The 55745-nt window shown below is 71.6% G+C and carries 55 protein-coding genes (1 of these 55 only partly in view); 30 read left to right on the top strand and 25 right to left on the bottom strand.

Going from position 1 to position 55745, the window contains the following annotated elements:
* Positions 1 to 137: 137 nt before the first annotated feature.
* Both ACZ6S4_RS08015 and ACZ6S4_RS08020 read right to left on the bottom strand, forming a co-directional pair.
* Complete coding sequence (locus tag ACZ6S4_RS08015; protein WP_465474197.1) at positions 138 to 995, bottom strand: glutamate ABC transporter substrate-binding protein; 858 nt, start codon at positions 993 to 995, stop codon at positions 138 to 140.
* Positions 996 to 1093: 98 nt separating this feature from the next.
* Positions 1094 to 1840, bottom strand: a complete 747-nt coding sequence (locus ACZ6S4_RS08020; RefSeq protein WP_465474198.1) for an amino acid ABC transporter ATP-binding protein — start codon at positions 1838 to 1840, stop codon at positions 1094 to 1096.
* A 139-nt stretch (positions 1841 to 1979) separates the two neighbouring features.
* On the opposite strand from ACZ6S4_RS08020, the gene ACZ6S4_RS08025 reads away from it, so the two are divergent.
* The 3 genes from ACZ6S4_RS08025 to ACZ6S4_RS08035 are packed head-to-tail and all read left to right on the top strand — an operon-like array spanning position 1980 to position 5461.
* On the top strand, positions 1980 to 2465 hold the full coding sequence (locus ACZ6S4_RS08025; RefSeq protein WP_465474199.1) for a hypothetical protein: 486 nt from the start codon (positions 1980 to 1982) through the stop codon (positions 2463 to 2465).
* 21 nt (positions 2466 to 2486) lie between these two features.
* Positions 2487 to 3980, top strand: coding sequence for a tRNA (N6-isopentenyl adenosine(37)-C2)-methylthiotransferase MiaB (gene miaB / locus ACZ6S4_RS08030; protein WP_465474200.1), 1494 nt, complete (start codon positions 2487 to 2489; stop codon positions 3978 to 3980).
* 38 nt (positions 3981 to 4018) lie between these two features.
* Positions 4019 to 5461 (top strand): diguanylate cyclase domain-containing protein, encoded by a 1443-nt coding sequence (locus ACZ6S4_RS08035; protein ID WP_465474201.1) that lies wholly within the window; start codon positions 4019 to 4021, stop codon positions 5459 to 5461.
* On the opposite strand, the gene ACZ6S4_RS08040 is transcribed toward ACZ6S4_RS08035, so the two are convergent.
* Entirely contained in the window at positions 5462 to 6196 is a 735-nt protein-coding gene (locus tag ACZ6S4_RS08040; RefSeq protein ID WP_465474202.1) for an SDR family oxidoreductase, read from the bottom strand.
* A 78-nt stretch (positions 6197 to 6274) separates the two neighbouring features.
* On the opposite strand from ACZ6S4_RS08040, the gene ACZ6S4_RS08045 reads away from it, so the two are divergent.
* Positions 6275 to 7168, top strand: coding sequence for a LysR family transcriptional regulator (locus ACZ6S4_RS08045; RefSeq protein ID WP_465474641.1), 894 nt, complete (start codon positions 6275 to 6277; stop codon positions 7166 to 7168).
* Here the strand turns inward: ACZ6S4_RS08045 and ACZ6S4_RS08050 are convergent.
* Entirely contained in the window at positions 7111 to 7446 is a 336-nt protein-coding gene (locus ACZ6S4_RS08050; RefSeq protein ID WP_465474203.1) for a winged helix-turn-helix transcriptional regulator, read from the bottom strand. The two genes, ACZ6S4_RS08045 and ACZ6S4_RS08050, sit on opposite strands and share 58 nt — an antisense overlap.
* Positions 7447 to 7501: 55 nt before the next feature.
* Here ACZ6S4_RS08050 and ACZ6S4_RS08055 point away from each other — a divergent pair, with 55 nt between their 5' ends.
* On the top strand, positions 7502 to 7966 hold the full coding sequence (locus ACZ6S4_RS08055; protein WP_465474204.1) for a group II truncated hemoglobin: 465 nt from the start codon (positions 7502 to 7504) through the stop codon (positions 7964 to 7966).
* Between the two features lie 17 nt (positions 7967 to 7983).
* A complete protein-coding gene (locus ACZ6S4_RS08060) occupies positions 7984 to 8928 on the top strand; it encodes a threonine ammonia-lyase (protein ID WP_465474205.1) in 945 nt (314 codons plus the stop codon).
* A gap of 93 nt (positions 8929 to 9021) precedes the next feature.
* On the opposite strand, the gene ACZ6S4_RS08065 is transcribed toward ACZ6S4_RS08060, so the two are convergent.
* Positions 9022 to 10230, bottom strand: a complete 1209-nt coding sequence (locus ACZ6S4_RS08065) for a DUF349 domain-containing protein (protein WP_465474206.1) — start codon at positions 10228 to 10230, stop codon at positions 9022 to 9024.
* A gap of 178 nt (positions 10231 to 10408) precedes the next feature.
* Here ACZ6S4_RS08065 and miaA point away from each other — a divergent pair, with 178 nt between their 5' ends.
* Genes miaA through ACZ6S4_RS08080 form a run of 3 tightly spaced genes read left to right on the top strand, consistent with a single transcriptional unit; the run spans position 10409 to position 12941 of the window.
* Positions 10409 to 11320 carry a tRNA (adenosine(37)-N6)-dimethylallyltransferase MiaA gene (gene miaA / locus ACZ6S4_RS08070; RefSeq protein ID WP_465474642.1) on the top strand — a complete coding sequence of 304 codons (912 nt, stop codon included), beginning with the start codon at positions 10409 to 10411 and terminating at the stop codon, positions 11318 to 11320.
* Positions 11320 to 12171 (top strand): diaminopimelate epimerase, encoded by an 852-nt coding sequence (gene dapF, locus ACZ6S4_RS08075; RefSeq protein ID WP_465474207.1) that lies wholly within the window; start codon positions 11320 to 11322, stop codon positions 12169 to 12171. Before miaA ends, dapF begins: the two co-directional genes overlap by 1 nt.
* Positions 12171 to 12941: a glycerophosphodiester phosphodiesterase gene (locus ACZ6S4_RS08080; RefSeq protein ID WP_465474208.1), complete on the top strand. Its 771-nt coding sequence runs from the start codon at positions 12171 to 12173 to the stop codon at positions 12939 to 12941. Before dapF ends, ACZ6S4_RS08080 begins: the two co-directional genes overlap by 1 nt.
* Before the next feature lie 47 nt (positions 12942 to 12988).
* Here the strand turns inward: ACZ6S4_RS08080 and ACZ6S4_RS08085 are convergent, their stop codons facing one another.
* Entirely contained in the window at positions 12989 to 14449 is a 1461-nt protein-coding gene (locus tag ACZ6S4_RS08085) for an NAD-dependent malic enzyme (RefSeq protein ID WP_465474209.1), read from the bottom strand.
* A gap of 172 nt (positions 14450 to 14621) precedes the next feature.
* Here ACZ6S4_RS08085 and hflX point away from each other — a divergent pair, with 172 nt between their 5' ends.
* Positions 14622 to 16019 carry a GTPase HflX gene (gene hflX / locus ACZ6S4_RS08090; protein WP_465474210.1) on the top strand — a complete coding sequence of 466 codons (1398 nt, stop codon included), beginning with the start codon at positions 14622 to 14624 and terminating at the stop codon, positions 16017 to 16019.
* 83 nt (positions 16020 to 16102) lie between these two features.
* Positions 16103 to 18088, top strand: a complete 1986-nt coding sequence (locus tag ACZ6S4_RS08095; RefSeq protein ID WP_465474211.1) for a hypothetical protein — start codon at positions 16103 to 16105, stop codon at positions 18086 to 18088.
* 1027 nt (positions 18089 to 19115) lie between these two features.
* Here the strand turns inward: ACZ6S4_RS08095 and lexA are convergent.
* Positions 19116 to 19943, bottom strand: coding sequence for a transcriptional repressor LexA (gene lexA, locus ACZ6S4_RS08100; protein WP_433721388.1), 828 nt, complete (start codon positions 19941 to 19943; stop codon positions 19116 to 19118).
* Positions 19944 to 20183: 240 nt separating this feature from the next.
* Here lexA and ACZ6S4_RS08105 point away from each other — a divergent pair, with 240 nt between their 5' ends.
* The 4 genes from ACZ6S4_RS08105 to ACZ6S4_RS08120 all read left to right on the top strand — a co-directional run bounded on the left by ACZ6S4_RS08105 (position 20184) and on the right by ACZ6S4_RS08120 (position 25092).
* Positions 20184 to 20519 (top strand): LysM peptidoglycan-binding domain-containing protein, encoded by a 336-nt coding sequence (locus ACZ6S4_RS08105; RefSeq protein WP_465474212.1) that lies wholly within the window; start codon positions 20184 to 20186, stop codon positions 20517 to 20519.
* 324 nt (positions 20520 to 20843) lie between these two features.
* Complete coding sequence (gene nrdR / locus ACZ6S4_RS08110) at positions 20844 to 21365, top strand: transcriptional regulator NrdR (protein WP_360549662.1); 522 nt, start codon at positions 20844 to 20846, stop codon at positions 21363 to 21365.
* Between the two features lie 92 nt (positions 21366 to 21457).
* Positions 21458 to 24340, top strand: a complete 2883-nt coding sequence (locus ACZ6S4_RS08115) for a vitamin B12-dependent ribonucleotide reductase (RefSeq protein WP_465474213.1) — start codon at positions 21458 to 21460, stop codon at positions 24338 to 24340.
* An 86-nt stretch (positions 24341 to 24426) separates the two neighbouring features.
* Positions 24427 to 25092, top strand: a complete 666-nt coding sequence (locus ACZ6S4_RS08120; RefSeq protein ID WP_465474214.1) for a hypothetical protein — start codon at positions 24427 to 24429, stop codon at positions 25090 to 25092.
* Here the strand turns inward: ACZ6S4_RS08120 and ACZ6S4_RS08125 are convergent.
* Positions 25089 to 25640: a TIGR03086 family metal-binding protein gene (locus ACZ6S4_RS08125; protein WP_465474215.1), complete on the bottom strand. Its 552-nt coding sequence runs from the start codon at positions 25638 to 25640 to the stop codon at positions 25089 to 25091. The two genes, ACZ6S4_RS08120 and ACZ6S4_RS08125, sit on opposite strands and share 4 nt — an antisense overlap.
* Before the next feature lie 64 nt (positions 25641 to 25704).
* Between ACZ6S4_RS08125 and ACZ6S4_RS08130 the strand changes: the two genes are divergently transcribed.
* Positions 25705 to 26460, top strand: a complete 756-nt coding sequence (locus ACZ6S4_RS08130) for an AraC family transcriptional regulator (protein WP_465474216.1) — start codon at positions 25705 to 25707, stop codon at positions 26458 to 26460.
* A 69-nt stretch (positions 26461 to 26529) separates the two neighbouring features.
* Positions 26530 to 27741 carry an MFS transporter gene (locus ACZ6S4_RS08135; RefSeq protein ID WP_465474217.1) on the top strand — a complete coding sequence of 404 codons (1212 nt, stop codon included), beginning with the start codon at positions 26530 to 26532 and terminating at the stop codon, positions 27739 to 27741.
* A gap of 113 nt (positions 27742 to 27854) precedes the next feature.
* Here the strand turns inward: ACZ6S4_RS08135 and ACZ6S4_RS08140 are convergent, their stop codons facing one another.
* Together ACZ6S4_RS08140 and ACZ6S4_RS08145 are read right to left on the bottom strand one after the other, a co-directional pair.
* On the bottom strand, positions 27855 to 28769 hold the full coding sequence (locus tag ACZ6S4_RS08140; protein ID WP_465474218.1) for an alpha/beta fold hydrolase: 915 nt from the start codon (positions 28767 to 28769) through the stop codon (positions 27855 to 27857).
* A 25-nt stretch (positions 28770 to 28794) separates the two neighbouring features.
* A complete protein-coding gene (locus ACZ6S4_RS08145) occupies positions 28795 to 29247 on the bottom strand; it encodes a hypothetical protein (protein ID WP_465474219.1) in 453 nt (150 codons plus the stop codon).
* A 64-nt stretch (positions 29248 to 29311) separates the two neighbouring features.
* Between ACZ6S4_RS08145 and ACZ6S4_RS08150 the strand changes: the two genes are divergently transcribed.
* Both ACZ6S4_RS08150 and ACZ6S4_RS08155 read left to right on the top strand, forming a co-directional pair.
* Entirely contained in the window at positions 29312 to 29485 is a 174-nt protein-coding gene (locus ACZ6S4_RS08150; RefSeq protein ID WP_465474220.1) for a DUF5522 domain-containing protein, read from the top strand.
* Positions 29486 to 29549: 64 nt separating this feature from the next.
* Positions 29550 to 30104, top strand: coding sequence for a hypothetical protein (locus ACZ6S4_RS08155; protein WP_465474221.1), 555 nt, complete (start codon positions 29550 to 29552; stop codon positions 30102 to 30104).
* A gap of 17 nt (positions 30105 to 30121) precedes the next feature.
* Here the strand turns inward: ACZ6S4_RS08155 and ACZ6S4_RS08160 are convergent, their stop codons facing one another.
* Positions 30122 to 30871 (bottom strand): metal-dependent transcriptional regulator, encoded by a 750-nt coding sequence (locus tag ACZ6S4_RS08160; RefSeq protein ID WP_465474222.1) that lies wholly within the window; start codon positions 30869 to 30871, stop codon positions 30122 to 30124.
* 290 nt (positions 30872 to 31161) lie between these two features.
* Between ACZ6S4_RS08160 and ACZ6S4_RS08165 the strand changes: the two genes are divergently transcribed.
* Together ACZ6S4_RS08165 and ACZ6S4_RS08170 are read left to right on the top strand one after the other, a co-directional pair.
* On the top strand, positions 31162 to 32346 hold the full coding sequence (locus ACZ6S4_RS08165) for an acetoin utilization protein AcuC (protein WP_465474223.1): 1185 nt from the start codon (positions 31162 to 31164) through the stop codon (positions 32344 to 32346).
* 12 nt (positions 32347 to 32358) lie between these two features.
* A complete protein-coding gene (locus ACZ6S4_RS08170) occupies positions 32359 to 34905 on the top strand; it encodes a bifunctional acetate--CoA ligase family protein/GNAT family N-acetyltransferase (RefSeq protein ID WP_465474224.1) in 2547 nt (848 codons plus the stop codon).
* A 6-nt stretch (positions 34906 to 34911) separates the two neighbouring features.
* Here the strand turns inward: ACZ6S4_RS08170 and ACZ6S4_RS08175 are convergent, their stop codons facing one another.
* Positions 34912 to 35289, bottom strand: a complete 378-nt coding sequence (locus ACZ6S4_RS08175) for a YrdB family protein (protein WP_465474225.1) — start codon at positions 35287 to 35289, stop codon at positions 34912 to 34914.
* Positions 35290 to 35440: 151 nt separating this feature from the next.
* Entirely contained in the window at positions 35441 to 36397 is a 957-nt protein-coding gene (gene sigB, locus ACZ6S4_RS08180) for an RNA polymerase sigma factor SigB (RefSeq protein ID WP_465474643.1), read from the bottom strand.
* Between the two features lie 309 nt (positions 36398 to 36706).
* Here sigB and ACZ6S4_RS08185 point away from each other — a divergent pair, with 309 nt between their 5' ends.
* The gene (locus ACZ6S4_RS08185) at positions 36707 to 37492 is read left to right on the top strand and encodes a sporulation protein (protein WP_433721375.1); all 786 of its coding nucleotides are present in this window, start codon (positions 36707 to 36709) and stop codon (positions 37490 to 37492) included.
* A gap of 10 nt (positions 37493 to 37502) precedes the next feature.
* On the opposite strand, the gene dtd is transcribed toward ACZ6S4_RS08185, so the two are convergent.
* Genes dtd through ACZ6S4_RS08210 form a run of 5 tightly spaced genes read right to left on the bottom strand, consistent with a single transcriptional unit; the run spans position 37503 to position 40425 of the window.
* A complete protein-coding gene (dtd, locus tag ACZ6S4_RS08190; RefSeq protein ID WP_451912569.1) occupies positions 37503 to 37925 on the bottom strand; it encodes a D-aminoacyl-tRNA deacylase in 423 nt (140 codons plus the stop codon).
* Entirely contained in the window at positions 37913 to 38572 is a 660-nt protein-coding gene (locus ACZ6S4_RS08195) for a phosphotransferase (RefSeq protein WP_465474226.1), read from the bottom strand. Before ACZ6S4_RS08195 ends, dtd begins: the two co-directional genes overlap by 13 nt.
* 29 nt (positions 38573 to 38601) lie before the next feature.
* On the bottom strand, positions 38602 to 38940 hold the full coding sequence (locus tag ACZ6S4_RS08200; protein ID WP_465474227.1) for a hypothetical protein: 339 nt from the start codon (positions 38938 to 38940) through the stop codon (positions 38602 to 38604).
* A 40-nt stretch (positions 38941 to 38980) separates the two neighbouring features.
* Positions 38981 to 39697 carry a deoxyribose-phosphate aldolase gene (deoC, locus tag ACZ6S4_RS08205; protein WP_465474644.1) on the bottom strand — a complete coding sequence of 239 codons (717 nt, stop codon included), beginning with the start codon at positions 39695 to 39697 and terminating at the stop codon, positions 38981 to 38983.
* Complete coding sequence (locus tag ACZ6S4_RS08210) at positions 39697 to 40425, bottom strand: GntR family transcriptional regulator (protein WP_465474228.1); 729 nt, start codon at positions 40423 to 40425, stop codon at positions 39697 to 39699. The genes deoC and ACZ6S4_RS08210 overlap by 1 nt, the downstream gene beginning before the upstream one ends.
* Before the next feature lie 72 nt (positions 40426 to 40497).
* Between ACZ6S4_RS08210 and ACZ6S4_RS08215 the strand changes: the two genes are divergently transcribed.
* On the top strand, positions 40498 to 41064 hold the full coding sequence (locus ACZ6S4_RS08215) for an HhH-GPD-type base excision DNA repair protein (RefSeq protein WP_465474229.1): 567 nt from the start codon (positions 40498 to 40500) through the stop codon (positions 41062 to 41064).
* Here ACZ6S4_RS08215 and ACZ6S4_RS08220 read toward each other — a convergent pair.
* The gene (locus ACZ6S4_RS08220) at positions 41030 to 43411 is read right to left on the bottom strand and encodes a putative bifunctional diguanylate cyclase/phosphodiesterase (RefSeq protein ID WP_465474230.1); all 2382 of its coding nucleotides are present in this window, start codon (positions 43409 to 43411) and stop codon (positions 41030 to 41032) included. The two genes, ACZ6S4_RS08215 and ACZ6S4_RS08220, sit on opposite strands and share 35 nt — an antisense overlap.
* A 140-nt stretch (positions 43412 to 43551) precedes the next feature.
* Between ACZ6S4_RS08220 and ACZ6S4_RS08225 the strand changes: the two genes are divergently transcribed.
* Positions 43552 to 43893: a DUF3099 domain-containing protein gene (locus ACZ6S4_RS08225; protein WP_451912562.1), complete on the top strand. Its 342-nt coding sequence runs from the start codon at positions 43552 to 43554 to the stop codon at positions 43891 to 43893.
* On the opposite strand, the gene ACZ6S4_RS08230 is transcribed toward ACZ6S4_RS08225, so the two are convergent.
* Both ACZ6S4_RS08230 and ACZ6S4_RS08235 read right to left on the bottom strand, forming a co-directional pair.
* Positions 43890 to 44771 (bottom strand): carbohydrate kinase family protein, encoded by an 882-nt coding sequence (locus ACZ6S4_RS08230; protein WP_465474645.1) that lies wholly within the window; start codon positions 44769 to 44771, stop codon positions 43890 to 43892. The two genes, ACZ6S4_RS08225 and ACZ6S4_RS08230, sit on opposite strands and share 4 nt — an antisense overlap.
* Positions 44772 to 44773: 2 nt before the next feature.
* Positions 44774 to 45718 (bottom strand): pseudouridine-5'-phosphate glycosidase, encoded by a 945-nt coding sequence (locus ACZ6S4_RS08235; RefSeq protein ID WP_465474646.1) that lies wholly within the window; start codon positions 45716 to 45718, stop codon positions 44774 to 44776.
* A gap of 205 nt (positions 45719 to 45923) precedes the next feature.
* Between ACZ6S4_RS08235 and ACZ6S4_RS08240 the strand changes: the two genes are divergently transcribed.
* The 3 genes from ACZ6S4_RS08240 to ACZ6S4_RS08250 all read left to right on the top strand — a co-directional run bounded on the left by ACZ6S4_RS08240 (position 45924) and on the right by ACZ6S4_RS08250 (position 48594).
* Positions 45924 to 46142, top strand: coding sequence for a DUF3039 domain-containing protein (locus ACZ6S4_RS08240; protein ID WP_465474231.1), 219 nt, complete (start codon positions 45924 to 45926; stop codon positions 46140 to 46142).
* Between the two features lie 16 nt (positions 46143 to 46158).
* Positions 46159 to 46773, top strand: a complete 615-nt coding sequence (locus ACZ6S4_RS08245) for a trimeric intracellular cation channel family protein (RefSeq protein ID WP_465474232.1) — start codon at positions 46159 to 46161, stop codon at positions 46771 to 46773.
* 99 nt (positions 46774 to 46872) lie between these two features.
* The gene (locus tag ACZ6S4_RS08250) at positions 46873 to 48594 is read left to right on the top strand and encodes a DEAD/DEAH box helicase (protein ID WP_451912560.1); all 1722 of its coding nucleotides are present in this window, start codon (positions 46873 to 46875) and stop codon (positions 48592 to 48594) included.
* A gap of 1406 nt (positions 48595 to 50000) precedes the next feature.
* On the opposite strand, the gene ACZ6S4_RS08255 is transcribed toward ACZ6S4_RS08250, so the two are convergent.
* Positions 50001 to 50240: a DUF7455 domain-containing protein gene (locus tag ACZ6S4_RS08255; protein WP_125803548.1), complete on the bottom strand. Its 240-nt coding sequence runs from the start codon at positions 50238 to 50240 to the stop codon at positions 50001 to 50003.
* 290 nt (positions 50241 to 50530) lie between these two features.
* Positions 50531 to 52105 (bottom strand): RNA polymerase sigma factor, encoded by a 1575-nt coding sequence (locus ACZ6S4_RS08260; RefSeq protein WP_465474233.1) that lies wholly within the window; start codon positions 52103 to 52105, stop codon positions 50531 to 50533.
* Between the two features lie 276 nt (positions 52106 to 52381).
* Here ACZ6S4_RS08260 and ACZ6S4_RS08265 point away from each other — a divergent pair, with 276 nt between their 5' ends.
* Entirely contained in the window at positions 52382 to 53203 is an 822-nt protein-coding gene (locus tag ACZ6S4_RS08265; protein ID WP_465474234.1) for an inositol monophosphatase family protein, read from the top strand.
* Positions 53204 to 53222: 19 nt separating this feature from the next.
* On the opposite strand, the gene ACZ6S4_RS08270 is transcribed toward ACZ6S4_RS08265, so the two are convergent.
* Positions 53223 to 53756 (bottom strand): LytR C-terminal domain-containing protein, encoded by a 534-nt coding sequence (locus ACZ6S4_RS08270; protein ID WP_360819765.1) that lies wholly within the window; start codon positions 53754 to 53756, stop codon positions 53223 to 53225.
* A 385-nt stretch (positions 53757 to 54141) separates the two neighbouring features.
* Between ACZ6S4_RS08270 and ACZ6S4_RS08275 the strand changes: the two genes are divergently transcribed.
* Together ACZ6S4_RS08275 and ACZ6S4_RS08280 are read left to right on the top strand one after the other, a co-directional pair.
* On the top strand, positions 54142 to 54438 hold the full coding sequence (locus ACZ6S4_RS08275; protein WP_023561654.1) for a DUF4193 domain-containing protein: 297 nt from the start codon (positions 54142 to 54144) through the stop codon (positions 54436 to 54438).
* 155 nt (positions 54439 to 54593) lie between these two features.
* A complete protein-coding gene (locus ACZ6S4_RS08280; RefSeq protein WP_465474235.1) occupies positions 54594 to 55436 on the top strand; it encodes a hypothetical protein in 843 nt (280 codons plus the stop codon).
* Here the strand turns inward: ACZ6S4_RS08280 and ACZ6S4_RS08285 are convergent.
* Positions 55426 to 55745, bottom strand: partial view of a DUF3093 domain-containing protein gene (locus tag ACZ6S4_RS08285; RefSeq protein ID WP_465474236.1) — the 3' portion only. It continues 163 nt past the right edge of the window; only the last 320 of its 483 coding nucleotides appear in the window; its start codon lies beyond the right edge, outside the window; the stop codon is at positions 55426 to 55428. The two genes, ACZ6S4_RS08280 and ACZ6S4_RS08285, sit on opposite strands and share 11 nt — an antisense overlap.

Here is a 55745-nt window from a genome sequence, read left to right on the forward strand (position 1 = left end):
GAAAGAAGAAAGTGGGGAGGTGCGGGGGGGGGGTGGGGGGGGGGGGAGAAGCTGTCTTTCCCCCCTCCTCCCCACGGCGAGGAAAGAAAGAAGGGGGGGGGGGCCCCCCCCCCCCCCCCCGCCCGTCCATCAGAAGATCAGCTGCAGTTGGTCAGCTTGGCGACGTCGAGAGTCGGGGCCGCCTGGCCGCTCTTGCCCAGCGTGGTGTCCCACGCCGCCTTGTACGAGCCGTCAGCCGCGGCCGCCTTCAGGATTTCGTTGATCTTGTTGCAGCCCTCGGTGTCGTCCTTCTTGAGGCCGACGCCGTACGGCTCCTCGCTGAACTTCTTGCCGACGACCTTGAACTTGCCGGCGTACTGGTCCTGAGAGGCGTAGCCCGCCAGGATGATGTCGTCGGTGGTGACAGCGTCGACCTGACCGCCGGCCAGCGCCGTCACGCACTTGGAGTACGCGTCGAACTGCTGGAGCTTGGCGTCCTTGTACTCGGTCTGGATCCGCTTGGCCGGCGTGGAGCCGGAGACGGAGCAGACCTTCTTGCCGGCCAGCGACTCCGGGCCGGTGATCGTCGACGCGGTCGGCACGAGCAGGTCCTGACCGGCGATGTAGTACGGGCCGCCGAAGTTGACGACCTTCTTGCGCTCGTCGTTGATCGTGTACGTCGCCACGACCAGGTCGACCTGGCCCTGCTGGATGAACGGCTCACGGTTGGACGACACCGTGGTCTTGTACTCGATGCCGGTGTCCGGCACGCCGAGGCCCTTGGCGATGATCTTCGCGATCTCGACGTCGAAGCCGGTGTACGTGCCGCCGGTCTGCAGGCCCAGGCCGGGCTGGTCGGCCTTGACGCCGACGACCAGCTTGCCGCCGGCTGCCTTGCCGATGATGCCGCTGGCCTTGGAGTCGGAACCCGACCCGCTGTCGTCGCCGCCACATGCCGCGGCGGCCATCGCCAGGGCGAACGCCCCGACCGCTGCCGTCATTCGGGTGATGCGCATCGTCCCGCTCCTCTGACTTAGAACTGCGAATTGCTGGAAACTGGAGAACATTGTCGAACCTGCACGCACAACGCAGAGGGGGTATCCGCTGTGGACATTCAGTGGGTGAGGATCTTCGACAGGAAGTCCCGGGCGCGCTCGCTCTTCGGGTTGTCGAAGAACTCGGCCGGGGGCGCCGACTCGACGAGCTGACCGTCGGCCATGAAGACCACCCGGTTGGCGGCGTGTCGCGCGAAACCCATCTCGTGGGTGACCACGACCATCGTCATGCCCTCCCGGGCGAGCGAGGTCATCACGTCGAGCACCTCGCCGACCATCTCGGGGTCGAGCGCGCTGGTCGGCTCGTCGAAGAGCAGGGCCTTGGGCTGCATGGCGAGCGCCCGGGCGATGGCGACACGCTGCTGCTGACCGCCGGAGAGCTGCGCCGGGTACTTCTCCGCCTGGCTGGCGATGCCGACCCGGTCGAGCAGGGCCATCGCCCGCTCGCGGACCACCGCCGGCTTCTCGCCGCGGACCTTGACCGGGCCCAGCATGACGTTCTGCAGGATGGTCTTGTGCGCGAAGAGGTTGAACGACTGGAAGACCATGCCGACCTCGCTGCGCAGCCGGGCCAGCGCCTTGCCCTCGGCCGGCAGCGTCTGCCCGTCGAAGGTGATCGTGCCGGAGTTGATCGGCTCGAGCCGGTTGATCGCCCGGCACAGCGTCGACTTACCGGACCCGGACGGTCCGATCACGACGACCACCTCGCCACGGTCGACCGACAGGCTGACATCCTGCAGGACGTGCAAGGGGCCGAAGTACTTGTTGACGCCGTCGAGAACGATGAGAGGCTCGCTTGTCGGCACCGTCGGACCACCGTCCCGTCGTTGGGTTCACTCGGATGGGGTCACTCTATGGGCGCGGTTGTATCGGTTCACGCCGAGATTGGTCACGGAGCGGTAACTGTGCAGGTGTACGGCCGAAGGGATGTCCACGATGAGCGGTATGGCTGACGCCGATCCGAGTGACGGGCTTTGGAGCTGGTGTGTCGCCGGACGCCTGGATGCGGCTTTGGTCCGCGACGCTCTGTCGGGTGCTCTGCAACGGCCGGTGACGACCCTGGACGTTCCGGTCGCCGACGCGGTGCTGTGCGACGTCTGGCATGTCGGCGGCGACTTCCCGACGGCGATCGAGTGCTTCCTGGCCCCGGGCGAGCTCACCGAGGCGACCATCGCCAGCGCCGTCGCGGTCCGGCTCGGCGCCGACCTGCTGCTGCCCGACGACACCCTCAATCCCACGAGGTACGTGCTGGCCGAGCCGGACGGCACGCTGCGGGCCGTGCACGTCGACGAGGTCGAGACCGACGACGGTACGGAGCGCCGGCACGTCCGCCCCTGCACAGGCTCGGACCCGGCCTGCGCCCGCGGCCCCGGTTGCAGCCGTTCGCGGTTCAAGCCGGCCCCGACGCCCGAGCGACCCGCGGCGGCCTAGGGACTACCCTGGTCAATTGCCATGACTACCGAGACTTCTCCCGCCGCCGCCCGCACCTATGACGTGCGCACCTACGGCTGCCAGATGAACGTGCACGACAGCGAGCGCATCTCCGGTCTGCTGGAGGGCGCCGGCTACGTGCGGGCCGCCGACGCCGACGCGGCGGACGTGGTCGTCTTCAACACCTGCGCGGTACGGGAGAACGCCGACAACCGCCTCTACGGCAACCTCGGCCACCTGCGCCCGACCAAGCTGAAGAACCCGGACATGCAGATCGCCGTCGGCGGCTGCCTGGCCCAGAAGGACCGCGGCGACATCGTCAAACGCGCGCCCTGGGTGGACGTGGTCTTCGGCACGCACAACATCGGCTCGCTGCCGGTGCTGCTGGAACGCGCCCGGCACAACCAGGACGCCGAGGTCGAGATCCTCGAGTCGCTCGAGGTCTTCCCGTCGACGCTGCCGACGCGCCGCGAGTCGACCTACGCCGGCTGGGTGTCGATCTCGGTGGGCTGCAACAACAGCTGCACTTTCTGCATCGTGCCGTCGCTGCGCGGCAAGGAGAAGGACCGCCGCCCCGGCGACGTGCTGGCCGAGGTCGAGGCGCTGGTCGCCGAGGGCGTGCTCGAGGTCACCCTGCTGGGCCAGAACGTGAACTCGTACGGAGTGGAGTTCGGCGACCGGCTCGCGTTCGGCAAGCTGTTGCGCGCCTGCGGCGGGGTCGAGGGCCTGGAGCGGGTCCGCTTCACCAGCCCGCACCCGAAGGACTTCACCGACGACGTGATCGCCGCGATGGCCGAGACGCCGAACGTCTGCCACTCGCTGCACATGCCGCTGCAGTCCGGCTCCGACGACGTCCTCAAGGCGATGCGGCGCAGCTACCGCTCGGAGAAGTACCTCGGCATCATCGACAAGGTCCGCGCCGCGATGCCGGACGCCGCCATCACCACCGACATCATCGTCGGCTTCCCCGGCGAGACCGAGGACGACTTCGAGCGCACCCTCGACGTGGTCCGCCAGGCCCGCTTCTCCAGCGCCTTCACGTTCCAGTATTCGAAGCGCCCCGGCACCCCGGCCGCGACGATGGCCGACCAGCTGCCCAAGCAGGTCGTCCAGCACCGCTACGAGCGGCTGATCGCCACGCTCGAGGAGATCACCTGGGCGGAGAACAAGAAGCAGGTCGGTCGCGAGGTCGAGGTCCTGGTCGCGACCGGCGAGGGCCGCAAGGACGAGCGCACCGGCCGGATGAGCGGCCGTGCCCGCGACGGCCGGCTGGTGCACTTCGCCACCGGCGAGCTGACCGGCATCCGGCCCGGCGACATCGTCACCACCGAGATCACGTACGCGGCCCCGCACCACCTGAACGCCGACGGCGCCCCGCTGAGCCACCGTCGCACCCGCGCCGGCGACGCCCACGAGGCCGGCCGGGCCCCGCGCACCGCCGGGGTGACGCTGGGGCTGCCGACCGTGGGCATCCCGGCGCCGCTGCCCGCGACCACCGGCGGCTGCGCGCTCTAAAGGCTCAAGAAGCACGGCCCCCAGCCGATCCGGGGGCCGTGGTTCTGCGCTGGTACGCCGTGATCTCCTTCGCCCTGGTGGCGGGGTATCCGGTGCTGTCGTACGACGCCCGCACGGTCCCGTTCCTGCTGGTCACCCTGGGGGCTGTCCCGACGGTGCTGATCGGCGTCCGGCGCAGCCCGCGCACCGCCCGGCTGCCCTGGTGGCTGCTGCTGGCCGGCTTGGTGGTGTTCAACCTCGGCAACCTCGTGTGGCTCTGGATGATCTACGCGGAGGGCCGCGTCTCCGGCGACGGCTCGCTCGCGGAACCGCTCTACAACCTGGCCAACCTGTTGATGCTCGGCGGCGCGGTGGTCGTGGTGCTGCGGCGTGGGCGGCGCGACGTCGGTGGCGTCATCGACTCGGCGATCACCGCGCTGGCCCTCGGCGGCCTGCTCTGGGACGCCGTGCTGCTGCCTCAGCTGCACGCCACCGGCACGCCGATGCCGAGCCAGGCCGCCCTCTTCGTCGACGTGCTGATCATGGCCGGCTCGCTCGGTGCTCTGTTGCGGGTGTCGCTGGTGGCCGGCGGGCGGTTGCCGGCCGTGTGGCTGCTCGCCGTCGGCATGGCCGCGGGCCTGCTGGGCAATGTGGCCGCCGCCATGATCATCGATCCGGCGACCGGCGTCGGCGCCGACTGGACCACCATGGCCTACCTGGCCGGGTACGCGCTGCTCGGCTGCGCGGCCCTGCACCCTTCGTCGGCGCTGATCACCGGATCGGGCCCGGCCCCCGCCGACGACCTGTCCGCGGCCCGGCTGACGTTCCTCGGCGTCATGACCGCGCTGATACCGGTGGTCGGCGGTGGCCGGGTCATCCTCGGCCTGCCCACCGACGGGCTGCTCATCGCCGTCGGCTCAGCGCTGGTGATCCCGCTGGTCATGATCCGGATCGCGCGGCTGGCCGGTCAGCGCCGCCGCGCGGAGCGGGCGCTCCGCCGAATGGCCACCCACGACGCCCTGACCGGCCTGCCGAACCGGGCGGCCTGCCTGGAACGGCTCGAGACCGACCTGGCCGACCTGCGCACCGACCACCTGGCCGGGCTGGCCGTGCTCTTCACCGACCTCGACGGCTTCAAGCCGGTCAACGACCGGCTCGGCCACGCGGCCGGCGACGAACTGCTGACCGCGGTGGCCGGCCGGCTGCGCAGCTGCGTACGCGAGCACGACCTGGTCAGCCGGTTCGGCGGGGACGAGTTCGTGGTGGTGTGCCGCGACGCCGACCCCCGGGCCGCCGTGGACGCGATCTGCGCCCGGATTCGCGAGATGGTCGAGCAGCCGCTGACCGTGGGCGGCGAGACCGTCCGGATCGGGCTGAGCGTCGGCGTGGCCTTCGCCGGCCCGGCCGCCACCACCGACGACCTGATCGGCCGGGCCGACCTCGCCATGTACGCCGCCAAGCAGTCCAAGTCGATCGGCACCCTCAGCCTCGCGCTGGCCTGATCACCAGGGCACCGGCCCCTCGTCGTTGAAGAAGCCGCCGGTCGGTCCGTCCGCGCCCAGCGTCGCGAGCCGGACCACGATCGCCGCTCCCTGCTGCGGCGTACGGGGCGCCCGGTGGTCGGTGAAGTCGGTGGCGACCCAGCCGGGATCCGCCGCGTTCACCAGCACCCCGTCCTTGGCCAGCTCCTTCGCGTACTGCACGGTCAGCGAGTTGAGGGCGGTCTTGGACGGCACGTACGCGGCGCTCGGCGGCATCTGGGCCAGCGGCCCGTCCGGGTCGCACATCGCGGCCAGCGAGCCCACGCCGCTGGACATGTTGACGATGCGGGGAGCGCCGGACCGGCGCAGCAGCGGCAGCATCGCGTTGGTCACGGTCAGTACGCCGATGACGTTGACGTCGAACACCGCGCGGAACACCGCCGGGTCGACGGTGCTCGGTGCCTGGGCCAGGCCGCCGCTGATCCCGGCGTTGTTCACCAGTACGTCGAGCCGGCCGAACCGCTCCTCGACGGTCGCGGCCGCCGCCCGGGCCGTCGCCGGGTCGGTCACGTCGAGCGCGACCCCGTACACATTCTCGTGGCCCGCTTCGCGCAGGGCCGTGACTGCTTCCTCCCGGCGCTTCTCGTCCCGCGCCCCGAGGAACACCGTCATGCCGCGCTCGGCGAGCTGCGCGGCGATCTCGTAGCCGATGCCTTTGTTCGCCCCGGTCACCAGGGCGATGGTCTGTTCCGTCATGCCCTCAGCGGACCATCGCGGCCCGGTGAGCGGAATGACCGATGAGGTCTCGGGCGATACCGTGGCGGTATGGAGCGGCTGGAGACGCGCGAGCTGTCCTACTTCGTCGCGGTGGCCGAGGAACTGCACTTCGGCCGGGCGGCGCAGCGCCTGGGCATCGCCCAGCCCCCGCTCTCCCGGGCGATCAAGCAGCTCGAGCGCCGGCTGGGCGTGGTGCTGTTCGAGCGCGACAGCCGTCAGGTGATGCTCACCGAGGCCGGCGCGGTGTTCCTGCACGAGGGCCGCAAGGCGCTGGACGCGGTCGCCGCCTCGGTGCGCCGCACCCAGCGGGCCGGTCAGCCGGTCCGCAAGCTGGTGCTGGTGATGAAGCCGAACACCGACGGCGGTCTGCTGGGCGACATCCTGGCCGCCTACGCGTCCGCGCCGGAGTCGGTCGGTGTCGAGGTGCTGATGTGCGGGATCGGCGAGCAGGCGCGGCTGCTGCGCGAGGGACAGGCCGACGCCGCGCTGCTGCATCACCCGTTCGACGACACCAGCGGCTTCGACGTCGAGGAGCTGCGGGTCGAGGGTCAGGTGGCGGTCGTGCCCCGCGGGCACCGGCTGGCCGGGCGCGGCAGCATCCGGCTCGCCGACCTGGCCGGGGAGGTGCTGCCCCGCTGGCCCGGCATGCCCGCGGACGCCGCGACCGGCCCAGTGGTGCACGAGGCCGCCCAGCTGCTCCAGCTCATCGCCCTCGGACAGACGATCGCCGTGCTGCCCGAGTCGGCCGGTGACGAGTTGCGCAGCGAGCTGGTCTGCGTGCCGGTCAGCGACGCCGTCCCGATCGTGTCGATGCTGGCCTGGCCCGAGCGCAGCACGTCACGGTCGCTGGCCGCGTTCGTCCGGGTGGCGGCCGACATCGCCACCAAGCACCGTCAGAGCGAGTCCACCTTCGCGCCGGTGCGCCCGGCCCGGTCCACACCCCAGTCGTAGAGCGCCTGCAGCACCGGCGCCAGGGTGCGCCCCTCGTCGGTCAGGTCGTATTCCACGTGCGGCGGCACGGTACCCAGGTCACGCCGGGTGATCAGGCCGTCGGCCTCCAGCTCGCGCAGGCGCTGGCTGAGCATCTTCTCGCTGATGCCCGGCGTGCGGCGGCGCAGCTCACCGTAGCGGTGCACGCCCTCCTTGAGATGGGAGAGCAGCACCGTGCGCCAGCGGCCGCCGATCACGTCGACGGTCAGCTCGACCGGGCAGGAGTAGCTCTTGGGCACGCACCATTATGTGCGTTCTTGTGGTCGGTTGCGGGCCCGTGGTGGGCTGGGCGCCATGGCTGACACACCGACGCTCTACGAGTGGGCCGGCGGCACCGACGCGTTCGTCCGGCTGACCACGGCTTTCTACGCCCGGGTCACCGAGGACGAGCTGCTCGGGCCGCTCTTCGCCCGGATGGATCCCGAGCATGCCCGGTACGTCGCCCTGTGGCTCGCCGAGGTCTTCGGCGGGCCGGCGGTCTACACCGAGGAGCACGGCGGCTACTCGCACATGGTGAGGCAGCACCTCGGCATGGCGATCACCGAACCGCAGCGGCGCCGCTGGATCGAGCTGATCCAGGACGCCGCCGACGAGGCCGGGCTGCCCGACGACCCGGAGTTCCGGGCGGCGTTCCTGGGCTACCTGGAGTGGGGGACCCGGCTGGCCAAGCAGAATTCCCAGCCCGGTGCCGACGTCGTGCAGCAGGCGCCGGTGCCGCGCTGGGGCTGGGGAGTGGCGCCGCCGTACCTGCCGGGCTGAGCCGCGATGATGGTCGGATGCTCAGCTTCGCCGATGTCACCAGAGCCCGCTCAGTGGTCCACCAGCACCTGCCGCCGACACCCGCGCGACGCTATCCGGCGCTCGACGCGGCGACCGGGGCGACCGTCCTGGTCAAGCACGAGAATCTGCAACCGGTCGGGGCGTTCAAGGTACGGGGTGGACTGACGCTGCTCGCCGCGATGTCCGAGCAGGACCGCGCCCGCGGCACGGTCAGCTACTCCACCGGCAACCACGCGCGGTCCCTGGCATACGCCAGCCGGGCCTACGGCGCGCCGTGCACGGTGGTGATGCCGGCGACGGCCGCTCCGGCCAAGGCGAAGGCCATCGAGGAGCTGGACGCGCAGGTCGTCCTGCACGGCGACGACCTGGAGGCGGCCCAGCACCACGCCGAGCAGCTGGCCGGGCAGTCCGGCGCCCGGCTGGTCAGCCCGGGGGACACACCCGAACTGCTCGCCGGGGTGGGCACGCTCTACCAGGAGATCTTCGAGGAACACCCGGACCTGGAAGCGATCCTGGTCCCGGTCGGCAGCGGTACGGGCGCGAGCGCCGCCACGGTGGTCGCCCGCGAACTGGCCCCCGGCTGCCGGGTCATCGGCGTGCAGTCATCGGAGTCGCGGGCCGCCCACGACTCGTGGCGCTCCGGTCAGCTGGAGCAGCGCCCCAACCGCACCAGGGTCGCCGGGCTCGCCACCGGTCGCGGCTACGCCCTGCCGCAGCGCGTCATGCGCGCCGGCCTGGCCGACTTCCTGCTGGTCACCGACGACGAGATCGCCGCCGCCCAGCGCCTGCTGGCCACGACGGCGGACACCATCGCCGAGGGCGCGGGCGCGGCCGCCCTGGCGGGCCTGCTGAGCCGCCGGGAACTCTTCGCGGGCGCCCGGGTGGCCATCGTGTGCACCGGCGGCAACGCCGACGAGTCGGAACTGGCGATGCTGGGCTGAGCGGAACCGGAGCAGACAACAAGAGTCCCGCCGGTCAGCCCGGATCACAGTGATCTGCTGGCGGCGGGACTCTGTGCGCGTACCGGAAAGGTTTTATCCGGCCTGTTCGGCGAGGGAGAGGAACTGGCGCTTGGACGCCAGGGCCTGCTCGGCCTCCTTGATCCGCTTGGCGTCGCCCGCGGCCTGGGCCCGGGCCAGCCGCTGCTCGGCCTCGGCCACCTGCTCGCGCATCTGCTGGAGCAGCGGGTTGTCCTGCGGCGTGGTCTTGCGCCACGCCGAGTCCATCGCGACCCGGATGCGCTCCTCGGCGGCCCGCCAGCGGCGGTCCAGCGACGCGGTCGACTCGCGGGGCACCCGGCCGGCGTCGTGCCAGGCCGCCTGGGCGTCCCGGAGCTTGTTCTGGGCGCCGCGCGGGTCCGCGTCGACGTCCAGCGCCTCGATCTCGGCCAGGATGGCCTGCTTCTTCTCCAGGTTGCCCTGGTATTCGGCGTCACGGGCCGAGAAGACCTCGCTGCGCCGGGTGAAGAAGGCGTCCTGGGCGGCCCGGAAGCGTTCCCAGAGGCGCTGCTCGGCCTCCTTGGCGGCGCGGGGAGCGGCCTTCCACTCGTTCATGAGGTCCTTGAGCCGGTTGGCCGTGGTGGACCACTCGGTCGACCCGGCCAGGCTCTCCGCCTCCTTGACCAGCTCTTCCTTGGCGGTCTGGGCCTGCTTGCGCTGACCGTCCAGGGTGGCGAAGTGCGCGCCCCGGCGGCGGGTGAAGCCGTCCCGGGCGGCCGCGAAGCGCTTCCACAGCTCGCCGTCGGTCTTCTTGTCGACGCCGCGGATGGTCTTCCACTCGTCGAGGATCTCCTTGAGCCGGTCGCCCGCGCTCTTCCACCCGGTCGACTCGGCGGCGATCGTCTCCGCTTCCTCGACCAGGGCGGTCTTGCGCGCCAGGGCCTCGCCCCGGGCCACCTCGCGGGCGGCCTTGGCCTCGCCGGCCTTCTCCTCGGCGACCGCGGTCAGCCGGTCGAGGCGGGCGGCGAGCCCGTCGATGTCGCCGACGACGTGTGCCTCGCCGAGGCTCGCGCGGATCCGCTTCACGCTGGTCAGCGAGTGTGCGGCGTCCGCGGCGCCGGACTTGAGCCGGGCCTCGATGAGGTCGACCTCGGTCACCAGATCCGCGAACCGCCGGGCGAAGTGGGCCAGGCCCTCCTCGGGTGTGCCCGCCTGCCACGAGCCGACCACGCGGTCGCCCTCGGCCGTCTTCACATACACGGTGCCGTCGGCATCCACGCGCCCGAAGGCCGTCCAGTCGTTCATGAGCCCACCCTCGTTCTCCCGGCTGCACGGGCCTCGCTGCCCGCGACCGCCGCCATAGCGCAGTCGAATGCCATCATTCCATCGGCATTCTTTCTCGCGCATTGTCACAGGTCCAACCCGGTTCCGGGGAAGCGCCCGCGAACGACCGTGACCAGCCCGTTACGGTGGCTCCGTGCCATTGCTCCCAGGTTCGCCGGTGATCGCGGTCGTCGGGCCCACCGCGGCCGGGAAATCCGCCCTCGGCATCGCGCTCGCCCACACCCTCGGCGGCGAGGTGGTCAACGCCGACTCGATGCAGCTCTACCGCGGGATGGACATCGGCACCGCCAAACTGACCGTTGACGAGCGGGAAGGCGTGCCGCACCACGTGCTCGACGTCTGGGACGTGCGCGAGCCGGCGAGTGTCGCGGCCTACCAGGAGCTGGCCCGCGCGGCCGTCGACGACATCCTCGCCCGGGACAGAGTTCCCTTGCTCGTGGGCGGCTCTGGGCTGTACGTCCGGGCTGTTCTGGAAGAGTTCGAATTTCCCGGCACGGATCCCGCCATTCGGGAGCGGCTGGAGCAGGAGCTCGCCGCGGTGGGACCGGCGCCGCTGCACGAGCGGCTGCGGACGCTGGACGAGCCGGCCGCCACCAAGATCCTTCCGTCCAACGGCCGGCGCATCGTCCGGGCTCTCGAGGTCATCGAGCTGACCGGCGCGCCCTTCACCGCATCGCTGCCGGCGCCGACGCCGCACTACCCGTCGGTGCAGCTCGGTGTCGACCGCGAGGCCGAGGCCCTCGACCAGCGGATCGCCGACCGGGTCGACCTGATGTGGGCGGCCGGCCTGCTCGACGAGGTACGCGCCCTCGACGGGCTGCGCGAGGGTCGCACGGCGAGCCGGGCCCTGGGCTACCAGCAGGCGCTCGCCCAGCTCGACGGCGAGTTCACCCAGGAGCAGGCGGTCGAGGAGACCGTCCGGGCCACCCGGCGCTTCGTGCGCCGCCAGCGCTCGTGGTTCCGCCGCGACCCGCGGATCACCTGGCTCGACGGCGCGTCACCGACCCTGACGGAGGACGCGTTGGCGGCCTGTGCGGCGGCTGCGCGATGATGGACCGCGTGTTGTTCACCAAGGGCCATGGCACCGGCAACGACTTCGTCATCCTCGGCGACCCGGACGGAGCGCTGGAGCTGACGCCTGCGCTGGTCGCGGCGCTCTGCGACCGGCACCGCGGCATCGGCGCCGACGGCGTGCTGCGCGTGGTGCGCAGCGCCAAGCACCCGGACGGCGCGGGTTTCGCCGCCGACGCCGAGTGGTTCATGGACTACTGGAACGCCGACGGCTCGCCGGCCGAGATGTGCGGCAACGGCGTCCGGGTCTTCTCCCGCTACCTGCTGGCCAACGGCCTGGCCACCCCCGGCCCCGAGGGCCTGCCGGTGGCGACGCGGGCCGGCGTCGTGCGCGCGGCGGTCGAGGCGGACATCATCTCCGTCCACATGGGCGCCCCCAAGGTGTACGCGGCCAGCACCGCCACCGTCGGCCCGCTGACCTTCCCCGGTGTCGCCGTGAACTGCGGCAACCCGCACCTGGTCTGCGGTCTGCACGACAGCCTGCCGCTCTCCTCGCTGGCTCTGCACGTGCCGCCCGGCTTCGACCCGGCGCTGTTCCCGTCCGGGGTGAACGTGGAGTTCACCACCCCGGGCGTGCCGGTGGAGGGTGCCGACCTGCACGTGCACATGAGGGTCTACGAACGCGGCTCGGCCGAGACGCTGTCCTGCGGTTCCGGGGCTCTCGCGGTCGGCGCGGTGGCTCTGCGCGACGCCGGGCTGAGCGAGGGCGTGGTGGCGGTGGACCTGCCGGGTGGCCGGCTGACTGTGACCCGCCGCGGTGACTCCTGGTGGCTGGCGGGCCCGGCCGTGCTGGTCGCCACGGGCGAGGTGGACCCGGCGGCCCTCGTCTGATGGCGGGGCTGCACCGGGTGGCGCACCGGGGCTATTCGGCCGTCGCGCCCGAGAACACCCTGCCCGCCCTGGCCGCCGGGGTCCGGGCCGGCGCGACGCTCATCGAGTTCGACGTGCGGACCACGGCCGACGGCGTGCCCGTGGTGATCCACGACCGCACGGTGGACCGCACCACGGGCGGCACCGGCCACGTCTGGGAGCTGACCCTGGACGAGATCTCGGCGTTGGACGCGGGCTCCTGGTTCTCCCCGGCGTACGCGGGGATCCGGATCCCGCTGCTGCGCGAGGTCATCGACCTGCTGCGCCCGCACGCGGTGGGCGTCACCCCGGACACCGCGCCGCCGGTCGAGCTGCTGCTGGAGATCAAGCCGCCGGCCACCCCGGAGCAGGTGAAGGTCATCCTCGGCCAGGTCTCGGAGGCCGGCCTGCTGGACCGCACGGTGGTGCAGAGCTTCGACCCGGAGGTCGTCCGGCTGGCCGGCGAGGTCGCCCCCGACGTGCGCCTCGGGCTGCTGCGGCACGGCTTCGACGAAGAGCAGTTGCAGGTGGCCCAGGAGTTGCGCCTGAGCTACGTGAACCCGAATCTGCACGCAGTGCTGGCCGACCCGCCGACGGTCGCGGCGCTCGCCGAGGCGGGCGTCGGGGTCATGCCCTGGACGCCGAACGACATGTCGCTCTGGCCCGCCCTGGTCGAGGCCGGGGTCGCCGGCCTGATCAACGACCGCACCGGCGAGCTGACCGGCTGGATGACCGCCCGCGGGCTGACCTGACCTGATTGCGCGGCCCGGCTCGCTGCCCGGGCCGCGCCGCTCCGCTGTCAGAAGGTTTCTTCGGGGGCCTGCTCCAGCTCGACCTCGGGCACCGCCGCCGGGTTGACCGGGGCGGGGGAGCCCTTGACCACCGCGCGGATCGCCGCGGCCACCGCCGGGGTCACCCGCGCGTCGAAGACGCTCGGCACGATCACCGTCGGGTTGAGCTTGTCCTCGCCGACCACGTTCGCGATCGCCATCGCGGCGGCCAGCGCCATCTCCTCGGTGAACGCCTCGGCGCTCACGTCGAGCATGCCGCGGAAGACGCCCGGGAAGGCCAGCACGTTGTTGATCTGGTTGGGCTGGTCCGAGCGACCGGTCGCGACCACGGCCGCGTGCTTGCGGGCCTCCCGCGGGTCGACCTCCGGGTCGGGGTTGGCCAGCGCGAAGACGATGGACTTCTCCGCCATCTTGGCGATGTCGTCCCCGGTGAGCAGGTTCGGCGCGCTGACCCCGATGAAGACGTCCGCGCCGACGATCGCGCCCTTCAGGTCCCCGCTGTAGTTGTCCTTGTTGGTGTGCTCGGTGAGCCACTGCCAGGTCGGGTTCAGGTCGTCCATGCCGCGGTGCAGGGCGCCCCGGCGGTCGTACGCGATGATGTCGCCCACGCCCTGGCGCAGCAGCAGCTTCATGATCGCCGTGCCCGCGGCCCCGGCCCCGGAGACCACGACCTTGACGTCGGCCAGGTTCTTGCCGACCACCCGCAGCGCGTTGGTGAGCGCGGCCAGCACGCAGATCGCGGTGCCGTGCTGATCGTCGTGGAAGACCGGGATGTCCAGCAGCTCACGCAGCCGCATCTCGATCTCGAAGCACCGCGGCGCCGCGATGTCCTCCAGGTTGATCCCGCCGTACGCCGGGGCGATCGCCTTGACGATGGCCACGATCTCGTCGGTGTCCTGGGTGTCGAGCACGACCGGCCACGCGTCCACGCCGCCGAACCGCTTGAACAGCGCGGCCTTGCCCTCCATCACCGGCATCGCGGCGGCCGGGCCGATGTTGCCCAGGCCCAGCACCGCCGAGCCGTCGCTGACCACGGCGACCGTGTTGCGCTTGATGGTGAGCCGGCGCGCGTCGGCCGGGTTCTCCGCGATGGCCATGCACACCCGGGCCACACCCGGCGTGTACGCCCGGGACAGTTCGTCGCGGTTGCGCAGTGCGACCTTGGAGTTGACCTCGATCTTGCCGCCGAGGTGCAGCAGGAAGGTGCGGTCGGAGACCTTGCGGACGTCGACGCCGTCCTGCGCCTCGAGCTGCTTGACGACCTGGTCGGCGTGGCTGGAGTCGGCGGTGTCGCAGGTGAGGTCGACGAGCACCCGGGTGGGGTCGGAGTCCACCACGTCGAGGGCCGTCACGATCGCACCGGCCTCGCCGACGCAGGTGGTGAGCCGGCCGATGGACGAGGCGTCGGCGGTCACGGCGATTCGGATCGTGATCGAGAATCCTGCGCTGGGCAGGCGGGTGGTCACCACGGTGTTCCCTCCGTCGTTGGCGGGTGCGTACCCGCATTCTTGCGCTTCGGGAATACCGGCCACCAATCCGGTGGTTACTGAAGAGTCAGACACTCCTGCGACAACGCCCCGCCGGGTTAAGTGGATGCGCGGACCCGTCCGCCGTGCCACCATCGGCGGAGGAGGTCACCTTTTGCGTACTGAGGTATTCGAACCCGACGTCACCACCGGTGAGCTGGAGCTCGAGGAGCGCCGTTCGCTGCGCCGGGTCGCCGGTCTCTCCACCGAACTCACCGACATCACCGAGGTCGAGTACCGCCAGCTGCGACTCGAGCGGGTCGTCCTGGTCGGTGTCTGGACCGGCGGCAGCAGCGACGACGCGGAGAACTCGCTCATCGAGCTCGCCGCGCTGGCCGAGACGGCCGGTTCCGAGGTGCTCGAGGGGCTGATCCAGCGGCGCAGCCAGCCGGACGCGGCCACCTTCATCGGCCGGGGCAAGGTCGACGAGCTGCGCGACGTGGTCATCGCCACCGGCGCCGACACGGTCATCTGCGACGGCGAGCTCTCGCCCTCGCAGCTGCGCAAGCTCGAGGAACAGGTCAAGGTCAAGGTCGTCGACCGCACCATGCTGATCCTGGACATCTTCGCCCAGCACGCGAAGAGCAAGGAAGGCAAGGCGCAGGTCGAGCTGGCCCAGCTGCAGTACCTGCTGCCCCGCCTGCGCGGCTGGGGTGAGTCGCTGTCCCGTCAGGGCGGCGGCGCGGGCGGTGGTTCCGGCGGCGGCGTCGGCACCCGTGGTCCCGGTGAAACCAAGATCGAGACGGACCGGCGGCGGATCAACACCCGCATCTCGAAGCTCAAGCGCGAGATCAAGGCCCTGCGGACGGTACGCCAGACGAAGCGCGCCAAGCGCACCAACAGTGGCGTGCCCGCGGTGGCGATCGCCGGCTACACCAACGCCGGCAAGTCGAGCCTGCTCAACCGCCTCACCTCGGCGGGGGTCCTGGTGGAGGACGCGCTGTTCGCGACCCTCGACCCGACGACCCGCCGGACAGCGGCCGATGACGGGCGCGTGTTCACCATCTCCGACACCGTCGGCTTCGTCCGGCACCTGCCGCACCACATCGTCGAGGCGTTCCGCTCGACGCTGGAGGAAGTGGCGTATTCGGACCTGATCGTGCACGTGGTGGACGGCGCGCACCCGGACCCCGAGGGTCAGGTGTCGGCGGTCCGCGAGGTCCTCGGCGAGGTGGGTGCGGACCGCATCCCCGAGCTTCTGGTCGTCAACAAGATGGACGCGGCCGACGAGGAGACGATCCTGCGGCTCAAGCGGGCCTGGCCGGACGCCGTGTTCGTGTCGGCGCGCTCGGGGCTGGGCATCGACGAGCTGCACGCGGCGATCGCCCAGCGGCTGCCGCGGCCGGCGGTGGACATGCGGGTGCTGCTGCCGTACGACCGGGGTGATCTGGTCGCCCGGATCCACCGCGGCGGGCAGGTGCTGGACACCCGGCACACCGAGCAGGGCACGGAGCTGAAGGTACGGGTCGGCGAGCAGCTCGCCGCCGAGCTGGAGAACTTCGTCGCGCCTTAGCTCCGGCTTAAGCGGCACCCCCGCTGAGCAGGGTTGATCCACGCGTAACACCGGTACGAGACGCCGCATGCGACACTGATCGGATGCGGCGTCTCGTGTTCCCGGCCATCCTCGCCTCGGGGCTGGTGATGATGGGGGCCGTGCCCGCCTCAGCCGAGCCCGCTCCGACGGTGACCTCGGCCAAGGCAGCGGCCGGCAAGAAGATCTGTAAGATCACCGATCCCGCGCTGTCGGAGCTCTCGGGGATCGTGGCCACCAAGAACGGCTTCGTCGTGATCAACGACGGCGTCGACGAGGCCGCCAAGCGCAAGATCTTCTTCCTCGACGACGAGTGCGAGATCACCGAGAAGGTCGACTTCCCGTCGCGCCCGCTCGACCCCGAGGACCTGATCCTGTCCCCGGACGGCGACACGCTGTGGATCGCGGACATCGGCGACAACAACGCCCGCACCAAGAGCGGTGAAACCCGTCGCACGATCGGCCTCTGGTCGATGCCGGCGAGCGGCGGCAAGGAGCCGAAGATCCACCGCGTGACCTACCCGAACGGCGACAAGCACGACGCCGAGGCCCTGCTGTTCAACGGTGACGGCACGCCGATCATCGTGACCAAGGAAGTCTCCGGCAAGACGCAGCTCTACACGCCGACGGCCGCACTGAAGGCGAACAGCGAAACGGGCGTACCGCTGAAGAAGGCGGGCGAGATCGAGCTGCCGGGCAGCGACACCCCCGGCACCCCGATCGCCCGGCTGGCCCAGACCGCGGTCACCGGCGGCGCTGTGGCACCGGGCGGCGGCAAGGTCACCCTGCGGACATACCTGGACGCGTACGAGTGGGACGTCGCGGACGGCGACGTGCTCGGATCGCTGAAGAACAAGCCCCGCAAGACGCCCCTGCCGAACGAACCCTTCGGCGAAGCGATTACGTACAGCGCCGACGGCAAAACGTTCTACACGGTGTCGGACATGGGCTCGGGCGCCGACCCGGAAGCGGCCAACTACATCCTGCGCTACACCCCCGCGACCAAAATCGTGGAAGCGAAAACCGACGCGGCAGCGGCAGAAAAGGACAGCGGCGCATCCTGGTACGCCGACCTGAGCCTGACCGACATCACCTACCTGATCGGCGGCGTAGGCGTCCTCGGCGCCCTCCTGGTCGGCGCGGGCGTGATCGGCATCATGCAATCCCGCAAGAAGCGCAAGCTGGAACCGGCGACGAAAAACCCGGACCCGAACGCCGACCCCGATCCGTTGGACGCGAAAACGGAACTACTGTCGGTCGGCGGCCCGGCCCAGCGCCCAGGTGTGTACGGCGGAAACCGCCCACCGGCCGGAGTGCCGTCGGGTCCTGGCGTGTACGGCGCCAAGCCTCCCGCGGCCGCCCCGGCGAAGAGCAACGGCGTTTATGGCGGCGGTCGGCCGCCGCAGGGTGGTCAGCCGGCTGGTCGGCCCGGTCAGGGTGGTCAGCCCGGAGGTCGTCCTGCTGCTGGTCGTCCCGGTGTGCCGCCGGCCGGTCCCGGGCAGCCGGGTCGTCCGGGTCAGCCGGGTGCCCGTCCTGCGCAGCCCGGCGGCCGGCCGGCTCAGCCCGGTGCACGTCCGGCACAGCCCGGCGGTCGCCCGGCTCAGCCCAGTGGTCGTCCGGCTCAGCCCGGTGGTCGTCCGGCACAGCCCGGTGCTCGGCCCGCTCAGCCCGGTGCTCGGCCCGCTCAGCCCGGGCCTCGCCCGGGGCAGGGTGGTCAGCCGGCGGTGCGTCCCGGTCAGCCGCCCGCACGCCCGGCCCAGCAGCCCGGCGGTCGCCCGGCTCAGGGTGGCGGCAGGCCTGGTGGTGGGGTCTATGGGGCACCGCCGCCACCCCCGCCTCCGCCGTCGACCGGTGGCCGGCCTCAGGGTGGGGGACCGCAGCGGCCTCAGGGACAGGGCGGCAACCCCCAGGGTGGCCGGCGCCCGGGTCGGCCGGACGACGGCCGGCAGGCCAACGGGATGAACAACTACGCGAACTTGAACGGGGCTCCGCGGCGGCCGGAAGGCCGGTTCGACAATCCGGGTTACGGCCGCAGCCCGCGCGGCTACTGACGTCGCGGTCGGTTCGACTCAGCTCTGTCAGGCCGGTGTTGCCACCCTGGGGTGGGCGACACCGGCCTGTCGCTTTCCGCGTCGAAAGACTCGGCAGTAGCAGCCCGCCTCTTGCCGGGCCGGTTGACCGGGGAGGTAGCTGGGCTTCGGCCCGGCTTGCCATGCCCGGGCCGACTCGCCGGGCTTCCCTTGCAGGCCTGCCCGGCTTGTCTTGCGGGCGTGCCCGGCCCAAGCCGGTGCTCACGCTTCCAGCCTGCCTTGCCGGCCGGGACCGAGTGGCCCATGATGTGCTCGGCTTGCCGATCTCGGCAGGCTCAGCTGGCTCCCGCCAAGCCGTTACGGCCCGCTTGCTTCCGGCTGGCGCGCACCAAGCTGCGCGGCGCGCAGATACCCACCTCGCCGGGGGCCAACTGGCCCGGCCGTTCGGCCCTGAATCAGTTTGCCCAGCCGAACCGGCGGCCAAGCCGAACCGGCGGCCAAGCCGAACCGGCGGCCAAGCCGAACCGGCGGCCCAGCCGGCACTGCGGCCGGCCCGGCAGCTGAGCCGACCCTGTCGGAAACGACCGCCCTCACGCGGCCCAGCCGACTCGGCCAATCCGCCCGGCTTGCCGCCGCGGACTTGCGAGAGGCCCTGGTGAGGATCCCGGCCCGACTGTTCAGCCCGCCCGGTTCCGGCTCGGCCCGTCCGACGGCTCACCTGCCCGGTTCCGGCTCGCCTGCCCGGCCTCGGCTGGCCGTCCGACGGCTCACCTGCCCGGTTCCGGCTCGCCTGCCCGGCCTCGGCTGGCCGTCCGACGGCTCGCCTGCCCGGTTCCGGCTCGCCTGCCCGGCCTCGGCTGGCCGTCCGACGGCTCGCCTGCCCGGTTCCGGCTCGCCTGCCCGGCCTCGGCTGGCCGTCCGACGGCTCGCCTGCCCGGTTCCGGCTCGCCTGCCCGGCCCCGGCCCGGCCCGCCAGACCCCGGCGCACCCACAGCCCGGCGCACCCACACCCCGGCCCGGTGCACCCGGCCAGCCGATCGGCGAACCGTCAGACTCGCCGGAGAACGGCGACCACGCGACCCATCACCGTAGCGTCATCCCCAGGAATCGGGTCGAACGCCGGATTGGCCGGCATCAACCACACATGCCCGTCCCGCTGCCGGTAGCTCTTGACCGTCGCCTCACCGTCGATCATCGCCGCCACGATGTCGCCCACGTTCGCCGTCGGCTGCTGGCGGACCACTACCCAGTCGCCGTTGCAGATGGCTGCGTCGATCATCGAGTCGCCCTTGACCTCGAGCATGAAGACGTCGCCTTCGCCGACCAGTTCGCGGGGGAGCGGGAAGAACTCCTCCACCGCCTGCTCGGCCAGGATCGGTCCACCGGCGGCGATCCGGCCCAGCAGCGGCACGTACGCCGGGGTCGGCCGCGCGGACCGCAGCGCCTCGTCGTCGACCATCTCGCTGGGCGCGCGTACGTCCACGGCGCGCGGCCTGTTCGGGTCGCGGCGCAGGAAGCCCTTCTTTTCCAGCTCCTTCAGCTGGTACGCCACACTCGACGGCGACACCAGACCCACAGCCTCGCCGATCTCGCGGACGCTCGGCGGGTACCCATAGCGTTCCACCCAGTCGCGGATGAACTCGAGGATCCGGCGCTGGCGTGCGGTCAGGTCCGCGGTGACCAGATCGGGGAACTGGCTGACCACCGGCGTCACGCTGCGCAGCTGCGGCGCGTCACCGCTGCGGGCCCGGGACGGCGTGCGCCGGCGCATCGCCGCCTTGGTATTGGCGGCCTCTGGCTTCGAGTCATTCTGGTGTTGCCGGCTCGTCCGGTCGTCGGTCGACACGTTGGCCCTCCCTGTCGGCCAGTGCCTCATCGGCACGTGGTGCGCTCGCGGAGCCGGACATTCGCCCGTGGGGATGGACTTGTGCCCGGCTGACCCCTCTTGACCGAGAACCGTAACTGCGGGGTACGACATATTCAAACATCTGTACGACTTTCTCGCGGCGTGTCGCTCGGAAGTGCTCGACTTCCGTACGTCTGTTCTGATAGACCGTCGTACGGGCGTTCGATCGAACGCTTGTCCGAGGGATGTATGCGGAGAAAGGAATATGCCGTGGTGGTCACTGGTATGCGGCGGGTCGATGAGCCGGCCCCGTTGCGGTTGACCCGGCGGGGTCGCGTCGTCGTGCTGGCCTTCTTCATCCTTCTCGCGTCCTTGGCCAGCGCCGTGTTGTGGACCACTGCTTCCCGGGCCGAGAATTCCCCGTCCGGTCCGACGCCCACCGTCGTGGTCCAGTCCGACGACACGCTGTGGGACATTGCCGCCCGCACCGACCCGGGTCGCAGCCCGCATGCCGTGGTGGCCGAGATCCGCCGGCTCAACGGCCTCGGTGACGAGGAGATCGCCATTCACGCCGGTGACACTCTCGTGGTTCCCCGGACGCGTTGATCCACTGCGTTGATCATGTTGTTCCGGTGCTGGCCGTGACCGGTGCGGCACCCCTCGTGTTGAGGTAGAAAAAGCGGCGCGCCGACGCGCCGGTGAACTTGCATCGACGTCCGCAGCGGCATAACGTCAACCCCAACATCTAGTAGTTACAAGGGTGTAAGTCATCCACAGGTTGGGGTCGGGCAACCCCGTCATCCACAGGTTCGTCCACAGCCACGAGGCGGTCTCACCGCTTCCGCGGGCTGTCATTCGGCGTGCCTGGACGACGGTTCCGCGACGGCTCCGGCGACCTGGGTGGCAGCGCCCGGCGACAGGGGGATTTCGGTGCGGTGTCCGTATTGCCGGCACGCCGACTCACGTGTGGTCGACTCGCGTGAGGCCGACGACGGTCAGCTGATTCGTCGTCGCCGGTCGTGCCCGGAGTGCGGCAAGCGCTTCACCACGGTCGAGGAGGCCGTGCTCGCGATCGTGAAGCGCAACGGCGTCACTGAGCCCTTCAGCCGGACCAAGATCATGAGCGGTGTCCGCAAGGCATGTCAGGGCCGGCCCGTCGACGAGGACTCGATCGCGCTGCTCGCGCAGAAGGTCGAGGAGACCGTCCGGGCCAAGGGCGCGGCCGAGGTGCCCAGCCACGACGTGGGTCTGGCCATCCTGTCGCCGCTGCGGGAGCTCGACCAGGTCGCCTATCTGCGCTTCGCGAGCGTCTACAAGTCCTTCGACTCGCTCGAGGACTTCGAACGTGAGCTCGCCGATCTGCGCGAGGCGGCGGCGGGAGCCCGGCACACGGTGCCCGCCCGGCCCAGCGGTGGACGTCCGGCCAAATGGACGGAAACCCGTACCAAATAAGCCTTTTATCCAAGGCATGGCGACAGCCGTGCCCGAATGTCGGCAAGCGGATCGCGGTGGGGAAGCTGCGATCTATCGAGGGGGAGCACGAAATGGCCGGTGACGGTATGACAGCAGGCAGGCAGCGCAGTCGCGCGAGCAACGGGGGCGCCGCGGTCGGGGGGCTGCGGATCGAGCGCGTCTGGACGACCGAGGGCGTCCACCCGTACGACGAGGTGGAGTGGGAGCGCCGCGACGTCGTCATGACGAACTGGCGGGACGGCTCGATCAACTTCGAGCAGCGCGGGGTCGAGTACCCCACCACCTGGAGCGTCAACGCGGCCAACATCGTCACCACCAAGTACTTCCGGGGTGCGGTCGGCACGGACACCCGCGAGTGGTCGCTCAAGCAGCTGATCGACCGGGTCGTCAAGACCTACCGCAAGGCGGGCGAGGACTACGGCTACTTCGCCAACCCGGGCGACGCGGAGATCTTCGAGCACGAGCTGACCTGGATGCTGCTGCACCAGGTGTTCAGCTTCAACTCGCCGGTCTGGTTCAACGTCGGCACCGCCTCGCCGCAGCAGGTCAGCGCCTGCTTCATCCTGTCCGTGGACGACTCGATGGACTCGATCCTGGACTGGTACAAGGAGGAGGGGCTTATCTTCAAGGGCGGCTCCGGCTCCGGCGTCAACCTCTCCCGCATCCGCTCCTCCAAGGAGCTGCTCTCCTCCGGCGGCACGGCCAGCGGCCCGGTCAGCTTCATGCGCGGCGCGGACGCCAGCGCCGGCACGATCAAGTCCGGCGGCGCCACCCGCCGCGCGGCCAAGATGGTGATCCTGGACGTCGACCACCCCGACATCTCCGAGTTCGTCACCACCAAGGCCCGCGAGGAGGACAAGATCCGGGCCCTGCGCGACGCCGGGTTCGACATGGACCTCGGCGGCAGCGACATCGTCTCGGTGCAGTACCAGAACGCCAACAACTCGGTCCGGGTCAGCGACGAGTTCATGCGCGCGGTCGAGGAGGGCACGACCTTCGACCTGCGCGGCCGGCTGCACGGCGAGGTCATCGAGACCATCGACGCCAAGAAGCTGTTCACCGAGATCGCCAAGGCTGCCTGGGAGTGCGCCGACCCGGGCCTGCAGTACGACGACACAATCAACGACTGGCACACCAACCCGGAGACCGGCCGCATCACCGCGTCCAACCCGTGTTCGGAGTACATGTCGCTGGACGACTCCTCCTGCAACCTGGCCTCGCTCAACCTGATGAAGTTCCTCAAGGCCGACGGTGGCTTCGAGATCGAGAAGTTCGTCAAGAGCGTCGAGTTCGTCATCACCGCGATGGACATCTCGATCTGCTTCGCCGACTTCCCGACCCAGAAGATCGGCGAGACCACGCGGGCCTACCGCCAGCTCGGCATCGGGTACGCGAACCTGGGCGCCCTGCTGATGGCGACCGGCCACCCGTACGACTCGGAGTCGGGCCGCAGTGTCGCCGCCGCTATCACTTCGCTGATGACCGGCACGGCGTACCGCCGCTCGGCCGAGATCGCCGGCGTCGTCGGCGCTTACGACGGGTACGCCCGCAACGCCGACGCCCACAAGCGGGTCATGCGCAAGCACGCCGCGGCCAACGACGAGATCCGCCCGTCGGGCACCGTCGCCACCGCGATCGTCCGGGAGGCCACCAAGCAGTGGCAGAACGGCAACAAGATCGGTGACAAGAACGGCTGGCGCAACGCACAGGCCTCCGTGCTCGCGCCGACCGGCACCATCGGCCTGATGATGGACTGCGACACCACCGGCGTCGAGCCCGACCTGGCCCTGGTCAAGTTCAAGAAGCTCGTCGGCGGCGGCTCGATGCAGATCGTCAACCAGACGGTCCCGCGCGCGCTGCGCAGCCTCGGCTACCCCGAGGAGCAGGTCGAGGCGATCGTCGAGCACATCGCCGACCACGGCATCGTGGTCGACGCCCCCGGCCTCAAGCCGGAGCACTACGCGGTCTTCGACTGTGCCATGGGCGAGCGGTCCATCGCCCCGATGGGCCACGTGCGGATGATGGCCGCGGTGCAGCCGTTCATCTCCGGCGCGATCTCCAAGACGATCAACATGCCGGAGTCGGCCACCGTCGAGGACATCGAGAACGTCCACTACCAGGGCTGGAAGCTGGGCCTCAAGGCGCTGGCGATCTACCGCGACAACTGCAAGGTGGGCCAGCCGCTGTCGGCGGCGAAGCCGAAGGTGACCGCCGAGACGCCGGCCGCCGAGGTGGAGCCGGTCGTGGAGAAGGTCGTCGAGTACCGCCCGGTCCGCAAGCGCCTGCCGAAGAAGCGCCCGTCGGAGACGGTCTCCTTCTCGGTCGGCGGCGCCGAGGGCTACCTCACCGCGTCGTCCTACCCGGACGACGGCCTCGGCGAGGTCTTCCTTAAGATGTCGAAGCAGGGCTCGACCCTGGCCGGCGTCATGGACGCCTTCTCGGTGGCGATCTCGATAGGGCTGCAGTACGGCGTCCCGCTCGAGACGTTCGTCAGCAAGTTCACGAACATGCGCTTCGAGCCGGCCGGCATGACCGACGACCCGGACGTCCGGATGGCCGCCTCGGTGATGGACTACATCTTCCGTCGCCTGGCCCTGGACTTCCTGTCCTACGACGCCCGCGCCGAGCTGGGCATCTTCACCGCCAAGGAGCGCGCGGCGCAGATCCAGGCCGAAGCCGCGGCCGAGGCCTCGGGCGTCGACCTGGCGGGCATGGCGGCGTCCGCGCCGGTCTCCGCCCCGGTCGGTGCCGCGTCGTCCCCGACAGCGACGGTCCCCGCGGCCGACGCCGAGAAGAGCGCGCCGTCCCCGGTGGGCTCCTCGACGGAGCTGCTCGAGGTGGTCCTGGGCACGTCGGCCGACGCGCCGCTGTGCTTCACCTGCGGCACGAAGATGCGCCCGGCCGGCAGCTGCTACGTCTGCGAGGGCTGCGGCTCGACCTCGGGCTGCAGCTGATCCCAGAGCAGTGAGTTAGGCAGAAAGGGAGCCGGACCGCTAGGTTCGGCTCCCTTCCGCTGTGGAGCGGGGAAGGCGGGAAGCCCATGAGCCGGTTGGATCTGCGAGTGGTCATCTCACCGGCTGCGGCTGAAGTGCGCCCCTTCGTGGACGGCCGCGATCTCCTGGCCGACGCCGACTTCACCGAGGGCCCCGGCACGGACCCGTCCCGGCTGCTCCGCCCGGGTGGGCCGCTGACGGCCACCGACGAGCCGCACGAGGCACGCCTGGCCACCGCAGAATGCGTCGAGGAATGCTGCGGCGCGGTCTACGTGACCGTACGCCGCGACGGCGATCACGTCGTCTGGGACGGCTGGCGCAACCCGGTCGACGAGCTGCGTCTGCCCGAGCTCCGCTTCGACGCGGAGGCCTACGACCGGGAGGTCGACCGCGCCGCCGCCGATCTGAGCTGGGAGTGGCCGGCGCGCGCTGTGGCCCGGCTGCTGGAGCAGCGCCTCACCGGCCACCCCACCTGGCCGTCCCGATGGGGCTGCGAGCTCACCGCTGTGTCCGCCTGGCCGTGGCAGCCGCACCAGATCACCGTGTTCCTGCTCCACCGCGACGCGGTGGCGGTCACGCAGTACCGCGTCGAACTCACCATCACCGGCGACGACCCGGCCGCCCAGGCGGAACAACTCGCCGGCCGGCTGACCGCCGGAGATCCCCGCCGGCAAGGCGAGGTCTGCGGCGGCTGGCCGGCGCGGGACAGCTAGGGTTCGGGGCTCCAGTGCGGGTCGCGGCCGGTCAGCCCCAGCATCCGGTCCAGCACCGGCGCGGTGCGGGGCACCGGGACCTCCGCCCCGTACGCCTGCATCTCCCGCCCCAGCTCAGCCGTCTTCGCCACCTCGTCGTACAGGAAGTCCAGCAGCGTCGTGTCCCAGCTGACCTGCTGGCCGGTCGCCCGGGCCAGGTCCCAGCCGTGCACGACCACCTCGCCGATCGCCATCGCGCCGATCATCCGGGCCGGCATCTCGTGCGGCCCGCCCATCGTGGTCATGCCCTGCCAGGCGTCCGGCACCGACCAGCCCGCGACGACCAGCTCGATCTGCCGCTCCAGCGGGTCGCCGCCCGGCCGGGGCACGCCGTCGGAGTGCCGGCTGGCCCGGGCCAGGCTCGGTCCCCAGTGCACCATGTGGTCGATCAGCCCCCGGACGTCGAACTCGGCGCAGGGCGTCGGGGCGGTGAGCTGGTCGGGCCGGATGGCCCGTGCGACGGCCAGGGTCGGAGGCGCCGCCAGGGCAATGAGTTCGTGTTCCCGCATGACCGCCGACGATAGGCGGCGCGCACGCCGCCGTCTTGAAAAAACGCGACGCTAGGCTGCGGTCATGGTCCGGGACGCGCGCGAGCTCCGCGGCGCGTGGGCCACCTTCCAACGCCACTGGTACGGCGTCCCGGCCGCCGATCTGTCCCCTTTCGTCGCCGGCTACTGGGCAGCGGAGTGGGACCTGTGCGGACAGCAGCCGTACCAGCAGAAGATCGTCCCGTACCCGAACGTGCAGTTGACCTTCCGCGACGGTGACGCGGTCGTCCGCGGCCCGGAGCGCGGGCATGTCGTCCGCATGCTCGAAGGCCGCGGCCGGGTCTTCGGGGTGACGTTCCGCCCGGGCTGCTTCCGCCCGTTCCTGGGCGCGAGCGTCGCCACAATCACCGGACGCACGCTCCCGGCCGCGGCCGTGTTCGGCCCTGACCTGCCTCAGGGTCAGCAGCAGGAGGTCGAGGAGTTTCTGCGGGCGCGGCTGCCGGCGCCCGATCCGCTCGCCGAACAGGCCGCGGCCATCGTGGCCCTGGTGCAGGCCGAGCCGCAGCTCACCCGGGTCGACGCGCTCGCGGCCCGCGCCGGGATCGGCATCCGCCGGCTGCAGCGGCTGTTCGCCGAGTACGTCGGCCTCGGCCCGAAGTGGGTGATCCGCCGGTACCGGCTGCACGAGGTGGGGGAGCGGCTCGCGTCCGGGGCGGACATCGACTGGGTGCGCCTCGCCGGCGAGCTGGGCTACGCCGACCAGGCGCACTTCATCCGCGACTTCACCGCCATGGTCGGCGAGTCGCCCACCCGCTACGCCGAGCGCTACCCGGGCCGCTGAGGCGGCAAGGGACCGGCGTCACTGCCAACCGTCTTACGAATCGTCACTTTAACGGTTAAGTTCGAGGGCGTGACCACAGCCGTCCCCGACCGTGCCCGCATCGAGTCCGCGAAGGTCGCAGTCGGCGTCACCTTCGGCACGAACGGCCTGGCCTTCGCCGGCTGGCTGGCCCGCGCCCCCGCCGTACGGGAAGACCTGGGCCTGAGCTCCGCCGGGCTGGGCCTGCTGCTGCTCTGCCTCTCCGGCGCGGCCATCGCCGCGATCCCGCTGGCCGGCCCGCTGGTGCAGCGCTTCGGCCCGGCCCGGTCGGTGCTGCTCGGCAGCATGGCCGTGATGCTGGGCCTGCTCGGCATGGCCGCGGGCACCTACCTCGGCTCGGTGCCCCTGGCCGGCGTCGGCCTCGTGCTGCTCGGCGGCGGCAACAGCACCTGGGACGTGGCCATGAACGTCGAGGGCGCCGACGTCGAACGCCGCCTCGGCCGCACCCTGATGCCCCGCTTCCACGCCGGCTTCAGCCTGGGCACCGTGGGTGGCGCCGGGCTCAGCGCGGCCGCGGCGGCAGCCGGCGTCAGCGTCACCACGCAACTGCTCGGCACCGCGCTCGTCGGCACGGTCGTGATGATCGTGACCGTGCGCCGCTTCCTGCCGCACGTCGCGACCACGGCGGCGCAGCGCTCGGCCGGCCGCGTCCGGGACGCCTGGCGTGAGCCCCGCACCCTGCTGATCGGCCTGATCATGCTGGGCTTCGGCTTCACCGAGGGCACGGCCAACGACTGGCTGGCGATCAGCCTGGTCGACGGCTACCACGCGACGGAAACGGTCGGCGCGATCGGCTTCGGCTTCTTCGTCTCGGCGATGACCCTGGCCCGCCTCTTCGGCGGCAACGCGATCGAACGCTGGGGCCGGGTCCGGGTCCTGCGCGGCACGGCCCTGACGGCCCTGATCGGCCTGCTGCTGGTGGTGTCGGGCGTCGGTGTGCCACTGGTCCTGCTGGGAGCCCTGCTGTGGGGCGCGGGCGCGTCCTTGGGCTTCCCGATCGGCATGAGTGCGGCGGCCGACGACCCGCTGCGGGCGGCGATCCGGGTGTCGGTGGCGGGCTCGATCGGGTACGGCTCGTTCCTGGCCGGACCGCCACTGATCGGCTTCCTGGCCGAACACTTCGGGGTGCTGCGCGCCCTGCTGGTGGTCGTGGCGGCCATCTGCCTGGGCCTGGCGGCCTCGGGCGCGGCCCGCCCGCTCAAGCCGGCCGAAACCCCGGCCGGAACCGCCCCCGACCCCTGACCCCACCCGCCGAGCCAGGCCCATCCGGTCCGGGCCGGCCCCGACCCCACCGCCGCGCCAGGTCCGCCCCAGCTGGGCCGCCCGGTCCCGCCGCCGACGCGGCCTCGGCGGGCTCAGTGGCCGCCGCTGAGGAAGTCGCCGATCAGCGAAGCCAGCACCTCCGGCTGCTCGATGACCATCGCGTGCGACGAGTCCTCGAGCTGCAGATACCGCATCCGCGGATTGGCCCGGGCACCCGCCGCGGCCTGCTCCACGAGATACCGCCGGTGCGCCGCGTACAGATCAGCGAAGGGCTCCTGTTCCGGCAGGTCACGCGTAGCCAGTACGGCCAGCGTCGGGGCCGGCGTCGTCGCGTACACCGGGCCGAGGTCCAGGCCGTTCATCAGCGCCCGCAGTTCCGCGGACGTCCCGGCCGACGGCCGCATGGTCGTCTCGCCGTTCTTGTGCACCAGGTTGCGCCGGAAGCCCTCGATCCACACCTTCTCGTTGGCGCCCATGTCCCGGGCCGCCATCTGCTGGCGTTCCACCAGGTCCGGCAGTTCCTCCGACGGGATCGTCCGCCCCATCCCGGCGTGCATGGTGTCGAAGATCGTGGTGAGCCGGGCCAGCTCTGCCGCCGCCTTCTCCTGGTCGAGGCCGGGCAACTGGTCGGGCCGGGTGGGCGGTGGGTTGCCGTCCAGGCTCACCACGCCGGGCGTCTCCGGGTGTCGCTGCCCCCACAGCACGGCCAGCATCCCGCCGAGCGAGTGCCCGACCACCGCGGGCCGGTTGAGCTCCAGCTGCACGGTGACCGCGGCGATGTCACCGAGTGCCGCGTCCCAGGACCATGGACCGTCGCCGGAGCGCCCGTGCCCGCGCAGGTCCAGCGTGATGACCCGGTGCCGGGGGCGCAGGGCCCGGGCGAGCGTGGTCAGCATGGCCAGGTTGCCGCCGGCGCCGTGCAGGAGCAGCAACGGCGGCTGCTCCCCGCCGAAGTCCCGGACGGCGACAGGCAGCTCGCCGGCATCGACCAGTCGATCGTTGATCACAACATCTCTCCCAGCACTAGGAACTTCACGATTCGCTGCGCAGCCGGTCCCGGACGGCCGTGGAAGGGACTCCACCGTCCGGATGGCGCGGCAGCCGCCCCCGCCGGACCAGGTCATGGACTCCTTGGCGGGTGATACCGAGCATGGCCCCGGCGGTGGCGTAGGACACCGACTCCGCGGACGGATGCCCGACCCGCCGGGCGACCACCCCGCCGAGCGGCGTGCGCCACCAGTCGACCGGCGGGTCGAAGGCGCTGTCGCCCGGATACAGCGTCGCGATGAGCCGCACAGCTGCTCGCACCGCGGTGGTGTCGTCGCTGTCGAGCATCTGCGTCGCCCACTGCCCGGCGCGATGCCGTACGAGCCGGCGCAGTGCCTCCACCGCGTCGTCGCCTTCGAGCAGGACCTCCAGCGGGTCCAGCAGGCGGATGTCGAGCAGCCGGACGATCTGCTCGATCAGCGCGGTCCTCGACGGCATGCGGGTATGCAATCGCTACTTGACACCTGGTGTCAAGTGATCGCCGGCTGGCTAGGGTGGGGCGGTGGACAAGGATCCGCGGATCGAGGCCGCGCACGCCGCCGCGGTCGCCGCCGGCCAGGCCGGCTATCTCGACCCGGACACCGGCCTGTTCGTGCTCACCGCGGCCTTCCTCGCCAAGCGTGGCACCTGCTGCACCCGGGGCTGTCGTCACTGTCCGTACGCTGACCGTCCCTGAGGTGGGGCTTTCGTCCCCCGCCTCGCGCACAGTACGGTGTGCCCCGAAAGTCGGGAGGACCCTCGTGCGTTCGCGTCTCATCGCCCTCGGCGCGGCAGCCGCGCTGCTGTCCCTGGCCGGCTGCACGGACAAGAAGGACGAGACCGCGGCCCTGCCCCCGGTGCAGGTCGTGCAGCAGCCCGCCGCCTCGGCCGGTGGCGCCTGCATCCTCTGGGACTACGCCTTCATCGAGCAGAAGCTGGGCGTCGCCTTCAGCATCGCCGCCTCCGACCAGATCGACGACACGTCCACCTGCGTGGTGCAGACCGAGACCGCCGCCTGGCCGGACCTCGCGCTCTCGGTGGTGGAGAGCACCAAGGCCGACGCCGAGCTGTTCACCGAGGAGCTCATGCCGGCCAAGGCGACCAAGCTCAAGGGCCTCGGCAAGGCCGGCTACCGGCTGGTGACCAAGGCCACCGGTGGGCACGGCCCCACCGTCGAGATCGGCTGGCTCAGCGAGGCCGAGCAGCTGCAGACGTTGCGCTTCACCTTCCCGGAGGACGCGCCGCGCGACGCCGTCGACGACCTCGCGCCCAAGCTGCTCGACCTCGCGAAGGCGATGGACACCACCGACGGCTGAACGAGTGGCAGGTCGGCTCAGCGGGCGTCGACGAAGACCCGCGACGCGACCTCACGCGGCAGCCGGATCTTGTCGCCGGAGCGGTCGATCGTCACGCCGTCGCGCTCCTGCGCCACCGTCACGGTCGCACCCGGGTCGATGCCGGCCGCGTGCAGCTGGCGCAGCACCCCGGCGTTGGTCTGCACGCTCTCGCAGATCCGGCGCACCACGACACTGCCGGTCAGCCCCGGGAAAGCCAGGTTGCGCTCGCCCGCATTGATCACGGTCGCGCTGCTCTCCAGCGGCTCCTCGGCCGGCAGACCGAGCACCTCGAGGCCGGGGATCGGGTTGCCGTACGGCGACCGGGTCGGCTTGTTGAGCAGCTCGTAGACCTTGCGCTCGACGGAGTCGCTCATCACGTGCTCCCACCGGCAGGCCTCCTCGTGGGCCTCCTCGTAGGGCATCCCGATGACGTTGACCAGCAGCAGCTCGGCGAGCCGGTGCTTGCGCATGACCGCCACGGCGGCGACCCGGCCCTCCTCGGTGAGCAGCAGGTGCCGGTCGTTCTCCACGGTCAGCAGCCCGTCACGCTCCATCCGGGCGACGGTCTGGCTGACGGTGGGCCCGCTCTGGTGCAGGCGCTCGGCGATGCGGGCCCGCAGCGGCGGTACGCCCTCCTCCTCCAGTTCGAGGATCGTGCGCAGGTACATCTCCGTGGTGTCGACGAGGTCTACGTGATGTACCTTCGTGTCGGACTTCTTGGCTGACGTGTTGTGAGTCCGCGCCATCGGTACTGACCTCCCGGAGTAAGCGTGCCTGTCAAGGGTAGTCGAGCTGGGATCTCCTGCCGAATCTCGCGGACCGTGCGGGCCCGGAGAGCCGCGCCGGCCCCCAGCGGGCCGGCTGTCTGACGCCGGCGACCGGCTCGGCGACCTGCCGGGCATCGAGGTCGGGCATGTGGTCGGCAACGACATCAGTGCCCGCACTCTATCCAACCGGGCCGTCGACGAACCGGCGCCATGCTTGCAGCGTCATCGCGACCCCCGATTGTTCCCGCCGGCGTGGCAGCATGAGGCTCATGGCGGAGTCGACGGCGGTGGTCTGGGACGAGGCGCTGCTCGCGTACGACATGGGGCACCACCCGATGAATCCGGTGCGGGTCGAGCTCACCATGGCGCTCGCCCGGGAGCTGGGCGTGCTCGATCGCCCCGGGGTGCGCATGGTCGTGCCGGAGCCGGCCGACGACGCGGCGTTGCTCCGGGTGCACCGGCCGGAGTATCTGGAGGCGGTGCGGCTCGCCCCGCACGATCCCTTCTTCCGCGGCTGGGGCCTCAACACCCCGGACAATCCGGTCTTCGAGGGCATGCACGAGGCCAGCGCGCGGATCTGCGGCGCCACCCTGGCCGCGGCCGAGGCCGTGTGGAGCGGCGCGGCCACCCGGGCGGTCAACGTCTCCGGCGGGCTGCACCACGCGATGGCGGCGCGGGCGGCCGGCTTCTGCGTCTACAACGACCCGGCGGTGGCCATCGCGCGGCTGCTCGACCTGGGTGCGGAGCGCGTCGCGTACGTGGATGTCGACGTGCACCACGGCGACGGGGTGCAGGCGGCCTTCTACGACGATCCCCGGGTCCTCACCGTGAGCCTGCACGAGACGCCGCTGGCGCTGTTCCCCTTCACCACCGGCTATCCCGAGGAATCGGGCGGCCCGGGCGCCGAGGGCATGTCGGTGAATCTGGCCCTGCCGCCCGGCACCGGCGACGCGGGCTGGTTGCGTGCCTTCCACGCCGTCGTGCCGTCGGTGCTGCGCGCGTTCGCGCCGCAGATCCTCGTCACCCAGTGCGGCGCCGACGCCCACCGGCTCGACCCCTTGGCCGACCTGCGGTTGTCGGTCGACGGCCAGCGCGCCGCCTACATCGCGCTGCGCGGCCTGGCCGACGAGTTCTGCGACGGCCGCTGGGTGGCGACCGGCGGCGGCGGGTATGCCCTGGTCGAGGTCGTGCCGCGGGCCTGGACCCATCTGCTGGCGGTGGCCACCGGCGAGGCGCTGGATCCGGGCACGGCCATCCCGCCGGCCTGGCGCAAGCTCGCCGCCGACCGCCGGCCCGGTGAGGACGTGCCGCTCACACTGACCGACGGCACCACCCCGCCGGTCGAACGCTGGGAGCCGGGCACCACGCCGGACCCGGTCGACAAGGCCATCATGGCGACCCGGCGGGTGGTCTTCCCGCTGCACGGGCTGGACCCGCAGGACATCCGGGACTGAGAGGGGAATGCGGTGACCAGAGAGGCGGACGTGCTGCTCTCCGACGGCAGCGCCGTTCATCTGCGCCCGATCCGCCCCGAGGACGCACCGGCCATCGTGGAGTTGCACTCCCGGATGAGCGACCGCACCCGCTACCTGCGCTACTTCTCTCCCTATCCGCGCATTCCGGAACGCGATCTGGCCCGCTTCGTCAACGTCGACCATCACGACCGCGAGGCCTTCGTCATCGTCAGCGGCCCGCGGATCATGGCGGTCGGCCGCTACGAGCGGCTGGGCCCGGAGTCACCCGAGGCCGAGGTGGCCTTCGTCGTCGAGGACGCGCACCAGGGCCGGGGGATCGGCTCGGTGCTGCTGGAGCACCTGGCCGACGCGGCCCGGGAGAACGGCATCACCCGCTTCGTCGCCGAGGTCCTCCCGCAGAACGGCGGCATGCTGCGGGTCTTCAGCGACTTCGGCTACCAGGTCCAGCGCAAGTACGCCGACGGCGTCGTGCACCTGGGCTTCCCGATCGCCCCCACGGAGAAGTCCCGCGAGGTGCAGGAGAGCCGCGAGCAGCGCACCGAGTCACGGTCGATCGCGCGGCTGCTGCATCCGCGCGCCGTTGCCGTGTACGGCGCCAGCGCCAGCGGCCAGGGCATCGGCGCGGCGATCCTCGGTCACATCCGTGACGGCGGTTACACCGGAACGATCGTGCCCGTGCACCGCAGCGCGGAACGGGTGGCCGGGCTGCCCGCGTACAGGTCGGCGGTGGAAGCCCGTGCTGAGGTTGATCTGGCGCTGATCGCCGTACCGCCGGAAGGGGTTGCGGACGCCGTGGCCGACGCGGCCGCGGCCGGCGCGGGTGGTCTCGTGGTCGTCTCCGCCGGCTTCGCCGAGTCCGGGGTGGAGGGTGCGCTCGCGCAGCGCGCGCTGATCGACGCGGCCCACGCGGCGGGCCTGCGCGTGGTCGGCCCGAACTGCCTGGGGATCGCCAACACCGACCCCGCGGTACGCCTCAACGCCACGCTCGCGCCGCGATTGCCGGCCGCCGGGCGGGTCGGCTTCTTCAGCCAGTCCGGTGCGCTCGGGGTGGCGCTGCTGGCCGAGGCGGAACGTCGCGGGCTCGGCCTGTCCAGCTTCGTGTCGGCGGGCAACCGGGCGGACGTCTCCGGCAACGACCTGCTGCAGTACTGGCAGGACGACCCCGGCACCGACGCCGTCCTGCTCTATCTGGAGACGTTCGGCAATCCGCGCAAGTTCGCCCGGCTGGCCCGCCGGATGAGCCGGGTCAAGCCGGTCGTCGCGGTGGCGTCGGCGACCCGCCCGGCCGGGCTCGCCGGGGACCTGCCCGGCCCGGACACCCGCGCGGTCACCGCCCTGTTCGCCCGCAGCGGCGTGATCCGGGTGGACACCGTCGCCGAGATGTTCGACGTCGGTCTGCTGCTCGCCCACCAGCCGCTGCCGGCCGGGCGCCGGGTCGCGATCGTGGGCAACTCGTCGGCACTGTCCAGCCTGGCCGTGGCCGCGTGCCGGGCCAACGGCCTGACGGTGGCCGAGGGCTATCCCTGCGACATCAGCCCGCAGGCGGGCGCGCACGACTTCGCCGACGCGCTGGCCGACGCCGCCGTCGACGACCGGGTGGACGCCCTCGTGGTGGTCTTCGCGCCGCCGCTGCCCGGTCAGCTCCCCGACGAGGACGCCGACTTCACCGCGGCCCTGGGCAGCGTGGCGATGGCGGGGGAGAAGCCGACCGTGGCGACGTTCCTGCTGGGCACGATGCCCGACCGGGTGCCGGCGTACCCGTCGGTGGAGGAGGCCGTCCGTGCCCTGGGCCGCGTCGCCGGGTACGCCGACTGGCTCCGGCAGCCACCGGGCGTCATGCCGGCACTGTCCGGCGTGGACCCGTCAGCCGCTGAGGTCGAGGGCCCGCCCGCCGAGCTGCTCGCCGCGTACGGCATCAAGGTCGAGCCGTCCACCTCCGCCACCTCGATCGACGAGGCCCTGGCCGCCGCGGACGCGCTGGGTTACCCGGTCGCGCTGAAGGCGGCCGGTGGCGCCCTGCGGCACCGCATCGACCTGGGCGCGGTCCGGCTGGCCCTGGCCGACGAGGACGACGTCCGCGCCGCCTACCGCGAGCTGGAGGCGGCGTTCGGCCCGCACGTCCTGGTGCAGTCCATGGTCCCGCCCGGAGTGGCGTGCACGATCGAGGTCGTCGAGGATCCGGCGTTCGGCCCGGTGGTCGGCTTCGGTCTCGGCGGGGTGGCCAGTGAGCTGCTGGGCGACCTGGCCTGGCGGGCGGCACCGCTGACCGATCGGGCCGCCGCCGCGCTGGTCGACGAGCCTCGCGCGGCACCGCTTCTGCACGGCTACCGCGGTTCGGCGCCGGTCGACCGGGAGGCGCTGGTGGATCTGCTGCTGCGGGTCGGCCGGCTGGCGGACGAGCATCCCCGGGTCCGTGCCCTGTCCCTGAACCCGGTGCTGGCCCGCCCGGACGGCATCACGGTGCTGCACGCCTCGGTGGAGATCGGCGAGGCCGGCACCCGCCCGGACACCGGCCCCCGCCGCCTGCACAGCGCCTGACCTCCCTCAGTGCGGGATCCGGGGGTCCGGGTGCTCCTCGGTGCGGCCGCCGGTGGTGACGTGCAGCAGGTGCAGGGCGAGGCGATTCGCGCCGGCCAGGACGGCGAGCGCCACGGCGAGGATCGGGTGCCCGGTCACGGCCAGAGCGACGGTCGCGCCACCGAAGACCAGCCATTCCGGTACGAGCCGCAGCGGGTCCGGAAGCGGCCGGCGGGCCTTCGGTGCCACCCACTGTCCCCACACGACAGCCGCGAGCAGCGGCAACGCGATCGCGACGAGCAGCCGCACCCAGAAGTCGGCCGACGTCTGCCAGCCCGCATAGGCCAGCGCCGCCAGCGCGCACAACTCCAGCACGAACCGCAGCAGCAGCTGGAAGCCTCGCACCCGGCCCCACCTCCCCGAAATGCTCGTTGCGGCGCCGCGTTGATTGTCGCCGATGATGCCCGCCGCGTCAGTCGGGATTTCGCCCGACCCGCTCCCGGACACGGCGGAGGCCGGTCGCGCATCGCGACCGGCCTCGTGGTTGGTGCGGGTGTCAGCTGGCGTAGGCCTCCAGGCGCGACGCCCGCTGCGGGTCGCGCAGCTTGGACATCGTCACCTTCTCGATCTGGCGGATCCGCTCGCGGCTCAGCCCGAACTCGCGGCCGACCTCGTCGAGGGTGCGCTGCCGGCCGTCGTCCAGGCCGAAGCGCAGCCGGATCACCGCGGACTCCCGCTCGGACAGCGTGGAGAGCACGATCTCGACCTCGCCGCGGAGCTCGCTGCGGCCGACGCTGTCGCCGGGCTCGCCGCGCGGGTCGACCGCCGCGACGAAGTCACCGAGGGCGCTCTCGCCGTCCTCACCGACGGCCTGGTCCAGGCTGACCGGCTCCCGGTCGTACGAGATGAGCTCGATGACCTGGAACTCCGGCACGCCCATGGCCGTGGCGATCTCGGCGACGACCGGCTCGCGGCCCAGCGTCGTGGCCAGGTCGCGGCGGGCCCGGACCATGCGGTTGACCTGCTCGACCATGTGCACCGGGATGCGGATGGTGCGGGCCTGGTCGGCCATGGCGCGGGTGATGGCCTGGCGGATCCACCAGGTGGCGTACGTGGAGAACTTGTAGCCCTTGGTGTAGTCGAACTTCTCGACCGCGCGGATCAGGCCCAGGTTGCCTTCCTGGATCAGGTCCAGGAACGCCATGCCACGGCCGGTGTAGCGCTTCGCGATGCTCACCACGAGCCGCAGGTTGGCCTCGAGCAGGTGGTTCTTGGCGGCCCGGCCCTCGGTGATGATGATCCGCAGCAGCGGCGCCAGATCTTCGCCCGCCGCGGGGAGCTTCTCCTCCGCGTAGAGGCCGGCCTCGATCCGCTTGGAGAGCGTCACCTCCTCGACCGCGGTCAGCAGGCGGGTGCGGCCGATGCCGTTCAGGTACGCCCGGACCAGGTCGGCCGAGACGCCGCGCTCGTCGATCGCGTCCAAGTCCGCCAAGGGCTCGACACCGTCAGTCATGATGGTCTCGGCAGCAACCGCCGCCGTGGACTCCGTCGCCTTCATCTGCAGGACCACCTTTCAGTCCCCTCCCCGCGTTCACCGAGTCGTGCATTCCCAGCCGCATTCGTGCCGGTGATCACTAGCTTGGCGGCAGGCGCGTTAAGCGGAGGTGAGGCAAGCGTCCAGGTGGCATGAATCGGGGAGAACCCTGAGGTCGCCTACCCGACAACCTGCCCGGCTTGGTGGGACATGTACGTACAGTGACGCAATTCCGTATGGGGCGGGGGCGCTCCATAATCGGCGGCAGGTTCGCTACAAGGAGGATTCGTGGTCTTCAAGCGCATGATGCAGGCGATGGGTGTCGGGGGCCCGTCAGTGGAAACGGTGCTCGCCAACCCCAACTGCCGCCCCGGGGGCTTCCTCGAGGGGCAGGTGCACGTCATGGGCGGCGACCACGCCGTCGACATCGAGTACGTGGCGGTCGGGCTGATGACCCGGGTCGAGGTGGAGAGCGGCGACAGCGAGTACAACACCGACCAGGAGTTCCACCGGCAGCGGCTGACCGGCTCGTTCAAGCTGGACGCCGGCGCCCGGCACGACATCCCGTTCCGCTTCGACGTGCCGTGGGAGACCCCGATCACCGAGGTGTACGGCCAGCACCTGCACGGCATGACGATGGGCCTGCGTACCGAGCTCGAGGTGGCCCGGGCGGTCGACAAGGGTGACCTGGACGCGGTGGCTGTGCACCCGCTGCCGGCCCAGGAACGCATCCTGGACGCCTTCCTGCGGCTGGGCTTCCGGTTCAGCCGCGCCGACGTGGAGCGGGGCCGGGTCTACGGCGTCCAGCAGACGCTGCCGTTCTACCAGGAGATCGAGTTCTACCCGCCGTCGCAGTACGCGGGCCGGATCACCCAGCTCGAGGTCACGTTCATCCCGACCCCGCACAACCTGCAGGTGGTGCTGGAGATCGACAAGCGCGGTGGTCTGTTCACCGAGGGCCACGACGCGTTCGGGCGCTTCGACGTCGACTACCGCTCGGTGGACCAGGTCGACTGGACCGCGCAGCTCAACGGCTGGCTCCAGCAGTCCGCCCAGCGCCGCGGCTTCTTCTAGAGATCCAGTTTCAAAGCTCCAGCCAGACGGTTCTCGGGCCCACGTTCACGCTCTCCACGAGCATGTGGGCCCGGAACCGGCCGGTCTGCACCGGTGCGCCCCGCTCGCGCAGCGCCTCGACGAAGGCGGTGACCAGCGGCTCGGCCACCTCGGCGGGCGCGGCGGCGGACCAGGTGGGCCGACGGCCCTTGCGGGCGTCGCCGTAGAGGGTGAACTGGCTGACCACCAGCAGCGGGGCGCCGGTGTCCGCGGCGGAGGCGTCACCGTCGAGGATGCGCAGCTCGTGCACCTTGCGGGCCAGGGTGGCGGCGGTCGCGGCGGTGTCGTCGTGGGTGACGCCGACCAGCACCAGCAGCCCGTCCTCGATCTTGCCGACGACCTCGTCGTCCACCGTGACACTGGCCCGGCTGACGGTCTGGATCAACGCACGCATGCCCGCATCCTCTCCGCCGCGGTGTCGATCAGCGCGATCTCGGCCGGCGTGAGCGTGTCGAGCTGCCACCGGCGGAAGCGCACCACCTCGTCGAGCAACCGGATCGGGTCGCCGGGGGCCACCCGCAGGAACGCCACCAGCAACTGATCGGCGGCCGCGGACCACTCGTGGCCGTGCTCGACGGCGACCTGGGCCAGGATCAGCGCGGTCAGGCCGATGTCCAGGTCGGGCTCGCCGGGCCGGGCGTTGCACCAGTCGATCACCACTGGGCCGCGGGCGGTCATCAGCACGTTCAGCGGGTGCAGGTCCAGGTGGACGACGGAGGAGCCGGCCGGAGCGCCGGGCCACGGCGGCAGGTCGTGCAGCCGGCGCAGCAGGTCGGCCAGGTGCGCGGCGGCCTGCTCCACGCCGAGCTCGCCGGTTGTCAGGGCGTGGGCCATCGTCGGGCCGTCGAGGCGTTCCAGGACCATGTCCCGGCCGGTGGCGTCGTACACGGCCGGGACCGGATAGCCGAGACCGGCGAGGTGACGCATGGCGTCGGCCTCGCCGGTGACGTCGGCGTCCCGCCGGTAGCGGCGCAACACGCGCTGGTCGTCCAGCGCATACACGTCGGCCTCCCGGCCGGCGGCGAGCAACGGTCCCGTCACCCGCCGAAGATATCCGGTCAGGACAGGCCCTAGTCGACCGCGTTGCTGGACGCGTCGCTGGTGTAGCTGTCGACCGGGGTGGTCATCGCGCCGGTGGTGGCGTCACCGGTGGTGGTCGGGGCGACGCCGGGGCCCGAACGCGGGGGCGTCTTGAAGCTGTTGGGCCCCGCGGTGCCGCCGGTCGTGGTCATGATGCCGCCACCCGCGGGCGGCGGACCGCCGTTGAGCAGCTGCTCGGTGTCGGTGCCGGCGGCGAGGGTGCTCGACAGGCCCGGGTCGTCGTCACCCTTCTCGGGGCGGTACGTGCTCGGCTCCTCGACTGCCTCGGGAGCGTAGTCGCCGTTGCCGATCTCGGTGTTGTCACTCATGGCCAGGGTTTTGCCCGAACGGCACCGCAGCAAACCGGGCTCAGTAGGAACCCGTGGTCACCGGGCTGTCCGCCGGGGCCGGCTCACCGCGGTGGCGGGCGGCCAGGTCGTCCAGGATCGCCTTGGTCGCCGTGGCGCCGAACCGGGTCGCGCCCGCGGCCGCCAGCTCGAGCAGGGTGTCCAGGGTCCGTACGCCGCCGGCCGCCTTGACCGCGATCGCCGGGGACACCGTCGCGCGCATCAGCCGGATGTCGGGCAGGGTGGCGCCGCCCGGGGCGAAGCCGGTGCTCGTCTTCACGAACTGCGCGCCCGCCTGCTCGGTGAGCCGGCAACCGGTGACCTTCTGCTCATCGCTGAGGTACGCGTTCTCCAGGATCACCTTCACGCAGCGACCCTGCGCCGCCGCGACGACCGCGGCGATGTCGTCGTGCACGTAACTCGTCTCGCCGCCGCGCAGCCGGCCGATGGAGAGCACCATGTCGATCTCGTCGGCGCCGGCCGCCACCAGCGCCCGCGTCTCGGCGACCTTCACGGCCGTGGTGGTGCTGCCGTGCGGGAAACCGACCACGGTCCCGACCAGCACACCGGTCCCGGCCAGCAGCCCGGCGGCGAGCTCCACGTCGGCGGGCCGGACACAGACCGAGGCGGTACGGCGCTGGGCCGCCACCTCGCAGCCCTGCCGCACCTCGGCGGTGGTGAGCTCGGGGCGCAGCAGCGAGTGGTCGATCATCGAGGCGACCTGCTCGACGGAGGGCATCACGGCGTTTCTCCTTCTCGGGGTGGCTGCACGTCGAAGGTGACGCGCAGCGAGTAGCGGGAGCCGACGTACCGGCTGACGCTGTATTCCAGGGGTGCGGCGTGCTGGTCGACGATCACGCGGCTCTCCACCAGCAGCGGCTCGGCTTCGCTGACCTGCAGGCGGGGGCCGTCCGGGCCGGCGGGCTGGGCGGTCAGGGTCGACGAGCCGAGGGTGGGACGCAGGCCGCGCTCGTGCAGGGCGCGGTGCAGGGAGCCGGTCTCGAGGTCGGCATCGAGCAGCGTTTCCAGGTGGGGCGGGAAGCAGGCGTACTCGATGGCCAGCGGGACGTCGTCGGCCAGCCGTACCCGGACGATCGAGACCAGGGTGGGAGCCGCGGCCGTGAGCTGCAACGCGGCCGCCTCCTCGGCGGTCGCCGCCCGGACCTCGCCCTCGACCAGCCGGGACGACGGGCTCCGCCCCCAGCTGCGCACCTGGTCGTGGAAGCTCATCAACGTGCCGGCGGCGCGCGGCGCGGGCCGCTGCCGGACGAACGTGCCCCGGCCCTGGATCCGCTCGATGAGCCCGTCGGCCTCGAGCGCGTTGAGGGCGGCCCGCACGGTCATCCGAGCGACGCCGAACTCCTCGGCCAAGGCGGTCTCGGCAGGCACGACGTCACCCGGCCGCGCGGTCGTGAGCCGGGCTCGCAGCGCTCGCTCGATGCGCACGTAGAGCGGCGTGTTGGCCATCGTCTCCTCCAGGTCGTCTAGACAATCTAGAAGTTAGCCGTCGGCTGCGGCGAAGTCCATAGGATGTGGGCCATGACGCTTTCGCTGCCCATCGACGCCGAGGCCAACGAGCTGCTGGCGAACGACCCGCTGGCCTTGCTCATCGGCATGGTGCTGGACCAGCAGATTCCGCTGGAGAAGGCGTTCAGCTCGCCGTACGTGCTCGCGCAGCGGCTCGGTCATGCCCCCACCGCCGCCGAGCTCGCCGAGTTCGATCCCGAGCAGCTCGTCACGATCTTCGCCACGCCGCCCGCCCTGCACCGGTTCCCCAAGGCGATGGCCGCCCGCGTGCAGGAGGTCTGCCAGGCCCTGGTCGGCACCTACGACGGGGACGCCGCCAACCTCTGGCGCGACGCCGCTGACGGCAAGGAGCTGGTCAAACGGATCGCCGCCCTGCCCGGCTTCGGCAAGCAGAAGTCGCAGATCTTCACCGCCCTGCTCGGCAAGCAGTACGGCGTCCAGCCGCCCGGCTGGCGTGAGGCCGCCGGCGCCTACGGCGAGGAGGGCTCGCACCGCTCGGTGGCCGACATCGTCGACGCCGAGTCGCTGGGCAAGGTGCGGGCCTTCAAGAAGGAGATGAAGGCTGCCGCGAAGGGCTGACCAGCAGCTCGAAGAGGTCCGCCGGCGGCAGCGGCCGGGCGAAGAGGTAGCCCTGCCCGATGCCGCAGCCCAGCATCTGCAGTTCGGCCGCCTGCTCCGCGTTCTCGATGCCCTCGGCCACCGTCTTCAGGTGCAGCACCTGGCTCAGCCGCAGGATCGCCTCGGTGATGCCCGAGCCCTCCGGGGTGCCGTCGAGCTGGGCCACGAAGCTGCGGTCGATCTTGAGGATGTCGACCGGCAGCCGGGTCAGGTAGTGCAGCGACGAGTAGCCGGTGCCGAAGTCGTCGATCGCCACGTGGATGCCGTGGTCGCGCAGCGCCCGCAGCTTGGCGATGCCGGCGCTCTCGTCCACCAGGGCCGACTCGGTGATCTCCAGGCACAGCCGGTCCGGCGCCAGCCCGGTACGCGTCAGCACCCCCAGCACGTCCGCCACCAGCGACTCCTCCTGCAACTGCCGCGGGGACAGGTTGACGCTGACGTAGAGCTCGCCCCACTCGACAACCTGGCGGCAGGCCGTCTCCAGCACCCACAGGCCGATGTCGGCGATCGTGCCGCTGCGCTCGGCGATCGGGATGAACTGCGTCGGTGACACCACCCCCAGCCGCGGGTGATGCCAGCGGACCAGCGCCTCCACGCCGACCGGACGGGCGTCCGCGAGGTCGACCAGCGGCTGGTAGAGCACGTGCAGCTCGCCGCGTTCCAGGGCGCCGGCCAGATCCTCGCCGAGCTGGGCGTCGGCGGCGCGGTGGTCGCTCATCGACGGGTCGTGCAGCTGGACGCCGTGGTTGCCCAGGTGCTTGGCCTGGTACATGGCGATGTCGGCGCGGCGCAGCAGTTCCTTCGGGGTGTCGTCGGGCCGGCTGGTCGCCACGCCGACGCTGGCCCGTACCGGTAGCAGGTCGTCACCCAGATGGACCGGCGCCGCGGCCGCCATGGCCAGGACCCGTTGCGCCGCCGCGACCGCCTGGTCCGGGCTGGTCACGCCGGTGACCAGCACCACGAACTCGTCGCCGCCGATCCGGGCGGCCACGTCGCCGGCCCGCACCCCGGCCAGCAGGACCTGCGCGAACTCGGTCAGCATGGCGTCGCCGGCGGCGTGCCCGTGCACGTCGTTGACCAGCTTGAAGTCGTCGAGGTCGATGAGCAGCAGGGCGATGTCGGTACGCCGGCCCACCACCTCGGCCAGCCGGGCGTCCAGGCCGGCCCGGTTGGCCAGCCCGGTCAGCGGGTCGTGCAGGGCCATCTGTTCGAGTTCGAGCTCGCGTTCGCGCAGCCGGTTCTCGACCTTCTGCCGGCGTTCGATGTCACCGCGCAGCGCCGCCGTGGCGGCGTCTACCTTGCCCATCGCCCGGTTGCGGGCGCCGGTGAGCAGGGCCACGAGCATGGTGAGCAGGAACGCGATGGTCATGGCCACGGCGAAGGTGGTCTTCACGATGCCGCGGTCGGTCTCCCGCAGCAGCTGCTCGGTGGGATGCACCTCCAGCTCCCAGGTGCGCAGCCCGGCCGAGATGGTGGCGACCCGGTCGAGCGCGGGGGAGTAGTCCGCCGCGGGGATCCCGGAGGTGGCGATGGCCCGTTCGACGGCGTCGGTCGGGTCGTCCAGGTCGGCGGCCACCGCCCCGTGGGCCTGCGTCCGCAACGTCTCCGCCAGCAGGTCACGCCCGTGCACTCCCATGGTCAGCCAGCCGCGGAAGGCGCCGCCGATGCGGGCGACCGGCACCGCGAACAGGAACGACAGCTGACGCTCGGCCACCGGGACGGCCTGGTCCTTGAGCAGCATGTACGCCCGGCTGACGGCGAAACCGCCGACCGTGTACGCGTCCTTCAGCGCCTTGGCGGCCTCGGGCGAGGCGGTCACGTCGGTGCCGGGCCGCGCGGGCAGGTCGTCGAAGGAACGGGCGAACACCGCGAACGCGTGCTCGCCCTCGGTCGCGGCCGGCCGCAGGGTCAGGTCGGTAGCACCCCGGCCACGCCAGTAGGACTGTGTCGCCGCGACACCGCCGGGCGGGGTGGAGACCACGAAGCCGAGCGAGGTGGCGCCGGGCAGGTGGCGGTTACTGATCTTGTTGGTGATCCAGGTGAAGTCACCGGCGGTCAGGTCCGTCTGCGAGCCCAGGGCGATGGCGACGTCGGCGAGCGTGTCGCCGTACCGCTGGATCTGGGTGGTGATCGCCCGGGTGAGGTCGCTGGTGTAGCGGTCCATGAGCTGCGCGGCGTAGCGCTGCTCGGCGTCGCGCGCGTTGCGCGCGGCGAACCAGGACGTCGTGCAGCCCAGGAGGGCGACCACGACGACGAGGGCGACGCCCGACCAGCGCCGCCGGTTCAGCCCGCAGGGCACCCACCGCACATCTGTCTCATCGGTAGGACCGCGGGCTTTGTGAACGGTTCCGGGGCGCCGCAGGCCCCGCTGCGGGCGGGAGGGCTGCGTCGATTGTGGGCACCTGCCCGGTCGCGGTGCGAGGATGGGTTGTCGATCGGAGATCCAAGGTGAAGAAGCAGCCGGTGTTGATCACCAACGCCGCTCGCAGCCCGAGCGAACAGCTCCGCAGCCGCCAGATCCGTTACGTGACCATGATGGGTGGCCGGGCCGCCTGCCTGATCATCGGCGCTGTCCTGGTCAGCGTGCGCCCGCCTCTGCTGCCGCTCTGGCTGGTCCTCTGCGCCATCGGGATGGTCTTCCTGCCGTGGGCCGCGGTGCTGATCGCCAACGACCGCCCGCCCAAGAGCCGGGCCAACCCGGCGGCGAGCCCGGCGGTCAACCAGCAGCGGATCCTCGAGCCGGAGGCGGCCGAGGTCATCAAGCAGCGCACCATCGACATCGAGCCCTAGGGCAGCGGTCGCGCGCCGGCCGTCTGCACAGCCGCCGCGCCGAGTGCGGCGCCGGCCGAGAGCGCGGCCGCCGGCTCCGCACCGGCACACCACGCGGTGAGCAGGCCGGCGGCAAAAGCGTCACCCGCCCCGGTCGGATCAAGCACCGGTACGCGCACACCCGCAACCGACCGCAACACCCCGTCCCGGGATGCCCAGACGGCACCGTCGCCCCCGAGTTTGACCACCACGTTGACTGCCACCGCGGTCAACGCGGCTGCCTGTTCCTCCGCCGGGCCCGGCCCGCCCAGCACGGCGGCCTCGTCGGCATTGCACAGCAGCAGGTCGACGCCGCGCAGCAGGTCCAGGAAAGCCTGCGCACCGAGCTGCCGCAGCGGCTCGGCCGACGCCGCGTCGACACTCGTGGTCAGCCCACGCTCCCGGGCCGCCGCCAGCGCGGCCAGCCCACCCGGCCGCGACCCCGCGTGCAGCAGGGGATAACCGGACAGATGCAGGTGGGTGACGCCCTGCGCGGCCTTGACAGCAGCCGTGACATCCGCCGGGTCCAGCAGCAGCGCGGCCCCCCGGTCGGTGATCATCGTGCGCTCGTCGGCCGAACTGAGCACCACCACACTGCCCGTCGGTACCCCCGGATGTGCCCGTACCGCGCACCGCACCCCGGCGGCGACCAGCTCGGCGATCCGTTCCCGGCCCGCATGATCATCGCCGACCGCGGCGATCAGGGTGGCTCCCGCCCCGGCGTAGGCCAGCCAGGCGGCCGTGTTGGCCGCCTGCCCGCCCCCGCCGACCAGGATCCGCGCGTCGGTGTCGGAGCCCACGGCGAGCGGCCCGGCGTGCGTGACCAGCACGTCGGTCACCAGGTCACCGACAACCAGCACGCTCACGGCAGCGCGAAGCCGAGGGTTGCCGGGGCCGGGGTGGCCGCGGCCGCGATCTGGGCCGCCAGGGCCGCGTTGCGCAGGATGATCCGCACGTTGACGGCCAGGCTCCTGCCCCCGGTGCTGCTGTGGAAGTGCGCCAGCAGGAACGGCGTCACGGCCTTGCCGGTGACCCCGTCCCGGGCCAGCAGCTCCAGCCCCTCGGCCAGGGTGCGGTCGTGCAGGGCCGGGTCGAGCTGCTCGTCGGCCGGCAGCGGGTTGCCCAGCACCAGCGCGCCGGCACCGACGCCCTGGTCAGCCCGCGCTGCGATGACGTCGGCGACCTGCTTCGGGGAGTCCAGCCGCCAGTCGACGTCAAAACCGCCGTCGGTGACGAAGAAGCCGGGGAATCGGTAGGTGCCGTACCCGGCGACGGAGACCCCGAGGGTCTCCAGGCGCTCCAGGGTGGCGCCGACGTCGAGGATCGACTTGACCCCGGCACAGACCACGACGATCGGCGTACGAGCCAGCGTGGTCAGGTCGTTGGACTCGTCGAAGGTGCTGTTCGCCTCGCGGTGCACGCCGCCGAGCCCGCCGGTGGCGAAGACGCCGATCTCCGCCGCCGCGGCGATCGCGCTGGTGGCGGCGACCGTGGTGGCCCCGTCCGCGCCGGTGGCGGCGGCGACGGCCAGGTCGCGGACGGAGAGCTTGGCCACCCCGTCGGCGCCGGCCAGGTGCTCGATCTGGTGGTCCTCGAGGCCGACGACCAGCTCGCCGCCGATCATCCCGATCGTCGCGGGGACGGCACCGTTGTCCCGGACGGTCTGCTCGATCTCCCGGGCGACCCGCAGGTTGTCGGGCCGGGGAAGGCCGTGCGAGACGATCGTGCTCTCCAGCGCCACCACCGGGCGGCCGTCGCGGCGCGCCCGGGACACATGATCGCCGTAACGGATGGCATAGCGGCCCATCTGCCGCGTGGAATCGGTCACGATGGCAACGGTACGGTGCCCTGCGGCTCCGTTGTCGTTGGACCGACCAGGCGTGAGGTGTCAGACTTGTGGGTTGGAGCTTCTTCCGCGGTGACCGGGGGGCACGCGGGCCCGGCAACAGCGCCGATTCACCGGTGCTGTGCCGTTGAGCACACACTCATGAGACTCATGAAGGGCAGATGCCGTGAGCACGCAGATCCTGGAGCGTCCGGAGACCAAGGACGCCGACACCGGTCCCGAGATGTTCCACTACGTGCGCAAAGAGAAGATCGCCGAGAGTGCCGTGATGGGCACCTACGTGATCGCTCTGTGCGGAGAGAAGTTCCCGGTGACCAAGTCGCCGAAGCCGGGCTCGCCGGTGTGCCCGCAGTGCAAGGAGATCTACGAGTCGATGAAGCACTGACCCCAGGCCGGTTCTCGTGACGGGCAGCTACAGCCTGCTGGTCGCGGACCTGATCGGCGTGGCCGTTTTCGCGGCCTCCGGCGCCAGCGCCGCCGTCGCGAAGCGGCTCGACCTGTTCGGCGTCGGCTTCGTCGGCTTCGTCGCAGCCCTCGGCGGCGGCATCCTGCGCGATCTCGTGATCGGCGCGGTGCCGCCGCTCGCCTTCTCCGACTGGCGGTACGCCGTCACGGCGGTCTCCGCCTCCGTGGCGGTGTTCTACCTGCACCCCCAGCTCAACCGGCTGCGGCGTACGGTGCTGCTCCTGGATGCCGCCGGCCTGGGCCTGTTCACCGTCCTGGGCACGATCAAAGCTCTGGATGCCGGCCTGCCGGCGGTCGGCGCCTGCCTGATCGGCATGCTCACCGGCATCGGCGGCGGCCTGGCCCGCGACCTGCTCACCGGGGAGATCCCGGTGGTGCTGCAACGCGACATCTACGCGGTGGTCGCGCTGGGCGGCGCGGCGGCGGTCACGCTGCTGAACTGGCTTGACCTGGCCGGACCGGTCCCGCTCGCGTCGGCGGCGGCCGCGATGATCGGGGTACGGCTGCTGGCGCTGTATCGGCGCTGGTCGGCGCCCGTCGCTGTGCCGTGACCACGGTGGCGGCCCGCCGCCGCTATGCTGGGTTTCGCCTCTGCGGCCGTTGCGCGGGGGCATTTTGCTGTGTGGTGTGAGTCGAGAGGATCGTCGAGCTTGAGTCCGCCCCTGCCGAATCTGGAGACCTTCCCGCCGCTGCGCGCCTGGCAGCGCAAGGCCCTGGTGGAGTATCTGCGAAGGCGCAGCCCCGACTTCATGGCCGTCGCGACCCCGGGCGCGGGCAAGACCACCTTCGCCCTGCGGATCGCCGCCGAGCTGCTCGCCGACGGCACCGTCGAGGCGGTCACCGTGGTCTGCCCGACCGAGCACCTGAAGACCCAGTGGGCGAACGCGGCGGCCCGCGTCGGCATCCAGCTCGACCCGTCGTTCCGCAACGCCGACGTGCACTCGTCCCGCGACTTCCACGGGGCCGTGCTGACGTACGCGCAGGTCGGCATGGCACCGGCGGTGCACCGGCGGCGCACGATGACCCGCCCGACGATGGTCATCCTGGACGAGATCCACCACGCCGGCGACTCCCGCACCTGGGGCGACGGCGTGAAGTCGGCCTTCGAGGAGGCCGAACGCCGGCTGATGCTCACCGGCACGCCGTTCCGCTCGGACGACAACCCGATCCCGTTCGTCGTCTACGAACGCGGCGAGAACGGCCTGCAGCGGTCCCGCTCGGACTCGGTCTACGGCTACTCGGACGCGCTGCGCGACGGCGTCGTCCGGCCGGTGCTGTTCATGGCGTACTCCGGCGAGACCCGGTGGCGGACCAACGCCGGCGACGAACTGGCGGCCCGCCTGGGCGAGCCGATGACCAAGGACCTGGTGGCCCAGGCCTGGCGCACCGCCCTGGACCACCGCGGCGACTGGATGCCCCAGGTGCTGCGCGCGGCGGACGCACGGCTGTCCCGGCTCCGTGAGCACGGCATGACGGACGCGGGCGGCCTGGTCATCGCCAGCGACCAGCAGACCGCCCGGGCGTACGCGAAGCTTCTCGGCGAGATCACCGGCCAGCCGGCGGTGGTCGTCCTCTCCGACGACCAGGGCGCCTCGGCCCGGATCGCCTCGTTCGCGGTCTCCGACGAACGCTGGATGGTCGCGGTCCGCATGGTGTCGGAAGGCGTCGACATCCCCCGCCTGGCCGTCGGCGTGTACGCGACCAGCGCCTCGACCCCGCTGTACTTCGCCCAGGCGATCGGCCGATTCGTCCGGGCCCGCCGCACCGGTGAGACAGCGACGGTCTTCCTGCCCAGCGTCCCGCACCTGCTGGGCCTGGCCAGCGAGATGGAAGCCGAACGCGACCACATCCTGGGCGCCCCGAAAGACCCCGACGGCCTGGACGACGCCCTGCTGGAACGCGCCCAGCGAGCCGAAGACGCCGAAGGCGACCTGGAAAAGCGCTTCGAGGCCCTGTCCGCGACGGCCGAGCTCGACCAGGTCATCTACGACGGCGCCTCGTTCGGCACCGGGGCCCGTACGGGAACGCCCGAGGAAGAGGAATACCTGGGGCTGCCGGGCCTCCTGACGCCCGACCAGGTGAGCGTGCTGCTGGAACGGCGACAGAGTGAGCAACTGGCGGCCCAGAAGCGGCAGAAGGCGGCTGAGCCGGTCCCGGCCCAGCGGGAGCCGGTGGTGACCCTGAGCGCGGGCGAACGCCGAAACAGCCTGCGCCGCCAGCTGAACACTCTGGTGGCGGCCCACCACCACCGCACCAACCTGCCCCACGGCAAGATCCACGCGGAGCTGCGACGTCTGTGCGGGGGGCCGCCGAGCGCCCAAGCAACAATCGAACAACTAGAAGAACGAATCGCCACAATCCAAACGATGTAGCCGGTTTCCTGTTGATATGTACGCCGGGTGCGGCTGAGCACCGCCCGCCCGGAGCAAGTTGGATGCCGTGCCGCCTGGGCCTGGATTCTCGGGCCAGCGGCAACGGCGCCGGCGCAGGCGGTTGGGGACCGGCGGCCATGGTCTCCCGGCTCGCGCCGTCTCCGGGTCGCGATGGTGAATGGTGCAGAGCGGGTCGGCGGCCTCGCTCGCTTGCCGCGGGGCGAGTCCGCCCGCAGAGGTCAGCCCGAACTCCGGGGCGTCCGCCGTCAGCTCCATGAATAGCTCAACAACCGCGCAAAATGCCGCGTCGACGACACTGCGCGGGCTGGAGGTCGGGGTTCAGACGCGTTGGCGTTGAGTGTTGGGCGTTAAGCACACGGTGCGGGGCCGCGGTGCCGTGCGGTGCGGGGCAACGGTGCGGTGCGGGGCGGCGGTGCGGTGCGGGGCGGCGGTGCGGTGCGGTGCCACGGTGGGTGCGGGGCAACGGTGCGGTGCGGGGCGGCGGTGCGGTGCGGTGCCACGGTGGGTGCGGGGCAACGGTGCGGTGCGGGGCAACGGTGCGGTGCGGGGCGGCGGTGCGGTGCGGTGCCACGGTGGGTGCGGGGCAACGGTGCGGTGCGGGGCCACGGTGGGTGCGGTGCGGTGCGGTGCGGTGCGGGGCCGCGGTGCGAGCGCGGCGCTGCGGTCAGGAAGGACGGCGCGCAGTCGGCGCTGATCGTGGGGCTGCCTGGCAGCCGGGCCGGCTGATCGCTCGGCGTAGTGGCTGACCTGCCACCTGGCGTGTTGTGGCCCAGCCATGCGTGCTGGCTGCCTGTGGGGCACGGTGGCCGAGCCGCTGCACGGCCGCGGGACGACCCAGGCGGTGATCAGGGCCGTGGGGCCGTGGGCCGTGGGCCGTGGGCCGTGAGCGGCCGGCGGGCGGCGGCCGGCGGGTGCGAGGAGACCGCAGCGTGGGTCGGGCCCGAGTCTGAGGCGATCGGGTGAGCCTGACTCCAAGAAGAGTGCCTGGCGCGGCGGCCAAGCCCGGCACATCGCACGGTGGCCAAGCCGCACAAGCTGGAGCGACTACGCGGCCTAGCGGCCGAGCCAGACGCACGCCCAGGAGGCGGGTGTCCGTGACCGGGCGGCCGGGCCGGGCGTGACTGCGTGGCGCTCTGCAGGCCTACGGGTGGAGGCAGAGACGGTCGCCCGACCGGAACCAGACGAATCAACGGCGCGGCGACCGGCTCCTGCGGGGGCATGACCCGCGCCGCCAGATAGCAACGCGAGGCGCGATCGGCCGGTCAAGAGGGCGTAGTGCACCGGGAAAGCCCGCAGAGCACCACCCACCTGGACCACGCCCCACCATGCGGAAACCAAAAAGAAGGGCGCCCACACCGGGCGCCCTTCAGATCGTCTGTCGGGGGTTAGTTGGAGTTAGACATCATGTCTGCGCCACGCCAAGAGAACTCCGGGTCCGCCTTGTACTGGACCGTGATCTTCACCAGGTCCTCGGCGTACCTGTTGGCGTGGTGTCCGCAGAACACCAGCTCGCTGCCACCAGCCAGGGTCAAACGGAGCTTTCCGGCTGCATTGCAGCGGTCGCACCGTTCATCGGCTGCTGGTCCGGCCACCGTTCCCGCCGGCGGCGTGAGAGTCGGGGTCATCGCCTTCCTCCTCTGGTCGTCACCGATGAACATGTTCCTCGGCTACTGCTCACCCATGGTGCAACACCCTTGGCCCTAACAGCCTTCCCACTGTGCCCCGGGGGGACCCAAGTCACACGTGGTCCGGCTAGTGTGCCGTGCTCCAAGGGTGCCACGTCAACGATCACTTCTGCACAACGGTCTGATCACCACCGAATGATGTACGGGTGGTGACCAAACAGGCACGGACTGTTGACTGAACGGGGGTAATCCCGTATTGATCAAGATGTCCGTGCCTGCCGTGGTCAGACTCAGTCCAGGTAGTCGCGCAGGACCTGGGAGCGGGACGGGTGTCGCAACTTCGACATCGTCTTCGACTCGATCTGCCGGATCCGCTCCCGGGTGACCCCGTAGACCTGGCCGATCTCGTCCAGGGTGCGCGGCTGGCCGTCGGTCAGGCCGAACCGCAGCCGCACCACGCCCGCCTCGCGCTCGGACAGCGTCTGCAGCACCTGCTGCAGCTGGTCCTGGAGCAGCGAGAACGACACCGCGTCGACCGCGACGACCGCCTCGGAGTCCTCGATGAAGTCACCGAGCTGGCTGTCGCCCTCGTCGCCGATGGTCTGGTCGAGCGAGATGGGCTCCCGGGCGTACTGCTGGATCTCCAGCACCTTCTCCGGGGTGATGTCCATTTCCTTGGCCAGTTCCTCCGGCGTGGGCTCGCGGCCCAGGTCCTGGAGCAGCTCACGCTGTATGCGGCCGAGCTTGTTGATGACCTCCACCATGTGCACCGGGATGCGGATGGTGCGGGCCTGGTCGGCCATGGCCCGGGTGATGGCCTGGCGGATCCACCAGGTGGCGTACGTGGAGAACTTGTAGCCCTTGGTGTAGTCGAACTTCTCGACCGCGCGGATCAGGCCCAGGTTTCCTTCCTGGATCAGGTCCAGGAACGCCATTCCGCGGCCGGTGTAGCGCTTGGCCAGCGAGACCACGAGTCGCAGGTTGGCCTCGAGCAGGTGGTTCTTGGCCCGCTCGCCGTCGCGGCCGATCCAGCGCAGGTCCCGCTCGAAGTTGCGCTCGAGCTTCTCCTCGCCCTCGTCGCAGGCGCGCAGCCGCTCGGCGGCGTACAGGCCCGCCTCGATGCGCTTGGCCAGCTCGACCTCCTGCTCCGCGTTCAGCAGGGGGACCTTGCCGATCTGCTTCAGGTAGGCCCGGACGGAGTCGGCGGAGGCGGTCAGCTCAGCGTCGCGGCGCGCCTGCTTGAGCGCCTCGGACTCCTCGTCGTCCCACTCGAAGTCGCCGTCGGTCGCCGTCGCGGCCGCGTCGGTGGCGGCGGCCTGGACCAGGGCGGCCGGCTCCTCCACGACGACGTCCTCGATCGCGGCGGCGAGCTCCTCGGGATCGATCTCCTCGCCCTCGGCCGGCGTCTCGCCGGGCTTGGCGGCCTTCGCGGGGGCCGCCTTGGCACCCGGGGCGGCCTTGCGCGGCGCGGCCGCGGCCTTCTTGGCGGGAGCCGCCTTCTTGGCCACGGCGGCGGGTGACGGCGCGGCTGCGTCGTCCTCCGTGCCGGGCTGCTTCTGCTCGGGTGCGGCCTTCTTCGCCGGGGCGCGGGTCGCCTTGGCGGTGGTGGCCTTGGAGGCGGGGGTGGCGGCGCGGGCGGCGGCGACCCGGCGGCGGGTGCTCGCCGAGCCGTCGACGACGACCGTGACTCCCGCGTCCACGAGGGCGCGGAGGATCTTCTTGGCCTGGGCCGGCGTGACTTCGGCCGACTCGACCGTCTGCACGACCTCGGCTGACGTGATCTGCCCGCCCGCACCCTGAGCATGGGCGATCAGGGCCTCGGTGAGAGAGCGAACGTCGGCACCGGTCTGGTGGGCTTCTGTCACGAATGACCTTCCGGAGGGCGATGTAACACGGCCATGAACCCAGCGCAGCGCGCGGCGGAACGAGGCTGGCCGGTGTGGTGTGGGAGCCCTCGGGACGCGGACGGGCCCGCTGGCGGCTGTCCGTGAAGCGTGGGCAGGGGTGAATTGTAGCGCCGTCCGGCTAGATCCTCCCGCCGCAGCACGCCACCGGCACGCCGCGGGGGGTCTCGAGGGGGGTACCGGGCCCTCGGGAGGCGTTTGCCGGGACAATGACGACGGCTGAAAGGACGGTCACCAGTGGCTGTTGAACCGGGGACATCGACGCCGGACACCTTACTCGATATTGCCGTACGGATCGCCCGGGAGGCCGCGGCGACCGCCCGGCGGACCCGGGCCGAGGCGATCACCGACGTGCAGACCAAGAGCACCGACACCGACGTGGTGACGGCGGCCGACCGGGCCGTCGAGCGCCAGGTGGTCGCCGCGCTGGCCGCTGAGCGGCCCGCAGACGGCGTGCTGGGCGAGGAGTACGGGGATTCCGCGGAAACGGCCGCTGGAGCCGTACGGTGGATCCTGGACCCCATCGACGGCACCGTGAACTACCTCTACGGCCTCCCGCAGTACGCGGTCTCGCTCGCCGCGGAGGTCGACGGCGTGGTGGTTGCCGGCGTGGTGCTCAATCCGGTCACCGGCGACGAGTGGACGGCGACGCTCGGCGGGGGCGCCTGGCGCGGCGGTCGCCGGCTGACCGGCTCGCTGCGGACCACCCTGGACCAGACCCTGCTCGCCACCGGTTTCGGCTACGACCGGGCGCGCCGGGCCCACCAGGGTGCGGTGGTGGCCCAGCTGCTGACCCGGGTGCGCGACATCCGGCGTTTCGGTGCCGCCTCGATCGACCTGTGCCTGGCCGCCGAGGGCAGCGTCGACGCCTACTTCGAGAAGGGGCTCAACCCGTGGGACCACGCCGCCGGTGGTCTGGTGGCCACCGAGGCGGGTCTGCTGGTGTCCGGACTCGACGGAGCGCCGGCCGGGCCGGACATGGTCGTCGCGGCCCCGCCGGCGATCTTCGGCGCGCTGCACGACGCCCTTGTGGAGCTGGACGCCGCGGGTGCTCCCTGAGTCAGCGGGGGTCGCTGGGTCAGGAGTCCTTCTTGGGGGCCACGCAGGCGCCCGGCGGCAGCTCGGGCTCGCCGAGCTCGACCAGCGACTGGTTGACCTCGGTGGTGGTGGCGAGCTGCTGGAAGCCCTTGCCGACGACCACGTCGACCACCGCGCCCTTGCGCTTGGGGTCGTACTGCGGCTCGGCCTGGTTCAGGAAGTACGCCCGCAGCAGCCACGCCGAGCCGACCGCCTCGGGGCCGTACCGCATGACCGCGACGTCCTCGACCTTCTTCTTGTTCTCCGCCGGCTTCTGGGTCTTGAAGCGCCGGTTCTTGAACTCGTTGGTCACGCTGTCGGCCAGCCCGGGGGTCTTGGTGCCGTTGAAGACCCGCACGGTGACCTGCTCGGGGTCGTCGGGCAGGGTCAGGTTCGCCATCACCGAGCCGTCGGGGCAGCCGCCGGCGACCGCGTCGCCCTGCGTGTCGCGGACCAACGCCACGACGACGAAGACCACCGCGGCCACGGCGAGCACGCCGACCACGACGAGCGCTCGGACGCGGGCAAAGCTCATGGAACTGGCTCCCGGGGTCAGCTCGATCGACCACCGTCCGGTGCCGGACGGAGTATGCGGTGAGGTTAGCGTCTGCACGCCAAGCCTGCGGAAAGAGGGAATGTTCCCGGCGCGGCGACGATGATCCACGGGCTGCGACCCCTACCTTGATGTCGCCTCGGTCACATCGGGAACAATTGGCCGCCCGCGCGCGTACAAGCCACGCGCGAGGGCGGTAAGGTGCCGCGTTTGCCGGGGCAGTTTCACGAGGGGGTGGGGGCGCCCCGGCGGACGGGCGATCCCTGTTTCAGATCGGGGAAAAAAGTCCGTCGCACCCGGGAACCGAAACGCCGTCGCTGGCGTTACTAACGCCAAGTGACACATCGATACAGGAGAGTGAAAACCGATGGCCACCGACTACGACGCCCCGCGTCGCGACGAGGTCGACCTCGGCGAGGACAGCCTCGAGGAGCTCAAGGCCCGCCGCGCCGACTCGCAGTCGGGCGCAGTGGACGTCGACGAGGTCGAGGTGGCGGAGAGCTTCGAGCTCCCCGGTGCTGACCTGGCCGACGAGGAACTGACCGTCAAGGTGCTGCCGATGCAGACCGACGAGTTCCGCTGCGCCCGTTGTTTCCTCGTGCACCACCGCAGCCAGCTCGCGGTGGAGCGCAACGGGGAACTGATCTGCCGCGAGTGCGCCTGACCGGCGCGCCCGCGAGCAGGGCAATCCCCGGTCGTCGTCCGACGGCCGGGTCACGTACCGACCCCTGACGCACCGGATGCCGGTTTGCCCCGGCCGCTCCACCGGGTATCAGGCTGACCGTATCGAAGCCAACGGCAGACACGGGGAGGTCGACGATGAGCCGCCCAGACGACAACACGGCACAGTCCGCGGAACCGGGGCGTGAGCTCATCAAGGTCGGCCCCGCCGAGCCTGCCGGCCACGAGGACGCCGGGATCGGCGCGACCGTGGCCGCCCTGACCGCCGACGACCTGGAACCGGCCGGTCGCCGGCGCCTGCTCGGCCGGCTCGTCGGCGATGTCCGCCGGCGCGGTCTCGGCCAGCTGTTCCGGCCGCAGGCCGCCCTGCGCTGGATGGCCGACGTGGTCGCCGACGTGGCGCCGCACGTGCCGGTCCGCGACCGGGCCACCCTGCGCCGCCACCATGACGGGCTGGACGGCGACGAGCTCGCCGAACGGCTGATCCGCAACGCCGCCCGGGCGACCGCCGGGGTCGGCGCCGCCGGTGGCGGTGTCGCTTCTCTCGAATGGGCTGCCACTCCGACCCTGCTCTCGGCCCCCGTCCTGCTGGCCGCCGAGACGGTCGCCGTCGTGGCCATCGAGCTCAAGCTGCTCGGCGAGCTGCACGAGGTGTACGGCCGCCCGGTCACCGGCAGCGCCGTCGAGCGCGCCACCGCCCTGCTCCAGGCCTGGTCCGGCCAGCGCGGCGTCAACCCGCTGGTGCCCGGCGTCGGCGTCGCCACCGTGCTCGGCACCGCGGCCCGCAAGGAGTTGCAGGGCACCCTGCTGCGCCGCTTCGGGCGTAACCTGACCACGCTCGGCCCGCTGCTCACCGGCGCGGCCGTGGCGAGCTACCTCAACCGGCGGGCGACCCGTTCGCTCGGCGACAAGCTGGTCAAGGACCTGCGCCGGCAGGGTCCCGCCGTCATCGAGGGCGAACGCCGGGAACTCAGCTCCTAGCGCGCAGCAGTGCCGTGGCCAGCTCGACCGGGTGCCGGGAGCTGACCACCCAGAACGGTGTCGGGTCGGCCGGGTCGTCCAGCAGCACCTGCACGGCGCCCTTGATCCAGGGCCGCTGCACCACGAAGGCCAGCGGGTGCGAGCCCACGCCCAGCACCTCCCGCTTGCCGGCCGCGTCCAGCGGGATCACGTCGGCGATCACGCTCAGCGGCAGCCGGGCGTCGTCGACCTGGAACTCCGTCGTGGTGACCGCGACCCGGATCCGGTCGGCGCGCCACAGCAGGAAGACGGTCAGCGGCAGCAGCACGG

This window comes from Actinoplanes sp. NPDC051405, from assembly GCF_055586185.1.

Bases quoted from the DNA above. Each gene is read 5' to 3' on its own strand.
- ACZ6S4_RS08015 (WP_465474197.1), bottom strand. From the start codon at position 995: ATGCGCATCACCCGAATGACGGCAGCGGTCGGGGCGTTCGCCCTGGCG.
- ACZ6S4_RS08025 (WP_465474199.1), top strand. From the start codon at position 1,980: ATGGCTGACGCCGATCCGAGTGACGGGCTTTGGAGCTGGTGTGTCGCC.
- miaB (WP_465474200.1), top strand. From the start codon at position 2,487: ATGACTACCGAGACTTCTCCCGCCGCCGCCCGCACCTATGACGTGCGC.
- ACZ6S4_RS08040 (WP_465474202.1), bottom strand. From the start codon at position 6,196: ATGACGGAACAGACCATCGCCCTGGTGACCGGGGCGAACAAAGGCATC.
- ACZ6S4_RS08055 (WP_465474204.1), top strand. From the start codon at position 7,502: ATGGCTGACACACCGACGCTCTACGAGTGGGCCGGCGGCACCGACGCG.
- ACZ6S4_RS08060 (WP_465474205.1), top strand. From the start codon at position 7,984: ATGCTCAGCTTCGCCGATGTCACCAGAGCCCGCTCAGTGGTCCACCAG.
- ACZ6S4_RS08065 (WP_465474206.1), bottom strand. From the start codon at position 10,230: ATGAACGACTGGACGGCCTTCGGGCGCGTGGATGCCGACGGCACCGTG.
- dapF (WP_465474207.1), top strand. From the start codon at position 11,320: ATGGACCGCGTGTTGTTCACCAAGGGCCATGGCACCGGCAACGACTTC.
- ACZ6S4_RS08080 (WP_465474208.1), top strand. From the start codon at position 12,171: ATGGCGGGGCTGCACCGGGTGGCGCACCGGGGCTATTCGGCCGTCGCG.
- ACZ6S4_RS08095 (WP_465474211.1), top strand. From the start codon at position 16,103: ATGCGGCGTCTCGTGTTCCCGGCCATCCTCGCCTCGGGGCTGGTGATG.
- lexA (WP_433721388.1), bottom strand. From the start codon at position 19,943: ATGAGGCACTGGCCGACAGGGAGGGCCAACGTGTCGACCGACGACCGG.
- ACZ6S4_RS08115 (WP_465474213.1), top strand. From the start codon at position 21,458: ATGGCCGGTGACGGTATGACAGCAGGCAGGCAGCGCAGTCGCGCGAGC.
- ACZ6S4_RS08120 (WP_465474214.1), top strand. From the start codon at position 24,427: ATGAGCCGGTTGGATCTGCGAGTGGTCATCTCACCGGCTGCGGCTGAA.
- ACZ6S4_RS08125 (WP_465474215.1), bottom strand. From the start codon at position 25,640: ATGCGGGAACACGAACTCATTGCCCTGGCGGCGCCTCCGACCCTGGCC.
- ACZ6S4_RS08130 (WP_465474216.1), top strand. From the start codon at position 25,705: ATGGTCCGGGACGCGCGCGAGCTCCGCGGCGCGTGGGCCACCTTCCAA.
- ACZ6S4_RS08145 (WP_465474219.1), bottom strand. From the start codon at position 29,247: ATGCCGTCGAGGACCGCGCTGATCGAGCAGATCGTCCGGCTGCTCGAC.
- ACZ6S4_RS08160 (WP_465474222.1), bottom strand. From the start codon at position 30,871: ATGGCGCGGACTCACAACACGTCAGCCAAGAAGTCCGACACGAAGGTA.
- ACZ6S4_RS08165 (WP_465474223.1), top strand. From the start codon at position 31,162: ATGGCGGAGTCGACGGCGGTGGTCTGGGACGAGGCGCTGCTCGCGTAC.
- sigB (WP_465474643.1), bottom strand. From the start codon at position 36,397: ATGACTGACGGTGTCGAGCCCTTGGCGGACTTGGACGCGATCGACGAG.
- dtd (WP_451912569.1), bottom strand. From the start codon at position 37,925: ATGCGTGCGTTGATCCAGACCGTCAGCCGGGCCAGTGTCACGGTGGAC.
- ACZ6S4_RS08200 (WP_465474227.1), bottom strand. From the start codon at position 38,940: ATGAGTGACAACACCGAGATCGGCAACGGCGACTACGCTCCCGAGGCA.
- deoC (WP_465474644.1), bottom strand. From the start codon at position 39,697: ATGCCCTCCGTCGAGCAGGTCGCCTCGATGATCGACCACTCGCTGCTG.
- ACZ6S4_RS08210 (WP_465474228.1), bottom strand. From the start codon at position 40,425: ATGGCCAACACGCCGCTCTACGTGCGCATCGAGCGAGCGCTGCGAGCC.
- ACZ6S4_RS08215 (WP_465474229.1), top strand. From the start codon at position 40,498: ATGACGCTTTCGCTGCCCATCGACGCCGAGGCCAACGAGCTGCTGGCG.
- ACZ6S4_RS08235 (WP_465474646.1), bottom strand. From the start codon at position 45,718: ATGGGCCGCTATGCCATCCGTTACGGCGATCATGTGTCCCGGGCGCGC.
- ACZ6S4_RS08255 (WP_125803548.1), bottom strand. From the start codon at position 50,240: ATGACCCCGACTCTCACGCCGCCGGCGGGAACGGTGGCCGGACCAGCA.
- ACZ6S4_RS08270 (WP_360819765.1), bottom strand. From the start codon at position 53,756: ATGAGCTTTGCCCGCGTCCGAGCGCTCGTCGTGGTCGGCGTGCTCGCC.
- ACZ6S4_RS08275 (WP_023561654.1), top strand. From the start codon at position 54,142: ATGGCCACCGACTACGACGCCCCGCGTCGCGACGAGGTCGACCTCGGC.
- ACZ6S4_RS08280 (WP_465474235.1), top strand. From the start codon at position 54,594: ATGAGCCGCCCAGACGACAACACGGCACAGTCCGCGGAACCGGGGCGT.